Annotated in this window: 50 protein-coding genes (1 of these 50 only partly in view); 26 read left to right on the top strand and 24 right to left on the bottom strand. The window is 70.5% G+C overall.

Annotated features, from left to right (window positions below):
- The 9 genes from Aph01nite_RS11875 to Aph01nite_RS11835 all read left to right on the top strand — a co-directional run.
- Positions 1 to 956, top strand: the 3' portion of a protein-coding gene (locus Aph01nite_RS11875; protein WP_239161605.1) for an FAD-binding oxidoreductase. Its footprint begins 397 nt before the window's first position; 956 of the gene's 1,353 nt are visible here — the last part of the coding sequence; its start codon lies off the left edge, out of view; its stop codon occupies positions 954 to 956.
- 43 nt (positions 957 to 999) lie between these two features.
- Positions 1,000 to 2,487, top strand: coding sequence for a serine/threonine-protein kinase (locus tag Aph01nite_RS11870; RefSeq protein WP_204040870.1), 1,488 nt, complete (start codon positions 1,000 to 1,002; stop codon positions 2,485 to 2,487).
- Positions 2,488 to 2,547: 60 nt separating this feature from the next.
- Complete coding sequence (locus Aph01nite_RS11865; RefSeq protein ID WP_204040869.1) at positions 2,548 to 4,143, top strand: acyl-CoA carboxylase subunit beta; 1,596 nt, start codon at positions 2,548 to 2,550, stop codon at positions 4,141 to 4,143.
- Positions 4,144 to 4,148: 5 nt separating this feature from the next.
- Complete coding sequence (locus Aph01nite_RS11860) at positions 4,149 to 6,065, top strand: ATP-binding protein (protein WP_204040868.1); 1,917 nt, start codon at positions 4,149 to 4,151, stop codon at positions 6,063 to 6,065.
- A gap of 3 nt (positions 6,066 to 6,068) precedes the next feature.
- Positions 6,069 to 6,833 carry an enoyl-CoA hydratase family protein gene (locus Aph01nite_RS11855; protein ID WP_204040867.1) on the top strand — a complete coding sequence of 255 codons (765 nt, stop codon included), beginning with the start codon at positions 6,069 to 6,071 and terminating at the stop codon, positions 6,831 to 6,833.
- Positions 6,830 to 8,530, top strand: coding sequence for an acyclic terpene utilization AtuA family protein (locus Aph01nite_RS11850; RefSeq protein ID WP_204040866.1), 1,701 nt, complete (start codon positions 6,830 to 6,832; stop codon positions 8,528 to 8,530). Before Aph01nite_RS11855 ends, Aph01nite_RS11850 begins: the two co-directional genes overlap by 4 nt.
- Before the next feature lie 90 nt (positions 8,531 to 8,620).
- On the top strand, positions 8,621 to 8,827 hold the full coding sequence (locus Aph01nite_RS11845; protein WP_204040865.1) for a hypothetical protein: 207 nt from the start codon (positions 8,621 to 8,623) through the stop codon (positions 8,825 to 8,827).
- Positions 8,828 to 8,919: 92 nt separating this feature from the next.
- Positions 8,920 to 9,771, top strand: a complete 852-nt coding sequence (locus tag Aph01nite_RS11840; protein WP_204040864.1) for a helix-turn-helix domain-containing protein — start codon at positions 8,920 to 8,922, stop codon at positions 9,769 to 9,771.
- 71 nt (positions 9,772 to 9,842) lie between these two features.
- The gene (locus Aph01nite_RS11835) at positions 9,843 to 10,100 is read left to right on the top strand and encodes a hypothetical protein (RefSeq protein ID WP_204040863.1); all 258 of its coding nucleotides are present in this window, start codon (positions 9,843 to 9,845) and stop codon (positions 10,098 to 10,100) included.
- Here Aph01nite_RS11835 and Aph01nite_RS11830 read toward each other — a convergent pair.
- The 3 genes from Aph01nite_RS11830 to Aph01nite_RS11820 are packed head-to-tail and all read right to left on the bottom strand — an operon-like array spanning position 10,073 to position 14,257.
- The gene (locus tag Aph01nite_RS11830) at positions 10,073 to 11,473 is read right to left on the bottom strand and encodes an aspartate aminotransferase family protein (RefSeq protein ID WP_204040862.1); all 1,401 of its coding nucleotides are present in this window, start codon (positions 11,471 to 11,473) and stop codon (positions 10,073 to 10,075) included. The two genes, Aph01nite_RS11835 and Aph01nite_RS11830, sit on opposite strands and share 28 nt — an antisense overlap.
- 1 nt (position 11,474) lies before the next feature.
- Positions 11,475 to 12,599, bottom strand: coding sequence for an aromatic ring-hydroxylating oxygenase subunit alpha (locus Aph01nite_RS11825; protein WP_204040861.1), 1,125 nt, complete (start codon positions 12,597 to 12,599; stop codon positions 11,475 to 11,477).
- Positions 12,596 to 14,257: a phytoene desaturase family protein gene (locus Aph01nite_RS11820; protein ID WP_204040860.1), complete on the bottom strand. Its 1,662-nt coding sequence runs from the start codon at positions 14,255 to 14,257 to the stop codon at positions 12,596 to 12,598. The genes Aph01nite_RS11825 and Aph01nite_RS11820 overlap by 4 nt, the downstream gene beginning before the upstream one ends.
- A gap of 142 nt (positions 14,258 to 14,399) precedes the next feature.
- Between Aph01nite_RS11820 and Aph01nite_RS11815 the strand changes: the two genes are divergently transcribed.
- The 4 genes from Aph01nite_RS11815 to Aph01nite_RS11800 are packed head-to-tail and all read left to right on the top strand — an operon-like array spanning position 14,400 to position 18,101.
- On the top strand, positions 14,400 to 15,596 hold the full coding sequence (locus Aph01nite_RS11815) for a polyamine ABC transporter substrate-binding protein (protein ID WP_204040859.1): 1,197 nt from the start codon (positions 14,400 to 14,402) through the stop codon (positions 15,594 to 15,596).
- Positions 15,593 to 16,486 (top strand): ABC transporter permease, encoded by an 894-nt coding sequence (locus Aph01nite_RS11810; protein ID WP_204040858.1) that lies wholly within the window; start codon positions 15,593 to 15,595, stop codon positions 16,484 to 16,486. Before Aph01nite_RS11815 ends, Aph01nite_RS11810 begins: the two co-directional genes overlap by 4 nt.
- Positions 16,483 to 17,310 (top strand): ABC transporter permease, encoded by an 828-nt coding sequence (locus tag Aph01nite_RS11805; RefSeq protein WP_204040857.1) that lies wholly within the window; start codon positions 16,483 to 16,485, stop codon positions 17,308 to 17,310. Before Aph01nite_RS11810 ends, Aph01nite_RS11805 begins: the two co-directional genes overlap by 4 nt.
- Positions 17,311 to 17,348: 38 nt before the next feature.
- Positions 17,349 to 18,101, top strand: coding sequence for a hypothetical protein (locus Aph01nite_RS11800; RefSeq protein WP_204040856.1), 753 nt, complete (start codon positions 17,349 to 17,351; stop codon positions 18,099 to 18,101).
- Here Aph01nite_RS11800 and Aph01nite_RS11795 read toward each other — a convergent pair.
- Positions 18,055 to 18,714: a hypothetical protein gene (locus Aph01nite_RS11795; RefSeq protein ID WP_204040855.1), complete on the bottom strand. Its 660-nt coding sequence runs from the start codon at positions 18,712 to 18,714 to the stop codon at positions 18,055 to 18,057. The genes Aph01nite_RS11800 and Aph01nite_RS11795 overlap by 47 nt on opposite strands.
- Here Aph01nite_RS11795 and Aph01nite_RS11790 point away from each other — a divergent pair.
- Positions 18,689 to 19,369, top strand: a complete 681-nt coding sequence (locus Aph01nite_RS11790; protein WP_204040854.1) for a hypothetical protein — start codon at positions 18,689 to 18,691, stop codon at positions 19,367 to 19,369. The two genes, Aph01nite_RS11795 and Aph01nite_RS11790, sit on opposite strands and share 26 nt — an antisense overlap.
- A gap of 8 nt (positions 19,370 to 19,377) precedes the next feature.
- On the opposite strand, the gene Aph01nite_RS11785 is transcribed toward Aph01nite_RS11790, so the two are convergent.
- The 4 genes from Aph01nite_RS11785 to Aph01nite_RS11770 form a co-directional block, all read right to left on the bottom strand.
- Positions 19,378 to 19,830 (bottom strand): RNA polymerase sigma factor, encoded by a 453-nt coding sequence (locus Aph01nite_RS11785; protein ID WP_239161604.1) that lies wholly within the window; start codon positions 19,828 to 19,830, stop codon positions 19,378 to 19,380.
- A 65-nt stretch (positions 19,831 to 19,895) separates the two neighbouring features.
- Positions 19,896 to 21,059 (bottom strand): acyl-CoA dehydrogenase family protein, encoded by a 1,164-nt coding sequence (locus Aph01nite_RS11780; RefSeq protein ID WP_204040852.1) that lies wholly within the window; start codon positions 21,057 to 21,059, stop codon positions 19,896 to 19,898.
- 98 nt (positions 21,060 to 21,157) lie between these two features.
- A complete protein-coding gene (locus Aph01nite_RS11775; RefSeq protein WP_204040851.1) occupies positions 21,158 to 21,895 on the bottom strand; it encodes a DUF427 domain-containing protein in 738 nt (245 codons plus the stop codon).
- 1 nt (position 21,896) lies between these two features.
- Positions 21,897 to 22,106, bottom strand: coding sequence for a hypothetical protein (locus Aph01nite_RS11770; RefSeq protein WP_204040850.1), 210 nt, complete (start codon positions 22,104 to 22,106; stop codon positions 21,897 to 21,899).
- 208 nt (positions 22,107 to 22,314) lie between these two features.
- Here Aph01nite_RS11770 and Aph01nite_RS11765 point away from each other — a divergent pair, with 208 nt between their 5' ends.
- Positions 22,315 to 23,001 carry a GNAT family N-acetyltransferase gene (locus Aph01nite_RS11765; protein ID WP_239161603.1) on the top strand — a complete coding sequence of 229 codons (687 nt, stop codon included), beginning with the start codon at positions 22,315 to 22,317 and terminating at the stop codon, positions 22,999 to 23,001.
- 932 nt (positions 23,002 to 23,933) lie between these two features.
- On the opposite strand, the gene Aph01nite_RS11760 is transcribed toward Aph01nite_RS11765, so the two are convergent.
- The gene (locus Aph01nite_RS11760) at positions 23,934 to 24,569 is read right to left on the bottom strand and encodes a TetR/AcrR family transcriptional regulator (RefSeq protein ID WP_204040848.1); all 636 of its coding nucleotides are present in this window, start codon (positions 24,567 to 24,569) and stop codon (positions 23,934 to 23,936) included.
- 94 nt (positions 24,570 to 24,663) lie between these two features.
- Between Aph01nite_RS11760 and Aph01nite_RS11755 the strand changes: the two genes are divergently transcribed.
- The gene (locus Aph01nite_RS11755) at positions 24,664 to 27,294 is read left to right on the top strand and encodes an acetate--CoA ligase family protein (protein WP_204040847.1); all 2,631 of its coding nucleotides are present in this window, start codon (positions 24,664 to 24,666) and stop codon (positions 27,292 to 27,294) included.
- A 25-nt stretch (positions 27,295 to 27,319) separates the two neighbouring features.
- Positions 27,320 to 28,531, top strand: coding sequence for a hypothetical protein (locus Aph01nite_RS11750; RefSeq protein ID WP_204040846.1), 1,212 nt, complete (start codon positions 27,320 to 27,322; stop codon positions 28,529 to 28,531).
- Here Aph01nite_RS11750 and Aph01nite_RS11745 read toward each other — a convergent pair.
- Genes Aph01nite_RS11745 through Aph01nite_RS11735 form a run of 3 tightly spaced genes read right to left on the bottom strand, consistent with a single transcriptional unit; the run spans position 28,500 to position 32,129 of the window.
- Positions 28,500 to 29,861 (bottom strand): sensor histidine kinase, encoded by a 1,362-nt coding sequence (locus tag Aph01nite_RS11745; protein ID WP_239161602.1) that lies wholly within the window; start codon positions 29,859 to 29,861, stop codon positions 28,500 to 28,502. The genes Aph01nite_RS11750 and Aph01nite_RS11745 overlap by 32 nt on opposite strands.
- Positions 29,858 to 30,574: a response regulator transcription factor gene (locus Aph01nite_RS11740; RefSeq protein ID WP_373872288.1), complete on the bottom strand. Its 717-nt coding sequence runs from the start codon at positions 30,572 to 30,574 to the stop codon at positions 29,858 to 29,860. Before Aph01nite_RS11740 ends, Aph01nite_RS11745 begins: the two co-directional genes overlap by 4 nt.
- 31 nt (positions 30,575 to 30,605) lie before the next feature.
- Positions 30,606 to 32,129 carry a phytoene desaturase family protein gene (locus Aph01nite_RS11735; protein ID WP_204040845.1) on the bottom strand — a complete coding sequence of 508 codons (1,524 nt, stop codon included), beginning with the start codon at positions 32,127 to 32,129 and terminating at the stop codon, positions 30,606 to 30,608.
- Between the two features lie 252 nt (positions 32,130 to 32,381).
- On the opposite strand from Aph01nite_RS11735, the gene Aph01nite_RS11730 reads away from it, so the two are divergent.
- From Aph01nite_RS11730 to Aph01nite_RS11720, 3 genes are all read left to right on the top strand, one after another.
- Positions 32,382 to 33,287 carry a pseudouridine-5'-phosphate glycosidase gene (locus Aph01nite_RS11730; RefSeq protein WP_204040844.1) on the top strand — a complete coding sequence of 302 codons (906 nt, stop codon included), beginning with the start codon at positions 32,382 to 32,384 and terminating at the stop codon, positions 33,285 to 33,287.
- A gap of 2 nt (positions 33,288 to 33,289) precedes the next feature.
- Positions 33,290 to 34,225, top strand: a complete 936-nt coding sequence (locus Aph01nite_RS11725; protein ID WP_239161600.1) for a carbohydrate kinase family protein — start codon at positions 33,290 to 33,292, stop codon at positions 34,223 to 34,225.
- Positions 34,226 to 34,299: 74 nt separating this feature from the next.
- Positions 34,300 to 36,138, top strand: a complete 1,839-nt coding sequence (locus Aph01nite_RS11720) for a hypothetical protein (protein WP_204040843.1) — start codon at positions 34,300 to 34,302, stop codon at positions 36,136 to 36,138.
- A 50-nt stretch (positions 36,139 to 36,188) separates the two neighbouring features.
- On the opposite strand, the gene Aph01nite_RS11715 is transcribed toward Aph01nite_RS11720, so the two are convergent.
- Both Aph01nite_RS11715 and Aph01nite_RS11710 read right to left on the bottom strand, forming a co-directional pair.
- Positions 36,189 to 36,656, bottom strand: a complete 468-nt coding sequence (locus tag Aph01nite_RS11715) for a GNAT family N-acetyltransferase (protein WP_204040842.1) — start codon at positions 36,654 to 36,656, stop codon at positions 36,189 to 36,191.
- A gap of 137 nt (positions 36,657 to 36,793) precedes the next feature.
- A complete protein-coding gene (locus Aph01nite_RS11710) occupies positions 36,794 to 37,222 on the bottom strand; it encodes a Rieske (2Fe-2S) protein (protein WP_239161599.1) in 429 nt (142 codons plus the stop codon).
- A 436-nt stretch (positions 37,223 to 37,658) separates the two neighbouring features.
- Here Aph01nite_RS11710 and Aph01nite_RS11705 point away from each other — a divergent pair, with 436 nt between their 5' ends.
- Positions 37,659 to 38,147: a hypothetical protein gene (locus Aph01nite_RS11705; protein WP_204040841.1), complete on the top strand. Its 489-nt coding sequence runs from the start codon at positions 37,659 to 37,661 to the stop codon at positions 38,145 to 38,147.
- A gap of 80 nt (positions 38,148 to 38,227) precedes the next feature.
- Here Aph01nite_RS11705 and Aph01nite_RS11700 read toward each other — a convergent pair whose 3' ends face one another.
- From Aph01nite_RS11700 to Aph01nite_RS11680, 4 genes are read right to left on the bottom strand one after another with little or no spacing between them, the layout of a single operon-like run.
- Positions 38,228 to 39,379, bottom strand: a complete 1,152-nt coding sequence (locus Aph01nite_RS11700) for an acyl-CoA dehydrogenase family protein (RefSeq protein WP_204040840.1) — start codon at positions 39,377 to 39,379, stop codon at positions 38,228 to 38,230.
- Complete coding sequence (locus Aph01nite_RS11695) at positions 39,379 to 40,287, bottom strand: hydroxymethylglutaryl-CoA lyase (RefSeq protein WP_204040839.1); 909 nt, start codon at positions 40,285 to 40,287, stop codon at positions 39,379 to 39,381. The genes Aph01nite_RS11700 and Aph01nite_RS11695 overlap by 1 nt, the downstream gene beginning before the upstream one ends.
- Positions 40,287 to 42,518, bottom strand: a complete 2,232-nt coding sequence (locus tag Aph01nite_RS11685) for an acetyl/propionyl/methylcrotonyl-CoA carboxylase subunit alpha (protein ID WP_239161598.1) — start codon at positions 42,516 to 42,518, stop codon at positions 40,287 to 40,289. The genes Aph01nite_RS11695 and Aph01nite_RS11685 overlap by 1 nt, the downstream gene beginning before the upstream one ends.
- 4 nt (positions 42,519 to 42,522) lie before the next feature.
- A complete protein-coding gene (locus Aph01nite_RS11680) occupies positions 42,523 to 44,091 on the bottom strand; it encodes a carboxyl transferase domain-containing protein (protein WP_373872287.1) in 1,569 nt (522 codons plus the stop codon).
- A gap of 44 nt (positions 44,092 to 44,135) precedes the next feature.
- Here Aph01nite_RS11680 and Aph01nite_RS11675 point away from each other — a divergent pair, with 44 nt between their 5' ends.
- Positions 44,136 to 44,702, top strand: a complete 567-nt coding sequence (locus Aph01nite_RS11675; protein WP_204040838.1) for a TetR/AcrR family transcriptional regulator — start codon at positions 44,136 to 44,138, stop codon at positions 44,700 to 44,702.
- A 1-nt stretch (position 44,703) separates the two neighbouring features.
- Here Aph01nite_RS11675 and Aph01nite_RS11670 read toward each other — a convergent pair whose 3' ends face one another.
- The gene (locus Aph01nite_RS11670; RefSeq protein WP_204040837.1) at positions 44,704 to 46,911 is read right to left on the bottom strand and encodes a thiamine pyrophosphate-dependent enzyme; all 2,208 of its coding nucleotides are present in this window, start codon (positions 46,909 to 46,911) and stop codon (positions 44,704 to 44,706) included.
- A 214-nt stretch (positions 46,912 to 47,125) separates the two neighbouring features.
- Here Aph01nite_RS11670 and Aph01nite_RS11665 point away from each other — a divergent pair, with 214 nt between their 5' ends.
- Entirely contained in the window at positions 47,126 to 48,184 is a 1,059-nt protein-coding gene (locus Aph01nite_RS11665) for a hypothetical protein (protein ID WP_204040836.1), read from the top strand.
- Between the two features lie 49 nt (positions 48,185 to 48,233).
- On the opposite strand, the gene Aph01nite_RS11660 is transcribed toward Aph01nite_RS11665, so the two are convergent.
- The 4 genes from Aph01nite_RS11660 to Aph01nite_RS11645 form a co-directional block, all read right to left on the bottom strand.
- Entirely contained in the window at positions 48,234 to 49,091 is an 858-nt protein-coding gene (locus Aph01nite_RS11660; RefSeq protein ID WP_204040835.1) for an ABC transporter permease, read from the bottom strand.
- Entirely contained in the window at positions 49,088 to 50,059 is a 972-nt protein-coding gene (locus Aph01nite_RS11655) for an ATP-binding cassette domain-containing protein (protein ID WP_204040834.1), read from the bottom strand. The genes Aph01nite_RS11660 and Aph01nite_RS11655 overlap by 4 nt, the downstream gene beginning before the upstream one ends.
- Positions 50,056 to 50,643 (bottom strand): PadR family transcriptional regulator, encoded by a 588-nt coding sequence (locus tag Aph01nite_RS11650; protein WP_204040833.1) that lies wholly within the window; start codon positions 50,641 to 50,643, stop codon positions 50,056 to 50,058. The genes Aph01nite_RS11655 and Aph01nite_RS11650 overlap by 4 nt, the downstream gene beginning before the upstream one ends.
- Positions 50,644 to 50,748: 105 nt before the next feature.
- Positions 50,749 to 51,834, bottom strand: coding sequence for a magnesium and cobalt transport protein CorA (locus Aph01nite_RS11645; protein WP_204040832.1), 1,086 nt, complete (start codon positions 51,832 to 51,834; stop codon positions 50,749 to 50,751).
- Between the two features lie 126 nt (positions 51,835 to 51,960).
- Here Aph01nite_RS11645 and Aph01nite_RS11640 point away from each other — a divergent pair, with 126 nt between their 5' ends.
- Positions 51,961 to 52,689: a M50 family metallopeptidase gene (locus tag Aph01nite_RS11640; protein ID WP_204040883.1), complete on the top strand. Its 729-nt coding sequence runs from the start codon at positions 51,961 to 51,963 to the stop codon at positions 52,687 to 52,689.
- 403 nt (positions 52,690 to 53,092) lie between these two features.
- Here the strand turns inward: Aph01nite_RS11640 and Aph01nite_RS11635 are convergent, their stop codons facing one another.
- Complete coding sequence (locus Aph01nite_RS11635; protein WP_204040831.1) at positions 53,093 to 54,055, bottom strand: winged helix DNA-binding domain-containing protein; 963 nt, start codon at positions 54,053 to 54,055, stop codon at positions 53,093 to 53,095.
- Positions 54,056 to 54,119: 64 nt separating this feature from the next.
- Here Aph01nite_RS11635 and Aph01nite_RS11630 point away from each other — a divergent pair, with 64 nt between their 5' ends.
- Together Aph01nite_RS11630 and Aph01nite_RS41350 are read left to right on the top strand one after the other, a co-directional pair.
- Positions 54,120 to 55,331 carry a hypothetical protein gene (locus tag Aph01nite_RS11630; RefSeq protein WP_239161597.1) on the top strand — a complete coding sequence of 404 codons (1,212 nt, stop codon included), beginning with the start codon at positions 54,120 to 54,122 and terminating at the stop codon, positions 55,329 to 55,331.
- A gap of 430 nt (positions 55,332 to 55,761) precedes the next feature.
- The gene (locus tag Aph01nite_RS41350; RefSeq protein WP_239161596.1) at positions 55,762 to 56,796 is read left to right on the top strand and encodes a hypothetical protein; all 1,035 of its coding nucleotides are present in this window, start codon (positions 55,762 to 55,764) and stop codon (positions 56,794 to 56,796) included.
- Positions 56,797 to 57,098 lie beyond the last annotated feature (302 nt).

The following is a 57,098-nucleotide window of genomic DNA, read 5'->3' as shown; positions in this document are numbered from 1 at the left end:
CCACCATCGGCGGCAACCTGGCCACCAACGCCGGCGGCCTGCGCTGCGTCAAGTACGGCGTCACCCGCGACTCCGCCCTCGGCCTGGAGGTCGTGCTGGCCGACGGCCGCGTCCTGAACACCGGCCGCCGCACCATGAAGGGCGTCACCGGCTACGACCTGACCGGCCTGTTCGTCGGCTCGGAGGGCACCCTGGGCGTGATCACCGAGGCCACCGTGAAGCTGCGCCGCGCCCCCGCCGAACCGCCCGCCACGATCGCCGCCGAGTTCACCTCGCTGCGGGACGCCGCCGCCGCGGTGGCCGCGATCATCGCCGGCGGCTGCCAGCCGTCCATGCTCGAACTCATCGACCGGGCCACCCTGAAGGCCATCGACGACTGGAAGAACATCGGCCTGGAGGCGGAGACCCAGGCCATGCTGATCGGCCAGTCCGACGCCCCCGACTCGGCGGCCGCGATCGCCCGGATGGGCGAACTGTGCGAGGCGAACGGCGCGACCTTCGCCGCCGTCTCCAGCACCCCGCAGGAGGCCGAGGAGTTGATCGCCGTACGGCGGCTGGCCTACGAGGCGAAGGAACGGCTGGGCGCCTGCCTGGTGGAGGACGTGTGCGTGCCCAGGTCCGCCCTGCCGGAGATGATCTCGGCGGTGGAGGCGGCGGGGGCCCGGCACGACGTGCTGATCTGCACGGTCGCGCACGCGGGGGACGGCAACGTGCACCCAGTCTTCATCTTCGACCGGGGCCTGGCCGAGCCGCCCGAGCAGGTGTGGGCGGCGGCCGACGAGGTGTTCCGAGCGGCGCTGCGGCTGGGCGGCACGCTCACCGGGGAGCACGGCGTGGGCCTGCTGAAACGCCGCTGGCTGGCGCTGGAGGCCGGGCCGGTGGCCGCCGATCTTCAGCACCGGATCAAAGAGGTGTTCGATCCGCTCAACATCCTCAACCCGGGCAAAGCCATCTAAGGTAGCGTTCTGCCACTCTGGTCATGAAATTTCGGGGGTTGTGGTGGAAGGCGATCCGACGCGGCTGGGGCCGTTCGCGATCGTCCGGCGGCTGGGCGAGGGCGGTCAGGGGCTCGTCTTCCTCGGCGAGGGCCCGTCCGGCGAGCAGGTCGCGGTCAAGCTGCTGCACACCCGGCTGACCGCCGACGCCGAGGCCCGCGCCCGGTTCCTGCACGAGGTGGCGCTGGCCCAGCGGGTGGCCCGGTTCTGCACCGCCCCCGTCCTGTACGCCGACCTGGCCGGCAACCAGCCGTACATCGTGAGCGAGTACGTGCCCGGCAAGTCGCTGCGCGAACTCGTGGAGGAGGAGGGCCCGCGCCGGGGCGCGGCGCTGGACCGGCTGGCGATCAGCACGGCCACCGCCCTGGCGGCCATCCACCGGGCGGGCATCACCCACCGGGACTTCAAGCCGGCCAACGTGCTGATGGGCCCCGAGGGGCCCGTCGTGATCGACTTCGGGGTGGCCAAGGCCCTGGACTCCCCGCAGACCACGGGGACCGGGACGACCATGGGCACGCCGTCCTTCCTGGCCCCCGAGCTGATGAGCACGGGGGTGGCCACCGGCGCCTCGGACGTGTTCGCGTGGGGCGTCACGATGGTCTTCGCGGCGACCGGCAGGCCCGCGTTCGGGGCCGACTCGATCCCGCAGGTCATGCACCGCATCCTGACCAGCCCGCCGGACCTGGGCGAGCTGTCCGGGCCGTTACGCGACCTGATCAAGGTCTGCCTGGCCAAGGAGCCGGCGCTGCGGCCCTCGGCCGAGGCGATCGTGGCGCACCTGACCGGCGGGCCCCCCATCGACCTGAGTCCCGTGGAGCCGGAGAAGCCGCGCGCCCGCGGGCGGGTGGTCGCGGCGGCGCTGGCCGTGGCGGCCCTCGCGGTGACCGCGGGGACAGTGGCCGTGATCCGCCCCTTCGACAGGCCCGCGCAAACGCCGGTCGCCGCGCCGCCGGCCGCGCAGCCGCAGGTCTCTCCGCAGCGGCGCCCGTCGGCCACCCGGTCGGCGCGGGTGGAGCCCGCGCCCACGCGCAGCACGGTCGTGCCGGTGAAGCAGCCGATCCCGAGCGAACCGCCGGCGTCCCCGAGCCCCTCTCCCTCGCCCTCCCCCAGTCCTTCGCCCAGCCCGTCGCCGACGCTGAAGCCCGATCCGGTCCCCAACCCCCGCAAACCGCGCGGGCTCTGCGGGGCGGGGTTCACGATCGCCGACACCCATGGCTGGAACGGGAAGGCGACGACGTACCTGATGATCAACGCCTCGAACGGGCGGGCCTGCGTGGTGACCCTGTCCACGTACGTGATGCCGGGCAAGGTCAGGATGGGCGCCATCCTCCAGGTCCAGGGCGGCGCGATCACGCGCGACTGGCGCAGGCACATGACCCACGCGGGGCCGGTCAAGCAGCCCGCGTCCGGCGCCTGCCTGATCTGGGGCGGCGGGTACGGCCAGCAGACCTGGAAGAGCGCCTGGTCCCACTGCGGCGCCGAAGGCTACTGAGCCCCCGGCTGCCGAGACTCTGGGCGCCCGTCACAATGTAGGTCGCGAAAGGGAGGGATCGTGAGCGTGATCACCAGCCGTCTGGACACGTCCGGCGCCGACTACGAGGCTCGCCGGGCGGCCATGCTGGCGAAGCTGGCCGAGCTCACGGCCGAGCAGGACAAGGCGGTCGCGGGCGGCGGCCAGAAGTACGTGGACCGGCACAGGGCCCGCGGCAAACTGCTGGCCAGGGAGCGCGTCGAACTCCTGGTGGACCCCGACTCGCCGTTCCTGGAGCTGTCGCCGCTGGCCGCGTGGGGCAGCGACTTCCCGGTCGGGGCGAGCGTGGTGACCGGCATCGGCGTGATCGAGGGCGTGGAGTGCGTGATCACCGCCAACGATCCGACCGTGCGCGGCGGCGCGTCCAACCCGTGGACGCTGCGCAAGACGCTGCGCGCGGCCGACATCGCCCTGGAGAACCGGCTGCCGCTGGTCAACCTGGTCGAGTCCGGCGGCGCCGACCTGCCGACCCAGAAGGAGATCTTCATCCCGGGCGGGCGGGTGTTCCGGGACCTGACCCGGCTGTCGGCGGCGGGCATCCCCACCATCGCGCTGGTCTTCGGCAACTCCACGGCCGGCGGCGCGTACGTGCCGGGCATGAGCGACCACGTCGTCATGGTGAAGGAACGCGCCAAGGTGTTCCTCGGCGGGCCGCCGCTGGTCAAGATGGCCACCGGCGAGGAGTCCGACGACGAGTCGCTCGGCGGCGCCGAGATGCACGCCCGCGACTCCGGCCTGGCCGACTACCTGGCCGCCGACGAGCACGACGCGCTGCGCATCGGCCGCCAGATCGTGCGCCGCCTGGGCTGGCGCAAGCTGGGCCGCGCCCCGGAGCCGGCCGAGGACCCGCGCTTCGACGAGGACGAGCTGCTCGGCATCGTCCCCGAGGACCTGCGCGTCCCGTTCGACCCGCGCGAGGTGATCGCCCGGATCGTGGACGCCAGCGACTTCGACGAGTTCAAACCCCTGTACGGACCGAGCCTCGTCACCGGCTGGGCCAGACTGCACGGCTACCCGGTCGGCATCCTGGCCAACGCGCAGGGCGTGCTGTTCGGCCCGGAGGCGCAGAAGGCCGCGCAGTTCATCCAGCTGGCCAACCAGTCCCGCACCCCGCTGCTGTTCCTGCAGAACACCACCGGCTACATGGTCGGCAAGGACTACGAGCGTTCCGGGATCATCAAGCACGGCTCGATGATGATCAACGCGGTGGCCAACTCGACGGTCCCGCACATCACGATCGTGCTGGGCGCCTCCTACGGCGCGGGCAACTACGGCATGTGCGGCCGGGCCTACGACCCCCGGTTCCTGTTCGCCTGGCCCAGCGCGAAGTCGGCCGTGATGGGCCCGGCCCAGCTGGCCGGGGTGCTCTCCATCGTGGGCCGGGCGGCGGCCGAGGCGCGCGGCCAGGCGTACGACGAGGAGGCGGACACCGCGATGCGCGCCATGGTGGAGGCCCAGGTCGAGGAGGAGTCGCTGGCGTTCTTCCTGTCCGGCCGCCTCTACGACGACGGGGTGATCGACCCGCGCGACACCCGTACCGTGGTGGGGCTGTGCCTTTCCGCGATCAACAACGCCGCCGAGCCCGCGCCCGCCGGGTTCGGCGTCTTCCGGATGTGAGCCATATGACCGTGCAGAGACTCCTGGTCGCCAATCGGGGCGAGATCGCGCGGCGGGTGTTCCGCACCTGCCGGGACCTGGGCATCGAGACCGTCGCGGTCTTCACCGACGCGGACGCCGCCGCGCCGCACGTGGCCGAGGCCGATCACGCGGTACGGCTCGGCGACGGCGCCCCGATGGCGTACCTGGACATCGGCCTGGTGGTGGAGGCGGCGCGGGTTTCCGGGGCGGACGCCGTACATCCGGGGTACGGGTTCCTGTCGGAGAACGCGGAGTTCGCGCGGGCCGTGCTGGACGCCGGGCTGACCTGGATCGGCCCGCCGCCGGAGGCGATCGCGGCGATGGGCAGCAAAATCGGGGCCAAGGAGCTGATGGCCGAGGCGGGCGTGCCGGTACTGCCCGGGTTCGCCGAGGGCGAGCCGGGGCCCTTCATCGTGAAGGCGTCGGCGGGCGGCGGCGGGCGCGGCATGCGGATCGTGCGCGACCCGGCCGAGCTGCCGGAGGCGCTGGAGTCGGCGCGGCGGGAGGCGGCGGCCGCGTTCGGCGACGGCGAGGTGTTCGTGGAGCGGCTGCTGCCGGACGCGCGCCACATCGAGGTGCAGATCCTGGCCGACGGCCACGGCACGGTCTGGGCGCTGGGCGAGCGGGAGTGCTCGATCCAGCGGCGGCACCAGAAGGTCGTCGAGGAGGCGCCCTCCCCCGCCGTCACCCCGGAGCTGCGCAGGGAGCTGGCCGAGGCGGCGGTCAACGCGGCCAGGGCGATCGGCTACGTGGGCGCGGGCACGGTCGAGTTCCTGCTCGCCGACGGGAGTTTCCACTTCCTGGAGACCAACACCCGCCTCCAGGTGGAGCACCCGGTCACCGAGTCCGTCTACGGCGTGGACCTGGTCCGGCTGCAGATCGAGATCGCCGAGGGCGCGGCCCTGCCGGGGCTGCCGCCGAGCCCGGTCGGCCACGCCATCGAGGTCCGCCTGTACGCGGAGGACCCGGCGCACGACTGGCGGCCGGGCAGCGGCGTGCTGCACCGCTTCGAGATCCCCGGCGTGGACTCGGAGTTCACCGTGAGCGGCCTGCGCCTGGACTCCGGCGTGCGGGACGGCTCGGAGATCGGCACCCACTACGACCCGATGCTGGCCAAGCTGATCAGCTACGCCCCCACCCGCGAGGCCGCCGCCCGCCGGCTGGCCACCGCCCTGGCCAAGGCCCGGATCCACGGCCCGGCCACCAACCGCGACCTGCTGGTCAACGTGCTCCGCCATCCCGAGTTCCGGGCGGGCGCGACCGACACCGGCTTCCTGGAGCGCCACGACGTGACCGGCCCGCTGGGCGGCGACGAGGCCGTGCGGCTGTCCGCGCTGGCCGCCGCGCTGGCCAAGGCCGCCGCCAACCGGGCCGCCGCCAAGGCCCGGGGAGTCCTGGGCGGCCTGCCCAGCGGCTGGCGCAACGTCCCGTCCAAGCCGCAGCGCACCGAGTACGCCGAGCAGACCATCACCTACCGCCTCACCCGGGACGGCCTCCAGTCGCTCCCCGGCGTCGCCCTGGTCAGCGCGGAACCCGGCCATGTCGTGCTGGACGTCTCGGGCGTACGGCACAGCTTCGCGGTGGCCGCCCACCCCGGCGCGACCTACGTCGACTCCGCCCTCGGCCCGGTCCGCCTCACCCCCGTGGACCGGCTGCCGGAACCCGTCGGGAAGGCCGCTCCCGGCTCGCTGCCCGCCCCCATGCCGGGCACGGTGCTGCGGGTGGAGGTGAAGGCCGGCGACCCGGTGAGCCAGGGCCAGCCGGTCGTGGTGCTGGAGGCCATGAAGATGGAACATCGAATCCTCGCGCCCGCGGAGGGCGTCGTGGCGGAGCTGAACGTCGCCCCCGGCGACCACGTCGAGGGCGGGACCGTGCTCGCGGTCATCCAGAAGGGCGAGTAGCGCATGGAAAGTGTGGTTCACCTGGCGGTCGGCCGGGGTGTGGCGACCGTCACGCTCGACTCGCCGCGCAACCGCAACGCCCTGTCCCGGCAGCTGATCGAGGAGCTGTCCGGCCGGCTGGAGGCCGCCACCGCCGACGAGGACGTACGGGCGGTGCTGCTGACCCACACCGGCTCGGTCTTCTGCGCGGGCGCCGACCTGGGCGAGGCCGCCGCCGAGGGCATGGACGCGGGCAGCCGCCGCCTGATCGACCTGCTCACGCTGATCGTGGAGCTGCCCAAACCGGTGGTGGCGAAGGTGACGGGGAAGGCGCGGGCGGGCGGTCTGGGCCTGCTCGGCGCGTGCGACGTCGTGCTCGCCGACGACGGGGGCGACTACGCCTTCACCGAGGCCAGGCTGGGCCTGAGCCCGGCGATGATCTCCCTCACCCTGCTGCCCCGGCTGGACCCGCGGGCCGCCGGGCGCTATTTCGTCACCGGCGAGACGTTCGGCGCGGCGGAGGCGGAGCGCATCGGCCTGCTCACCCGGGCGGTACCGGCCGCGGAGCTGGACGCGGCGGTGGAGACCGTGCTCGCGGGCCTGCGCGCGGGCTCGCCGCAGGGGCTGGCCGAGTCCAAGCGCCTGGTGACCGAGCCGGTCCGGCGCGCCCTGGCCGAGCGCGGCGCGGAGATGGCGGCCCGGTCGGCGCGGCTGTTCTCCTCGCCCGAGGCCCGCGAGGGCATGAGCGCGTTCCTGCAGAAACGACCGCCGTCCTGGGCCGTCCAGTGAGTGCGCCGCTGCGGATCGCCAACTGCTCAGGTTTCTACGGCGACCGGCTCTCGGCGGCGCGGGAGATGGTGGAGGGCGGCCCGATCGACGTCCTCACCGGCGACTGGCTGGCCGAGCTGACCATGCTGATCCTGGCCGGGAACCAGCTGAAGGGCCGTCCCGGCTACGCGCCGACCTTCCTGACGCAGCTGGAGCAGGTGCTGGGGCAGTGCCAGGAGCGCGGCATCAGGATCGTCTCCAACGCGGGCGGGCTGGACCCCGCGGGGTGCGCGCGGGCCGTCGCCGACCTGGCCACCCGGCTGGGCCTGCACGGCCTGCGCATCGCGCACGTGACCGGCGACGACGTACGCGCGCAGGCCGAGCCGGGGACGGTCACGGCCAACGCGTACCTGGGGGGCAGGCCGATCGCGGCGGCGCTGGCGGCCGGAGCGGACGTGGTGGTCACCGGGCGGGTCACCGACGCGGCCCTGGTCACCGGCCCCGGCATGTGGCGGCACGGCTGGGGCTCCGGCGACCTGGACGCGCTGGCCGGTTCGGTGGTCGCCGGGCACGTGATCGAGTGCGGCTGCCAGGCGACCGGCGGCAACTACGCCTTCTTCGAGGAGGTGCCCGACCTGGCCCACTGCGGCTTCCCGATCGCGGAGCTGCACGCCGACGGCTCGGCCGTGATCACCAAGCATCCCGGCACCGGCGGCCTGGTCAGCGTCGGCACGGTCACCGCGCAACTGCTGTACGAGATCTCCTCCCCGCGCTACCCGGGCCCCGACGTGACCGCCCGCTTCGACACCATCCAGCTCACCCAGCAGGCCCCCGACCGGGTCCTGATCTCCGGCGTCACCGGGGAGCCGCCCCCGGAGACGCTCAAGGTCGCGGTCAACCGCCTGGGCGGCTACCGCAACACCATGACGCTCGTGCTCACCGGCCTGGACCTGGCCGAGAAGGCCCGGCTGGCCGAGGAGGCGGTCTGGGCGCGCGTCCCGAAGGAGTCCTTCGAGCGGACCCACGTGGACCTGACCCCGCTGGACGCGGGGACGGCGCTGCTCCGGATCACCGTCATGGACCAGGACAGGAAGCGGGCCGGGCGGGCGTTCTCCTCGGCGGTCGTGGAGACCGGCCTGGCCTCCTACCCGGGCCTGTACGGCCTCACCCCGCCCGGCGACGCCTCCGCGTACGGCGTCTACACGCCGTCGTCGATCTCCCGCGACCAGGTGCGCGTACGGGTGTGCCTGGACGGCCGGGAGATCCCCGTGCCGGACGCCGACCCTCCGCGCCCCCAGCCGGAGCCTCCCCACGTGTCGGACGGGCTGCCGTACGGCACCCACGTGGGGCCCTGGACCTCGGCCGGGCTCCCCCTGCCGGCGGCGGAACTGCCGGAGGAGATCGTCCCGCTGGGCCGGATCGCCGGCGCGCGCTCCGGCGACAAGGGCGGCGACGCCAACCTGGGCGTCTGGGTGCGCACTCCGGAGGAGTACGCCTGGCTGTCGGACTTCCTGACCGTGGAACGGCTGCGCGACCTGCTCCCCGAGGTCCGCGACCTGCCCGTGGAGCGCTTCGTCCTGCCCAACCTGCTGGCCCTCAACTTCGTCGTGTCCGGCCTGCTCGGCCTCGGCGTCGCCGCCAGCCCCCGCCTCGACCCGCAGGCGAAAGCCCTGGGTGAACGCCTTCGCTCCGCAATGGTCCCTTCGCCCGGTTTGTAGCTGGGAGTTCCCTGAAGGACATACCGGGGAAACATGAGCCGCCCTACAATTGCCCGCAATTGCGGCAATTGTTCGGGGAAGGGCGTCGTCATGCGACTCCGATTTCTTGGCTCCACCTCCGAGGCGGGAGCGTGCCCCTCGCTCTACGAGACCGACCGCGGCACCATCGTCGTCCAGGGTCTTGAACTGGTGGACGGCGAGGCGCGGGCCGATCTGCGGCACGTGCTCGACGGCGAGACCGCCGTGGAGGTCCCCAGGGAGCTCTTGGTGGAGATCGCCAGGCGGGTCCTCGGCTGAGCGAGGAGTTGATCGGACCGTTAGGGAGTTCCCTATGGTCTGGGCGACGGTCACCCGTCTACCTTTGAGCGCACTGAGGCCGGAGGTTAGTGGTGAGCGGGTTCCAGCAGGCGCGGATCGATCTCGGCTTGCAGCTTCGGCAATTGCGGGAGACCGCGCACCTGTCGGGCAAGGATCTGGCCGAACGGCTCGGCTGGCAGCCGTCCAAGGTGTCCAGGATCGAGAACGCCCGGCAGACCGCGACCGAGGACGACGTGGTGGTCTGGGCCCAGGCCGTACGGGCGGAACCGGCCGTGGTGGACGGGCTGATCCAGCAGGCGGTCGGGCTGCTGGAGCGGCAGGACTCCTGGCGTGGCCGGCACAAGAGCGGACTCGCCGCCCTCCAGGAGGACATTCGCGACCTTGAGTCACGAACCCGACTGTTCCGGGCGTTCGAGCCGGGGGTCGTCGTCGGCCTGCTCCAGACCGCCGAGTACGCCCGCCACATCTTCGCCAAGGTCCGCCGCCTCTACGACGCCACCGACGACGTGGACGCCGCCATCCGCGTCCGCATGCAGCGCCAGGAGATCCTGTACGACCCCGCGCGCACGTTCCGCTTCATCATCCCCGAGTCGGTGCTCTACTACCGCCTCGCGCCGGTGGACGTGATGCGCGGCCAGATCGACCGGCTGCTGGCCGTCACCACCCTGCCCAACGTCGAGTTCGGCATCGTGCCGTTCACCGCCCCGCTGCCCTCGGCCCTGCTCAACTCCTTCTGGATCTACAACGACGCGCTGGTCGGCGTGCCCACCAGGACCAAGGACATCCTGTTCCGCGACCCCGACGACATCGCCTTCTACGCCCGCGCCTTCGACGAGTTCGTCGAGGTCGCCTCCTTCCGGGAGGAGGCACGGTCGATCCTGGTACGGGCCGCCGACGAGTACGCGAAACAATCGCTGGATTAGCCCACACAATTGCTTGCTCAGTAGAAGTCAGCCGTGCAATCCTTTTCCCTTAACCGGGAGGTGATTGTGCAATGCTGGACACAATGTCCTGCCTTGAGCGGTTCGCTGCCGCGACCAGAGAGCACATCGATCTCTCGGTCCGGGTGATGACCGCGTCCCCGCCCCGGGTGCAGGTCCGCAACAGGTTCAGCGACAACCTGACCGAGACGGTCACCTGCACCGAGCGCGGCGCCTTCATCACCTCCTGGGGCTACCGGCTCGGCACGGTGGACTCGGTCGAGGACGCGGCCGCGCGCCTGGCCTACCTGATGGCCGCGCTGCCCGCGTAGTCGCGGGCCATCCGCTCCAGATTCACCAGGAACCGCCGGACGTCGTCGTCGCCGTGCTGCACCGACACCGTCCACTGCTCGCACTTGCCCCACGGCGGCAGGAACACCCCGCCGTTGTGCTGGTAGAGCCAGTGTGCCTGCCCCCACTGGTCGGGGTAGTCCAGGAAGTCCCGGTAGTCGCGCAGCGGCCGGTCGTGGAAGATGACCGCGCCCTTGGCCCCGAACGACTGCACGTAGCCGGGCAGGCCGTGCGCCCGCAGGATGCCGGTCGCTCCCTCCGACATGACCGCCCGCAGCCGGTCGAAGTGCCGGTAGGCGGCGTCGTCCAGCACGTCCAGCAGCGTGGCCCTGGCCGCCGCCATGGTCAGCGGGTTGCCGTTGAAGGTGCCCACCTGCTCGTACACGCCCTCCGCGATCAGGCCCATCAGCTCGCGGGTGCCGCCGATGGCGCCGCAGGGCAGGCCGCCGCCGAGCGCCTTGGCCAGGCAGATCAGGTCGGGCGTCACGCCGAGCAGTTCGCCGGCCCCGCCGGGGGACACGGCCAGGCCGGTCTTGACCTCGTCGAAGGCCAGGTAGGCGCCGTACCGGTGGAGCAGCGCCTTGAGGGCGCCGAGGTAGCCGTCCGGCGGCGGGATGAGCCCGATGTTCATCATGATCGGCTCGACGATCATGCCGGCGATCTCGCCCGGGTTCTCGATCAGCACCCGCTCGACCGCCTCCAGGTCGCCGAACGGGACCACGACCGTCAGCCGGGCCAGGTCGGACGGCACGGCCATGCCCTGCCGTACCGAGCGCGGCCGGTACGAGGGCCCGGCGTCCTCGGCGGACGGGTAGACCGAGACCTGCACCGAGTCGTGGTGGCCGTGGTAGCTGCCCTCCACCTTGATGATCTTCGTACGGCCGGTGGCCACCCGCATCAGGTGCACCGCGTCCATGGTGGCCTCGGTGCCCGAGTTGCCGAACCGCCACATGGGCAGCCCGAACCGGCGGGCCAGCGCCCGCGCGACCACGACCGCGTCCTCGGTCGGCTGGGCGAAGTGGGTGCCCTTGCGCACCCGGGCGGCGACCGCGTCCACGATGGCCGGGTGGGCGTGCCCGACCAGGCCGACGCCGAAGCCGCCGTGCAGGTCCACGTAGGAGGTGCCGTCCACGTCGACGAGACGGGAGCCGGCGCCGTGCGAGATCCACACCGCGCCGGGCGGGGCGTCCTGCCAGTTGGAGGCGACGCCTCCGGGCAGCACGTCGGCGCAGTCCCTGCGGATGCGCCGGGACTCGCCCGTGCGGGCCAGGAAGACCGCTTCCTGGTCCTCGATCAGACTGTCCAGCCTTGCCAAGCTGTCCGGGCGAACCAGGGGTTCGCTGACGACAGACATTTCAGATCCTCTCGGGAAGGGCCGGGGCTCGGCCCGTGAGATACGCGGTCGCCATGGTGGCGATCCACTGGTAGGTGACGTCCTCGTCCTCGGCGAACGGGCCCGGCCGGTAGCCGCGCGAGCTGACACCGCGCTGCACGCCCTCGCAGGCCGACCAGTCCTGCCGGTTGGTGACGTCCCAGAAGTCCACGGCGTACGCGACGTCCGTGGTCCCCGGCGGGAACAGCCACTGGCAGGTGACCCTGGTACGGCCGGCGCTGACGGGTTCCAGCACGTGCGTCATGACGTAGTCGGGGTGCATGCTGAGCAGCAGGTTGGGGAAGAGCTGCACGTACTCGACGACGCGCAGCCGCTCGCCGGTGATGCCGGGCAGCGGTCCCGCCGCGGAGGAGCCGTCCATGGACATGGTCTGCGCGCCGTCCACCAGGTCCATCCGCCCGCCGGCCCACAGGCCCTCCGGCCGGTAGTTGTCGCCGCTGTCGGGCGGGGAGACCCGGCACAGCTCGGGGTGGATGGCCGGGCAGTGGTAGCACTCGTGGTAGTTCTCCACGGCGAGCTTCCAGTTGGCGTTCAGCTCGTACTCGTGGGAGGCGGCGACCTCCAGGGCGGCCATGCCGTACGGGGCGACGATCTCCTCCAGGCCGGCCAGGTAGTCGCCGATCGGGGGCGCGTCGCCGGAGGCGTTCACGAAGACGAACCCGTGCCACTCGACCACCGGGACCGGCACAAGACCCAGCTTGGGCGGCTCGGCCCGGGGGATCTTGTGCAGGTCGCCGCGCAGGTCGTACACCCAGTTGTGGTACGGGCAGGCGATGAACCGGCCGGTCGCGCTGGAGCCGCACGGCAGCAGCTCGTGGCCGCGGTGGCGGCAGACGTTGTAGAAGCCGCGCAGCGTGCCGTCGCCGTCCCGGACCAGCAGCACCGAGTCGTCGCCGACGGCCACCGCCATCCGGGACCGCGGCGCCAGCGTGGTGGCCCGGCCCGCGCACACCCAGCCGCCGCCGAAGACCACCCGGCGCTCCCAGTCCAGCACCTCGTCGCTGGTGTACGCCTCCCGCGGCAGCATCATGCCCGGCGGCTCCAGGCAGGCCCGGACGGCGTCGAGATCGAGCGGAGCCTGCGTCATCGCCACCACTTCCTGTCCTTGAGAACACGCCTGCCGCACAGATATCCGGCGATCCCGGTCACCCCGCCGCCCCCGTGGGTGGCGGACGAGCACTGGTAGAGGCCCTTCACGGGCGTGGTGTAGTCGGCGAAGCCCGGGGCGGGCCGCAGGTGGAAGAGCTGGTCCGGGGAGAGCTCGCCGTGGAAGATGTTGCCGCCGACCAGGCCGTACTCCTCGGCCATCTGGTGCGGGCCGATCACCTGGCGGTGCAGGACGGAGGCCTTGAAGCCCGGGGCCAGCTGGTCGTAGCCCTCGATCACGCGGTCGGCGTAGGCGTCCAGCTCCTCGGTGTGCGGCTCGTCCGCCCAGGTGTGCGGGACCCACTGGGTGAACATCGACATGATGTGGGTGCCCTCGGGGCAGAGCGTGCGGTCCAGGGTGGAGGGGATCACGCTGTCGGCGAAGGGGGCGGCGGCCGGGCGTCCCGCGCGGGCGTCCTGGAAGGCCCGCTCGACGTACTCGATGGAGTGGCAGAGCTCGACGGAGCCGCTGAGCTGCTCCTCGGTCAGGCCGGGGCTGGCGGTGAAGGTGGGCAGCTCGGAGAGGGCCACGTTGATCTTGACGACGCCGCTGCGGGAGCGCCAGCGCTCGATGTCGGCGACGAAGTCGTCCGGGAGGTCCGCGCGGTCGAGCTGCTCCAGGAAGGTGATCCTCGGGTGGGTGGCGGCGACCACCGTACCGGCCCGGAACTCGCGGCCGTCGCGGAGCGCGACGCCGGTGACCCGGCCGCCCGACACCAGGATGCGCTCGACCGGGGCGTCGGTGAGCACGGTCGCCCCGAACGCCTCCGCCGAGGCGCGGATGGCGGCGCTGACCGCCCCCATGCCGCCGACCGGGTAACCCCAGCTGCCCATCTTGCCGTCGCCGACGTCGCCGATGGTGTGGTGCATCATCACGTACGCGGTGCCGGGCTCGGCCGGACCGGCCCAGGTGCCGATCACCCCGTTGATCGCCATCATGCCCTTCACCTCGGGCGACTCGAACCACTCGTCGAGCAGGTCGGAGACCGACATGGTGAACAGGCGTACGGCGTCGGCGGTGCCCCGGGTGGACAGGCCGCGCATGCCCCAGGCCAGCCGGAGCTGGGCCAGCAGGTCGCCGGGGCGGGTGGAGCCGACGTTGGGCGGGGTCTTCATCAGCAGCGGGGAGAGCACGTCGCCGATGCCACGCAGCCACGCCTCGTACTTCGGCATGTTCTCGGCGTCCTTCTTGCTGAAGGCGGCGAGCTGGGCGTGCTCGTGGGCGGGGTCGCCGGTCTCGGTGAGCAGGGAGCGGCCGTCGGGGAAGGGCACGAAACTGGGGCCCATCGGGATGACCCGGTAGCCGTGCTGGGTCAGGCGGAGGTCGTTGAGGATCGTGGGGGGCATGAGGCTCATCACGTACGAGAGCGCGGTCACCTTGAAGTCGGGACCCCAGGGCGTTTCGGTCGTGGCCGCTCCCCCGGTGACGGAGCGGGCCTCCAGGACGAGCGGCTTGAGGCCCGCCCGCGCGAGGTACGCGGCCGTGACGAGCCCGTTGTGCCCGCCGCCGATGACGATGGCGTCGTAGTTCTGCTTCAGGTCGGACTTCACGTCGGCCTTCAGGTCGGTCTGCTTCAGGTCGGTCTGCTTCAGGTCCACTGCGAGAACCCCTTCTGCGCGGCGTTACGACCCGGAAAACTTGTGTCCGCAAGCCTTGTGGCCTTTGGTCCTCAGCGACAGACTAACTGGGCAACCAGTCAGTCTGGCAAGAGGTGATTTGGGTTCCAGAAGAGAGACCGCCATGCCCCCCTCGATAGATAGACGCAAGTTCCTGCTGGTCAGCGCCCTGGCGAGCGTGTCAGCCGCCTGCGCCTCCGAACGGCCGAGAAGACCCTCCGCCGCCTCCGCGGTTCCGCTCAGCCGTACGGACTCGCCGGCCGCGTTACCCCTCCACGACGACATCCCGATGATCGCCAACGGCCTGTCGCCCGAAAAGGGCGGCACGCTGAAGCTGCTCAACTACGCGGAGTACATCTCCCCCGATGTCGTGAAAAAATTCGGCAAAGAGCACGGGGTCGAGGTGGAGATCACCACCTTCACCACGCAGGAGGAGGCGATCGCCAAACTCCGCACCGCGGGGGCCGCCTTCGACGTGTGGTTCCCCACCCCCGACGTGATCGCCAAGGCGGCGGTGGGCAAGCTGCTCCAGCCGCTCAACAAGACGTACCTCCCCAACCTGGGCAACGCCTGGCCGCAGCTGCAGAACCCGTTCTACGACGAGGGCGCGCGGTACTCCGCGCCGTACAACGCGTACACGACCGGGATCGGCTACCGGGCCGACAAGGTCAAGGACGCCACCGGGTACGACCTGCTGTGGAATCCGGCGTACAAGGGCAAGGCGTACCTGATCGACGACCCGCGTGAGGCGCTGTCGCTGGCGATGCTGAAGAACGGGTCCCTCGAGATCAACACCGAGGACCCGGCCAAGATCGCGCAGGCGGGGGCCTGGCTGACCGAGCTGGTCGGCCTGATGAGCATCAAGCTCGGGATCACCGCGTACCAGTACGTGCCCGAGGGGCAGGCCACCGTGCACCACTGCTGGTCCGGCGACATGATCAACGCGCAGTCGTACCTGCCGAAGGGCGTGGACGCCGACGTGCTCGGCTACTGGTACCCGAGCGACACCACGGGCGTGGTGGGCACCGACTCGGTGGCCGTCCCGCGCACGGCGACCAAGCCCGTGCTGGCGCACATGCTCATCAACCACCTGCTGGACAACGCGGTGGCCCAGGAGAACTTCTCCTACACCGGCTACCAGCCGGCGCTGACCGCGATCACGCCGGAGAAGATGGTCACCGACGAGTTCGTCACCGAGCAGCTCAAGACCGCCATCGTCACCCCGGACGTGTACGCGCGCAGCCAGCAGATCTTCCAGATCAGCCCGGCCGCCGAGGCGCTCTGGAACGACGCGTGGGCCACGTTCAAGGCTGGTCAGTGACGCGTCGGGGCCGCACCGGGCTGTGGGCGGCGCTGGCCGCCCCCGGCACGCTGTGGATCGTGGCGCTGTTCGCGGTGCCGTTCTACGCGGTCGCCGCCGTGGCCTTCGGGTACACCGACCCGGTGTTCAACTCGCCCGTGCCCGAGTGGGACCCGCGCTACTGGGACTTCACCGCGTTCAACGAGATCGTGCGGCGGTCGGTCTCCGGCGACCTGCGGCCGGTGTTCCTGCGCACCCTGCTCTACGTGCTGCTGGCGCTGGCGGTCTGCATGCTGGTGGGCTACCCGGTGGCGTACTACCTGGCCAGGCACGCCGGCAGGCGGCGGGGGCTGCTGCTGGCGCTGATCCTGACGCCGTGGTGGGTCAACTACATCACCCGCATGCTGGCCTGGCTCAACCTGCTGCAGGACGACGGGTACGTCAACGACCTGCTGCTGCTCACCCGCCTGGTGGACGAGCCGGTGCGGTGGCTGTCGGGCAACCCGGTGACGGTGGTGCTGGCCCTCGTCTACGGGTACATCCCGTTCTTCATCGTGCCGTTGTTCTCCTCGCTGGACCGGATCGACGAGCGGCTGCTGGAGGCCGCCCGCGACCTGGGCTGCTCGGGGCGGACGGCCTTCTGGCACGTCACGCTGCCGCTGTCCCGGTCCGGGCTGATGACGGCGGGTGCGGTCACGGCGCTGCCCATGTTCGGGGACTACTACACGAACACGCTGGTGTCGGGCTCCCCCACCACCACGATGGTGGCCAACCAGATCGAGTTCTACCTGCTGGGCGGCAACCGCAAGGAGCTGGGCGCGTCGCTGGTGCTGCTCATGTCGGCGCTGCTGATGGTGCTGATGGCGTACTACCTGGTGGCCTCCCGCCGGGCCGAGGAGGTGGCCGCGTGAGACGGCGTCCGATCTTTCTGGCCACCCTGACCTGGGCGTACGTGATCTGGTCGCTGGTGCCGGTGCTGGTGGCGATCCAGTTCTCCTTCAACGACGGCAAGTCGCGCAGCGCCTGGCAGGGGTTCTCCACGCAGTGGTACTTCGGCGGGTCGGGGTCGGTGGCCGAGGATCCGTCGCTGCGGCTCGCGCTGGTCAACAGCCTCATCCTGGCCGTGCTGACCACGCTGGTCGCGACCCCGCTCGGGGTGGCGATGGCGCTCGGCCTGGCCCGCTGGAAGGGCAGGACCAGCCGGGTCGCCAACGGGCTGATGCTGCTGCCGCTGGCCACGCCCGAGATCGTCATGGGCAGCGCGCTGTACCTGGTGTTCACGAACCTGTACCTGTTCGTGCCGCTGGGGCTGCCGGCGCAGGTGCTCGGGCACGTGACGTTCTCGGTGTCGTACGTGGTGGTGATCGTACGGTCGCGGCTGGCGTCGATCGGGCAGGACTACGAGGACGCCGCGCGCGACCTGGGGTGCAGCAGGCTGCAGGCGCTCCGGCTGATCCTGCTGCCGCTGCTGGCCCCGGCCGTCTTCGCGGGAGCGATGATCGTCTTCGCCTCCTCGATGGACGACTTCGTGATCTCCGCCTTCCTGTCGCCCGACGCGTCCTCGGCCACCGTGCCGATCAAGCTGTACACGGCGGTCAGGAACGCCCCCACCCCCGCGCTCAACGCCCTCGCCACGCTCCTGGTGGCCGGCTCCGCCCTGGCCCTGATCCTGGCCTGGCTGGTGCTGCGCCGCCGTACGGGCACCAAGGCACTGGAGGAGATGGCCTCGTTCTAGAATTCTGAGATCACCCCCCGGACGTATGGGGGTGCCAGGTGAGCTGGTTCACGCGGGAGATCGTCGAGGCGGGCAAGCTCCGGCTGTTCTGCTTCTTCGTGGCGTTCATCCTCGCGTTCCTGTTCATCCGGTTCAGCGTGCGCATGATCAGGGCCCAGGTGTCCTGGTGGCCCGGCAACATCACGCCCGGCGGCACCCACATCCACCACGTCGTCTTCGGCCTGGTCCTGATGTGCCTGGGCGGCATCAGCGGCCTGGCCGTCACCGACAGCCGCTCCTGGACGGCCGCCGCGCTCGCGATGGTCTTCGGCGTGGGCACCGCCCTGGTCCTGGACGAGTTCGCCCTGGTCCTGCGCCTGGAGGACGTCTACTGGGCGGAGGAGGGCCGCCTGTCGGTGGACGCCGTCTTCGTCGCCGCCGCGCTCTGCGGCCTGGCCCTGCTCGGCGTCAGCCCGTTCGAGATCAGCGACGCCTTCACCGAGGAGCAGAACGGCGACCTGCTCTCCCACGGCGAGGTCGTGCTGCTCGTCGCCGTGAACGTGCTGTTCGCCGCGCTCACCCTGCTCAAGGGCAAGGTCTGGACCGGCCTGCTCGGCATCTACCTGACCCCGCTGGCCCTGATCGGCGCGGTCCGCCTGGCCCGCCCCGGCTCCCCGTGGGCGCGCTGGCGCTACCTCCGCAAACCCCGCAAGCTGGCCAGGGCACACCGCCGCGAACGCCACCTCCGCGAACCGGCGGCCCGGCTCATGCGCGCCCTCCAGGACTTCCTGGCCGGGCGTCCCTCGATGTGAACGCCGCCGCGGCGGCCCAGCAGGCCACGGGGATCACCGGCAGCACGTAACGGTGGTCGAAGTCCAGCACCGCGACCGGCGCGACCAGCAGGATCATCGCCGCCGAGAACGGCAGCGCCGCGACCCTCGGCCGCCGCACCGCCGCGTACGCCCCCGCGAGCAGGATCACCGCGATCACCGGGCCGCGCAGGTAGGCGGGGTACTGGTAAGCGACCAGGAACCCGGCGAAGGGCTCCACGCTGCCGATCCCCCGGATGTCGGAGTAGCGCCCGGCGGCTTCGCGGACGAGCGGCTGGTCGGGCAGGGTCCTGACGCCCTGGGCGAACCCGAAGGCGGGGGTGACCCGGGCGGGATGCGGGACGGGCGTCCAGGCGAAGGTGAGCGCGGTGTCCCGGAGCACGTCGCGGAGGTAGTCGAGAGGCTGCGCGGCGATGGCGCGCAGGGCGAAGTCCCGGGCGAGGGCGTTGTGGGCGAAACGCCCGCCGGGGAGGCGGTTGATGGCGGCGTCCGGGTCCCAGACGTACTCGGACGCGGCGTCCTGGACGGCCTCGGTCGGGCAGAGGCGGGCCTGGTCCGGCGGGGGCTGGATGACGCGGCAGTCGGCGAAGGTCATCGTCCTGGCCCAGAGGGCGACCCCGTCGGCGCCGCTCAGGGCGAAACGGCCGTGGTGGGCGTGGTACCAGGTCGCGTACAGGGCGAGGGGGATGGTCGCGGCCAGGGTGAAGGCGAGGCAGGCGCGGGGGGCGGCGGCGTACCAGGAGGAAGAGCAGGACGGGGAGGATGAGCGGGACCGCCACCGTGCGGGTCAGGCAGGCCAGGGCGAGCAACAGCCCGGCCGCGAGGGGGACGCGATCGGCCAGGGCGAGGGCGGCGACGATCAGGAAGATGAACAGGGTGTCGGAGAGCACGGCGTGTTCGAGGCGCAGGAACGACGCGTCGAACAGCACGGGGACGGCCGCCAGGGAAGCGCCCCAGGCGGGCAGCCGGTGTCGGCGCAGGGACAGGTAGACGACCAGGCCGGTGGCCAGGCCGAGCGCGTGCTGGACCGCCGCCACCGCCGTGACGCTGGAGAAGGGCGCGAGCAGGCGGAGGAACAGCGGGTAGCCGACCGGGTGGAAGGTGGCGGACGGGCGCAGGTCGTGGGCGGTGTCCAGGTAGGTGAAGGAGTCGTACCAGTACAGCTGGGCGGGCGGGAAGCCGAGCATGGTGACCACCCGGAGGGCGGCGGCGGCCAGCAGGATCGCAACGAACAGCCGATGATGGGATGACCGGACTTTTATCGGGAGCGTGCGGCGGACCTCGGTGAGCATGGGAGATCAGTCCTTGGCGGCCGGGCACGCGTCGACGGCGTCGGTCTGGGAGGGTCCGACGTAGAACTGGAGCGGACCATGAGTAGGAGCCGGCGCGTCCATCGGCGCCAGGCCGTCCGGAGGGACCGGAGCGCGCCCTCGTCCCAGACCTCCAGCTCCTCGCGGAGCCGTACGGCCAGGGCCGAGCGGCGGGACTCGCCCCGGCGCTGGTTGGCCAGGACGCGGCGGGCGACGCCGTACAGCCAGAGGCGGGCCTGCGGTCCCGGCGGGACCTCGTCGATGCGCCGCCACGCGGTGGTGAAGGTCTCCGCGATCGCATCGGACGCGTCATCCGGCGATTCGGTACGGCGGCGCACGTACGCCAGCAGATCCGGATAGTGCGCGAGGTAGATCTCCTCGAACCGCTGTCTGAGGCCCACATCGCACCCTTCCGGAGGTGACACTTCATTCCTACACATGTCCGGAAAAGTGCGTGTGTTTCAGGTCAGACGATCACCTGGCGGACGCCCCGGCGTTCCAGGGAGCGGCTGATGATGAGGCGCTGGATCTCGCTGGTGCCCTCCCAGATCCGGTCCACCCGCAGTTCCCGCAGGAAGCGTTCGGCCACGTTGGTCCGGATGTATCCCCGGCCGCCGAAGGTCTGCACCGCGCGGTCGGCGCAGCGGTAGGCGGCCTCGCTGGCGAAGAGCTTGGCCAGGGACGCCTTCGCGTGCACGATCTTCCGGTCCGCCCCGGAGTCGGCCAGCGCGGCCACCTCGTACACGAGCAGCCGGGCCGCGGCGGCGTCGGCGGCCGAGTCCGCCAGCGGGAACGCGACTCCCTGGTGCTCGATCAGCCGGGCTCCGCCCTGCTCCCGCCCGCCAGCCCAGGCGACCGCCTCCTCCAAGAGCCGCCCCATGGCCGCGACGCAGTGCACGGCGATGCCCAGGCGCTCCTCTACGAACCAGTTCTGCTGGAGCGCGTCGGCCTGCCCGAGCCCGCCCAGCACCGCGTCCGCCGGCACCCGTACGTCGGTCAGCCGGACGGTCGGGTGCCCGTGCGGGAAGGTGTGCGTGAACAGCGGCTCGTCCACGAACTCCACGCCCTCGGCGTCCGCGTCCACGATGAACAGCGTCGGCCCGTGGCCCTCCACCACCGCCACCACGATGTGGGCCGCCGCCACGTCGCCGCTCGTCACGAACCACTTCTCGCCGTTCAGCACCCACTCGCCGCCGTCCCGGACCGCGGTCGTGGCGATACCGGACGGATCGGAGCCCGCGTGCTCCTCGGTGACCGCGTAGGACAGCCACGCCTCCCCCCGGACGGCCGGGCGCAGATACCGGTCGATCTGCTCGGGCGTCCCCGCCGCCATCACGTTGTACGCGTCCGGGACCCACCACCACAGGCCGTTGGTGTTGCGGCCGAGCTGCTCGTGCACCACCACGTAGTCGACCGAGGACCAGCCCTGGCCGCCGTACTCGCGCGCGTGCCGGCCCCCGTTGAGCCGGGCGGCCACGGCGGCCTTCATGATCTCCTGAATGTCCTGCTGGGGCAGCCGTCCCCCGGCCCGCTCGGCCGCCTCCTCCCGCGGAATCAGCACCTCGTCCACGAACGCCCTGGCCCGCTCCCCCAACTCGACCTGCTCCGCCGTCAGCCGAACCAGCGACATACCGCAACTCCTTAACTGATTGGTCACCCAGTCAAATCGCCAAGGAGTGGGGCTGTCAAGAGGGTGACATGCCTGCCCGTCACCCGCGACGACGCCTCCTATCGCCTGCTGAACACCGTCTCGGGGCGCTCTTCCTTGACCCCGTCCACGATGATGTCGACGAACTCGTTATAGAACGCCACGTAACCCTTGATCGGGGCGGCGGCCGGAATTGGGGCGTGGTACGCCCACGCCACGTCGGCGGGCACGCCCTCGACGGGCTCCCGCAGCGACCAGTACGACGCCTCCCCCTTGTACGGGCACCGCGTACTGCTGTCGGTCGGCTCCAGCAGCGAGAAGTCCACGTCATTGGGCGGCACGTAGTAGCGCGTCGGCAGCCCGGTCTCGTAGAGCAGCACCGGGGCGCGCGTGTCGGCGACCACCCGGCCGCCGATCTCGACCCGTACGTGCCGGGAGCTGGGAATCGGGTCCACCCGCTTGTAGGGGTCGCGAGGATGCACGAAGATCTCCTCCTCTTCCTCGTACCAGTGGTCCAGGACCGGCGTCGCGTGGCGGAACCACGCGATCGTCAGGTGCCCGGGCAGCTCCGGATGCGCGAACGCAGCGTCGGCGATCGTCTCCCCGTCGACGGTCAGGTCGAAGTGGCCGGGCCGGCTTTCGGCGGGTGTGAACAGGTCGGCGCGTACGTCCTCGATCGGGAACGCGTAGTGCGGGACCGGGTGGGTGGGGCCCCACACCAGCAGCGGGGCCTTGCTGTCGACGACCGTGGTGCCGCCCTTGACGCCGCGCACCCAGCGCCGGCTGGGCTCCCAGTTGAACGTTCCGTCGTATGACATCTCAGACCTCCGCGAGTTCCGCCACGTACGTCCGGCCTTCGCGCCGCCACCTGATCGGGCGGCCGAAGACCTGAGGTAGTCCTTGGTTCTTCGCCTTGTCCCACAGTAACGAGGGCTCGTAGCCGGTGCCGTCGTCCATGGTGACCGAGTCGACCTTGGTCGGCGGTGAGGGTGAGTCCGACTTGCGGGCGCGGCCGCGCTTGGCTGTCACCACCGGCTGGGTAGTCTGCGTGCTCTGGGTGGGCTGAGTGGGCGTGCTCTGGGTGATGGTCCCGATGCCGTCGGCGGCGTGCAGGGCTGTCCGAGCCCGTGACGCCCATGAACACGCGTCGGGGCGAACCGAGGAGGCGTTGCGGCATTACCGAGGTTGACATATCTATATTATTTAGGTAGGAATTATGGGTTTGGAAGCGGGACCGATGAGTCATATTTTGGACAACCCGGTGTGGGAGTCGCTCAGCGGCCCGCACGCCTCCTTCGCGGAGCGGCGCGGCGGAGTCGCCCGTTACCCGGTCGACATGTCACCCTTCCTGGCCATGGCCGGCGACCCGACGGCGGACGACTGGGACGCCATCGCCGCCCTGGCAGGGCCCGGCACCATCGTCGCGGCACCGCTCGGACGCTCGCAGCCGCCGCCCGCATGGGAAATCGTGCAGGTTGTCCCCGGCGTACAGCTCTCCGGTGAGGCTGTGTGGGGCGAACCCGACGCGGAAGCCGTACGCCTGACGGCCGCCGACGTCCCCGACATGCTCGACCTCACCGCCCATACCCAGCCAGGACCCTTCCTGCCGCGCACCATCGAAATGGGCGACTACCTCGGCATCCGCCGGAACGGCGCACTTGTCGCGATGGCGGGAGAACGCCTCCACCCACCCGGCTGGACCGAGATCAGCGCCGTCTGCACCGACCCCGCCCACCGCGGCCAAGGCCTCGCCACCCGCCTGATCCTCGCCGTCGCCGCCGGAATCCGCTCCCGCGGCGAAACCCCCTTCCTCCACGCCGCCGCCCACAACCCCGCCATCCCCCTCTACGAATCCCTCGGCTTCACCCTCCGCCGCCACACCACCTTCAACGCCCTCCGCGTCCCCCACCTAACCCAAACCTGACCCACCTCCCAGCCCAGGCCAGCCGACCAGAACCCAGCCACCAGTTCGCGTCCCACGCAGATGTGACTGTGCATTCGTTTCGGGTTCAGGTCGGTTTGCCAGCCTCACCTGCGAGCCGCCCACGCCAGCACAAGTCGGTTCTGTCCCCAAAAATGAGATCGGCTGGTCAGGGCCCAGCTGCGACTCATGCGTCCCATGCAGGCGTGGCGCGGTTCCGTCTCCATGGCCTGAGCCGCACGAAATTCCGTCCCATGCAGGCGCGAGGGGGTCCCGTAGCAAGGCCCGGGTCGGATGACCACACTCCCAAAGGCCGCGCCTCCGAGGCCCTGGATTGCTTACGCCTGGTCCAACTGGTGAGGGTGGGCGGCGTCGGTCGTTTCCGCTGATAGCAGGCGTGGCGTCGTGAAATGAGGACGGCCATCGGAATCCTGGTCTGCGTTCGAGCACGTGGCGACGACGCGGGCCGCTGAGGGTAGCTCAGGCGGGCAAGACAACGCCGATTGCCCAGGGATCAACTCAGGCGGGGAAACGACTCCGGTCGCCCAGATAGCGACTCGGACGGGAAAGCGACATGGGCTATCTGAGGGGGGCTCAAGCGGGAAAGACGACACGGAGGCCCCGAAGAGCGACTCAGGCGCGGAAGAACGACGTGGGTCGTTCGGGGACGGCTCAGGTCGGGAACGACGCTCGCCGTCCGGAGAGCTACTCGGGCGCGGAAGAACGACACACGCCCTCCGGGGGCGGCTCAGGTCGGGAACGACGCCCGCGCCCGAAGAGTTACCCAGGCACGGAAGAACGACGTGGGTCGTTCGGGCGGTTCAGGTCGGGAATGATGCTGCAGCCGAAGGGTTACTCAGGCGCGGATGAACAACACGGGCCGCCCGGAGGGTGGATCAGGTACGGAAGAACGACGTGGGTCGTTCGGGGGTGGGTTAGGCGGGGAAGGCGGAGCGGGGGATGCCTACCTCGTGGGTGGCGGCGATTCGGGCGTGTTCGAGGAGGCGTTTGCGGGACATGGCGCCGGAGTGCAGGGTGTAGCGGACGACGAGGCCGTCGAGCATGCCGTCGAGGCGTTCCGCGGCGCCTACCGGGTCGTCGCAGAAGAACTCGCCCTTGGCTACGCCCTCGGAGATGACCTCGGCGAGGATCTCGATCCAGCCGCCTTCGAGTTCGAGCAGGATCTCGCGGACGTGGGGCTCGCGCACACCGAGCGCCCAGGCGTCCAGCCAGAGGATCCAGCTCTGGTCGGAGCGGGAGCTGGGAATGTAGTAGCGCAGCACCCGGTCGAGGCGCTGGACGGCCGTACCAGGCCCGGCGATGATCTCACGCAGCCGTTTGACCTCGGTTTCCGAGGTGGCGCGGAGCATCGCGGTGATGAGATCGTCCTTGGTGGCGAAATGGTAATGGATCAAGCCACCGCTGACATTGGTGGCCTTCGCGATGTCGGCGACACGGGTGCTCGCCAGCCCTCGCTCCAGCACGACGCGCCGGGCGGCGTCCAGCAGTTCGGCCCGGCGCTGATCAGCCTGATCGGCCCGGCTACTCCGGGCGCCCTCCGCACTGCGCACGCCGCCAAGACTACCGCAGCGATCGCCGCCATAAGGGCTGTGGATACAACCCTACCCTTGACGGTTGACTGGTCAACCAACCAGTCTAGATAGGGTGAAACCCGCACGGCTGCTCGCGCCCAGGTCCGTCGCCGTGGTCGGCGCCTCCACCCGTCCCGGCTCGTACGGCAACCAGGCCGTGGCCAACTTGCTCAGCGCCCGATTCCCCGGCCCCGTCTTCGGCGTCCACCCCACGGCCACCCAGGTCCACGGGGTCCCGTGCGTCCCCCGAATCTCCGACCTTCCCCTCGCCCCCGACGCCCTGGTCATCGCCACCCCGGCCGCCGGCGTACCCGCCCTCGTGGCCGAAGCCGGAGCGTACGGCTGCGGCGGAGCCGTCGTCCTGGCCGCCGGATTCGCCGAGATCGCCGGAGGCCGCGACCTCCAGGACGAACTCACCCGCCAGGCTCACCTCCACGATCTCCCGATCTGCGGCCCGAACGGCAACGGCATCGTCTCCGTGGTCAACCGCGCCCCCCTCTGGGGTGACGCCTACACCGCCCGCCGCCCAGGCCCGGTCGCCCTCATCTCCCAAAGCGGCAACGTCGCCGTCAACGCCCTGCTCAGCACCCGCGCCCTCGGCCTCCACACCGTCATCTCCTGCGGCAACCAGGCCGTCCTCGACGCCTCCGACTACCTCTCCGCCCTGGCCGACCTCGACGGCGTCCGCTCCATCGCCCTCTACCTCGAAGACGAAGGCGACGGCCACCGCCTCGCCACCGCCCTCGCCCACTGCGCCGACCACGGCATCCGCACCGCCGTCCTCAAAGCCGGCACCAGCCCCCTGGGCGCCTCCGCCGCCGCCGCCCACACCGGCTCCATCACCGGCGACTCCCGCCTCCTCCGCGCCCTGATCCAAGAAGCCGGCGGCACCTGGGCCCAAAACCCCCACGAACTCCTAGAACTAGCCAAAACCCTGGCAACCCCCCGCCGCCCCCTCACAACCACAACAACTGACACACGGACTCCCAACGGCCCAATGTCCGTCATGAGAAATGCCGATCCGACAACCGCCGAAGACGGCGGAACACCGATGGAGGGAAGCAGCGGGTCATCGATAGCCAAAAGCGGCGGTACACCGGTAACCGGAGGCAGCCGCACCTCGATCACCAAAGACGACGGAACGCCGATCGCGGAAGAGGGCGGGACATCGATCGCCGGAGGCGAGAGGGCGGGGGTGGCTGCGCGCGAGCGTGGAAAAGGGTGGGTGGGTGGGAGAGGCACTGGGAGTGCTCGCGGGGTGCTTGTGGTGACTTGTTCGGGTGGGGATGCGGCTACGGCGGCGGATGAGGCGGAGCGTTTGGGGGTGTGGTTGCCGGGGTTGGGGGTGGAGACTGTGGAGGCGCTTCGGGGGGTGTTGCCGGCGACGGCTACGGCGGGGAATCCGCTGGATTACACGGCGGTGATCTTCGGGGAGACCGAACGGACGGCCGATCTCATCACGGTCGGCGCACGGGATGATGCCATCGGCCCCGTTCTGGTCTACTACGATCGCCCGGCCCAGATGACTGAGGATGCGGCGGAGAGTTGGGATGGCGCGCTGGATGGTGTGATTCTCGCCGCCTCGCGGCTGACTCAGCCGATCATCGTCGCCTCAACGCTGCCTGAACTGATGCCTGAGGAAACCGCGGAACGTCTGGCAGCCCACGGGATCGTCCCGGTGGCCGGCCTGACTGAGGGCATCCTGTGCGCAGGCGCCTTGACCACCCCACCGCCAGACCCGGCCAGACTCCGAGCCATCGCCGCCGCCACCCGGCCGCAACGCCGGACACCCGACGAACTCCGCATGCAGACGACTCCCGGTCCCAACGCGAAGGAACGTCCTGACACACAGCGGACACGCAGGTCCGGAACGGAACAGATGCAGCAGACGCGTAGATCTGTAACGGAAGAGACACAGCGGACACGCAGGTCCGGAACGGAGCAGATGCAGCGGACGCCGCAGTCCGGAATCCTGGAACAGATGCAGCCGACATGCGGATCCGAAACGAAACAGATGCAGCGGACGCGTGCTTCCGGAACGGAACAGATGCAGCGGATGCGCGGGTCCGGAGCGGAAGTGGTGTCGCCGTCAGGGTGGATGGCCGAGCACGAGGCGAAAGGGCTGCTCAGGGCGTGGGGGTTGCCGGTTCCACGAGGACGGGTGGCAGTCAGCGCGGATGACGCGGTCGGCATCGCCACCGAGTTGAACCGGCCAGTGGCTATGAAAGCCAGTTCACCATTTATCCAACACAAGTCGGATATTTCAGCCCTTGAGCTTGGCGTAACACGCGACAACGTCCGAGACGTTTACAGAAGGCTGACGGAGCTGGGCTCCGTACTGGTCGAGGAGATGGCCGACCCCGGAGTCGAAGTCATGATCGCGGTAAGGCGCGACGGACTCGTGCCCGTCGTGGTCGTCGCCTTGGGCGGCCTCTGGGTGGAAATCTTCGACGACGCCGTCCTGATCCCCCTCCCCGCCGACCCTCAAAGACTCGAACAAGAAATTCACCGCCTCAAAGCAGCCCCCCTGCTCACCGGCACCCGAGGCACACCCCCATCCGACGTCCCCGCCCTAGCCGCCCTAGCCTCCCAACTCGGCACCCTGGCCCTAACAGAGAACCTGGACCTGATCGAGCTGAACCCCGTCTTCGTCCACCCCACCGGGGTCACCATCGCCGACGCCCTCATCCGCCGGAGAACCTAACCACCCCTCCCGGTGTAAGCAGGACATGAGACGACGCGATTTCCTGACGGTCTGCGGCGGAGTCGCCCTGATAGGCGCCTGCGGATCCCCAGCAGCACCCCGCAAACCCACCACCCCCGGCCAACTCCTCTACGCCGACACCAAGACCGGCATATCCGTCATCGACACCGGCACCGGCCGCACACTCACCAACGCCACAATCGCCGGCCCGAAATGGACAAACCTCTACACCCTCGACGGCACCTCCCTCATAACCCTCGACGGCACCACCGGCAAGGAGAAAACCAGAACCCCAACCCCCACCGCCCAAACCGCCCGAACCGTCTCCAACTCCGGCCGCCGCATCCTCCTCGCCGACCCGGCCCCCACCGACCCGTACCACTCCCCCGGCCGTACGGAAACCCGCTTCGTGATCGCCGACCCCACCGGCTCCTCACCCGCGAAGACGTACACGCTGGAAGGAAACTACGAACCGGACGCCTTCTCCCAGGACGACAGCTACCTGTTCGTCGTGGACTACCTCCCGCCCACCAAGCCCGACGGCTACCGCGTCCGCATGCTCAACCTGGCCGACGGCAAGGTCAGCCCCATCCTGACCAGAACCAAGCAGATCGTCCCCGAAGGCGCGGAGGAGGTCATGCGCGGCGACGGCCGCCTGGGCGTCCCGTCCCCGCTCGGCGACCGCCTCTACACGCTGTACACCCACCAGCCCGACCACCTGCACACCCGCGACCTCGTGGCGGGCCGCTCCACGGGCGTGCACGCCTTCGTGCACGTGCTCAGCCTGACCGAGCTCTGGGCCTACTGCCTGGACCTCCCCGAACCGTTCGGCAACGGCCCCGCCGACGCCCACACCCTCGCCGTCACCCCCTCCGCCCTGTACGTCTTCGACACCACCAGCGGCCAGGCCCTCCGCGCCGAAACCCCCGACCTGACCACGATCACCACCCAGTCCATCCCCAAATCCACCGGCCCGGCTTTCGCCACCGCGACTCTCGACACCCTCCACCTGACCTCCGGCGGCAACCTCTACTCCATCGACCCGGACACGCTCAGAGCGACCCGTATCGGCTCGGTCCCGGCCGACGCGCGCGGCCTCACGACGGGCTCACCGGGCACCCTCTGGCTGGGCGTGCCGGAAGGAGCCGTGCACCTCGACGCGAACACCGGCGAGGAACTGGCCCGCGTCGCGGTCCCGGGCCTGGTCAGCCTCCGCCACGCCCAGCCGGCCGTCTAGCCGGCAGCAGAATCGTGGCCAGCGCCCCGCCGCCCGGCGGCGAGCTGAGCGTGACCTCGCCACCCGCGTCCCTGACCGCCTGCGCGACGATGGCCAGCCCGAGCCCGGACCCGGGCAGGCTGCGCGCCGACGGCGAACGCCAGAACCGGTCGAACACGTGCGGCAGCTCGTCGGAGGGGATGCCGGGGCCTTCGTCCAGCACGGTCAGCTCGCCACCGCGCAGCCGTACGGTCACCGTCCCCCCGGCGGGGCTGAACTTCACCGCGTTGTCGAGCACGTTCACCGCCGCCCGCGCGAGCCCCCGCGCGTCCCCGTGCACCCGCCACGGCGACAGGTCCACGTCGAACCGGAGCCCCGGCCCACGCCGTCGGGCCCGCGCCACGGCCGCCGCGACCACCTCGTGGAACTCCACATCGGTGGACAGCTCCCCGGTCTCCGCGTTCCTGGACAGTTCGAGCAGATCGCCGATCAGGCTGGACATCTCCTCGAACTGCTCCTTCACGCTCAGCAGCAACCGCCGTTTGGCCTCGGGATCGAGCGGCCTGCCCGTGTTCTCACTCCGCAGCAGCAGATCGATGTTGGTACGCAAACTGGTCAGCGGAGTCCGCAACTCGTGCCCCGCGTCCGCGATGAGCCGCCGCTGCCGGTCCCGCGAACTGGACAACGCGGTCGTCATCGTGTTGAACGCCGTGCTCAACCGGGCGATCTCGTCGGTCCCCTCGACGGGGATGCGCACCGCCAGGTCGTCCGTACGGGCGATGTGCTCCACCGCACCCGTCAACCGTCCCACGGGACGCAGCGCCGTACGGGCCAGCCAGAGCCCGGCGAGCGCGGCCCCGAGCACCCCGACGGCGGAGACGATGATGAGCACCACGCCCAGCACCCGCAGCCCGGCGTCCATGTCCTCCACCGACCGGAACGTGCTGACGGCGACGCCCGGGTGCGAGCGGCACTGCACGGTGTAGACGAGCACGGGCGTGCCGTCGTCGGTGACGGCGCTCCGGGTGATCGGCGGGCCGCCCCGGGCCAGGGCACGCTCCGCCGGGGTGGGCCTGACCTGCGCGTACCCGCCGGAGCAGACCCGGCCGTCGGCGCGGATGACCTGCCAGCCCCGGCCGGAGGGATCCCATTTCGGCGCGCCGCCGAGGCTGTGCCCGCACGCCTCCAGCGCCCATTCGACCTGGTCGGGCGCGACCGGGCGTTCGATCGACTCGACGATCTGGCGGCGCAGCAGGTCGTGCACGACCAGCCAGCTGGCCCCGGCGCAGACGGCGATGGCCACCGCGACCGCGACCGCGATGAGCAGGGTCAGCCGTCCGCGCAGGCTCACGGGGCGGCCCGCAGCGTGTACCCCACGCCGCGCACGGTGTGGATCAGCCGGGGCCGCTCGCCCGCCTCGGTCTTGCGGCGCAGGTACATCACGTAGACGTCGAGGGAGTTGGAGGACGGCTCGAAGTCGAAGCCCCAGACCTGGCTGAGGATCTGCTCCCGGGTGAGGACCTGGCGCGGGTGGGCCAGGAAGAGTTCGAGCAGCAGGTACTCGGTCCTGGTCAGGTCGAGGCGGCGGCCGTCCCTGGTGACCTCGCGGGTGACGGTGTCCATGCGCAGGCCGTCGTAGGCCAGCACGGAACCGCCCGCGCCGGACGACAGCGCGCTGCGGCGCAGCAGCGCCCGCACCCGGGCGAACAGCTCGTCCAGTTCGAACGGTTTGACCAGGTAGTCGTCGGCGCCCGCGTCCAGGCCGGAGACCCGGTCCCCGACGGCGTCCCTGGCGGTGAGCATGAGCACGGGCACGTGGTTGCCGCTGCTCCGCAGCCGCCGGCAGGCGGTGAGCCCGTCCAGGCGCGGCATCATCACGTCCAGCAGCACCGCGTCGTACGGCTCACGCGCCAGCTCGCCCAGCGCGATCTGCCCGTCGGGCACGGTGACGACCTGGTAGCCCTCGAACTCCAGGCTGCTCCGCAGCGCCTCCCGCAGCGCGGGCTCGTCGTCCACGACCAGCAGCCGCCCCGCGTGCTCGGTGTCCTCACTCACGCGGTCCACGGTAGCGAGCGACGATGAGAGCGGCCTTAACTCAGTGACTAAGAACCGCCATTGCCGCGTTATGTCCGGGAATGCCGGACACGCCGCCGCCACGTCTGGCCCCGGCGCCGCAGAGCAGCAGCCGCTCGTACGCGGTCTCGACCCCCCACCGCCCGTCCTCGGCCGACTCGGCGAACGGCCAGCTCAGGTCGCGGTGGAAGATGTGCCCGCCGGGCAGCCCCGCGTCCCGCTCCAGGTCCAGCGGCGTCTTCGCCTCCAGGCAGAGCTCCCCCGCGGGGGTTCTGAGCAGGCAGGACTCGATCGGCTCCGCCAGCACGCTGTCGATGGAGGCGATGGTGCGGCGCAGCGCCTCCTCCTTCGCGCCGTCCGTGCCGAACAGCCGGGCGGGCATGTGCAGGCCGAACAGCGTCATCGTCTGCGCCCCCGACGCGCGCAGGTCCGCGCCCAGGATGGACGGGTCGGTGAGCGAGTGGCAGTAGACCTCGGCGGGCGGCAGGTCCGGGACCCTGCCGGCGGCGGCCTGCGCGTACGCGGCGGCGAGCTGGTCCCGGCTCTCGTTGATGTGGAAGGTTCCGCTGAAGGCCTCCCGCGGATCCACCGACGTGTCCTTCAGCCGGGGCAGCCGCGACAGCACCATGTTCACCTTCAGCTGCGCGCCCTCCGGGTGCTCCGGCGTCTCCCCGAGCAGTCGCGACAGCACCGCGGGCGGCAGGTTGGCCAGCACGTGCCCGCCGGTCACCGCGTGCTCGCCGGCCGAGTCCCGGAACGTGACCTCGCCCGTGGCGGGGTCGATCGCCACCACCTCGGCGCCGGTGCGGATCTCCGCACCGCTCGCCCGGGCGATCTCCGCCAGGCCGCCGGAGACCGCGCCCATGCCGCCCACGGGCACATTCCAGTCGCCGGTCCCGTCGCCGACCACGTGGTAGAAGAAGCACTTGTTGGCCAGCAGGTCCGCGTCCGGGTCGGCGAAGGTCCCGATCAGCGCGTCCGTCAGCACCACGCCGCGTACGGTGTCGTCCGCGAAACGCTCCCCGACGACCTGCCCGATGGGCCGCTCGAACAGATCGCGCCAGGCCTGCTCGTCGCCCACCGCCGCCCGCATGCCGGCCCGGTCCACCAGCGGCTCCAGCAGCGTCGGCGCGACCCGCGCGGCCACCTCGGCCGTCATCGCGTAGAACCGCCGCCAGGCCGCCAGGTCCTCGGTGCCGCCGGTGACGGCCTCGAACGAGGATTCCGTACGGCCCGCGTCGTCGTTGTCCACCAGCAGCCCGGTCTCCCCCACCGGCGTGTACGACGCGAACCGCCGATGCTTCAGCTCCAGCGCCAGCCCGAGATCCTTGACCACCTTGGCCGGCAGCAGGCTCACCAGGTAGGAGTACCGGGAGACCCGCGCCTCCACGCCGGGGAACGCCTGCGCCGAGACGGCCAGGCCGCCCAGGTGCCCGTACCGTTCCAGGACCAGCACCCGCCGCCCGGCCTTGGCCAGGTAGGCGGCGGCGACCAGGCCGTTGTGCCCGCCGCCGGCGACGACGACGTCATACCGCGAAACGTTCATGTGTTGTGTCCTTGCCTCGTGATCGTCCGGGGGGTCGTGTACGGCCGCGGACGGTCAGAGACCGGTCTGCCAGTGGGGTGCGGGGCGGAGGGCTGGGGACACCATGCCCCGACAGTACCCCGGGCGCTAAGTTGTGGCCATAGGTGGTTTGCGCTGGTCCGGCGGTTGAAACTGACCGGTTACTCAGCGCGTTGGACGGCCGTCCCCCGACTGCCTAGCGTGTGAAGCCGTGAACTACCGGACTGGAGAGACATGATCAAGCGTTCCGACGAGGTGGCGACCGCGCTGGCCGAGGGCAGGCCGGTGGTCGCGCTGGAGTCGACGATCATCTCGCACGGCCTGCCGCGGCCGCGCAACCTGAAGGTCGCGATGGAGCTGGAGGAGGTCGTCCGCGCGGCGGGCGCCGTACCCGCCACCATCGCGGTGCTGGACGGCATCCCGCGGGCCGGTCTGGACAAGGACGAACTGGAACGTGTCGCCTCCGAATCCGGCCTGCGCAAGCTGGGCTTCCGTGACCTGGCCCCGGCGGCGGCCCTGGGCGTGAGCGGCGCGACCACCGTGTCGGCGACCTCGTTCCTGGCCGCGCGGGCCGGCATCCGGGTGTTCGCCACCGGCGGCCTGGGCGGCGTGCACCGCGGCTGGACCAGCGTGCAGGACGAGTCGGCCGACCTGGACACGCTGAGCCGGACCCGGATCACCGTCGTCTGCGCGGGCGTGAAGTCCATCCTGGACGTGCCCGCCACCCTGCAGCGCCTGGAGACCCGCCAGGTCGCGGTGGTCGGCTACCGGACCTCCGAGTTCCCCGGCTTCTACCTGAGCACCTCCGGCGAACCCGTGGACTGGCGGATCGAGTCCGCCGCCGAGGCCGCGGGGATCATGCGCGCCCAGGACCGCCTCGGCGGCCCCGAGACCGCGCTGATCGTGGCCAACCCGGTCCCCACGTCCGAGCAGCTCGACCCGGAGCTGCACGACCGCGTGCTCGCCGAGGCGCTGGCCGCCGCCGACGCCGAGGGCGTCACCGGCCAGGCCATCACCCCGTTCCTGCTCGACTACCTGGTCAGAGGCACCGGCGGCGCGTCCCTGGAGGCCAACCTGGCGGCCGTGCGCGGCAACGTGGCCCTGGCGGCGGAGATCGCGACGGCCTGGACGGACCGCTGACCGTGGGCCTGCTGGTGATCGGCGACGTGGTGACCGACGTCGTCGCCCTGCATCACGCGCCGATGCGCGGCGGCACCGACACCGAGGCCGACATCGTCTTACGGCCAGGCGGCTCGGGCGCCAACACGGCCGCCTGGGCCGCCCACCTCGGCGCGGACGCCCGGCTGCTGGCGCGCGCGGGCTTCGACACGGCCGAGTGGCACCTGGCCGAGCTCGTCCGCGCCGGCGTGCGCCCGCACGTCACCGTGGACCCGGACCATCCCACCGCCGTGGTCATCGCGATGGTGGACGCGTCCGGGGAACGTTCCTTCCTCACCAACCGGGGCGCCAGCCGGCGGCTCGGCCCCGCCGACTGGTCGGACGACCTGCTCGACGGCGTACGGCACCTGCACGTGTCCGCGTACACGATGTTCGCGACACCGGGTCTCGAACTGGTCAGACTCGCGATTCTGGCGGCAACCGGACGAGGGGTGACGATCAGTGTGGATCCCGCTTCAACTGGATTCCTCCGAGATTTCGGTGTCGCCCGATTCCTCCGTGAGACCGCTGAGGCGAGTATCGTCATCCCCAACCGGGACGAGGCTCTCCTGCTGACCGGCGAGACCGAGCCAGCGGCCGCTGCGGCAATCCTCAGCGACCGGTACGGCACGGCCGCCGTCAAGCTGGGATCGTCCGGCGCGATCCTCGCCGAGCATGGCGGGATCGTGTCGCGTGCCACGTCCCGGCGGCTGGGCGCGCCCGGATCGGCCGTTACCCCGACGGTCGACAGCACGGGCGCGGGTGACGCGTTCGCGGCGGGATTCCTCGCCGCCAGACTGGCCGGATTTCCGGCCCCGGAGAGTGTGGAAGCCGGTTGCCGCGCAGGTGCGGAGGCGGTCGGCGCGGTGGGCGGACGGCCACCGGGCCACTCCGCACCGAGGGAAGCTTTACCCTATTGACACCAATTGATAGCTTGCGGCGTAAGCTGCACCATTAGCAACAAGCGTCACTCTCGGGAGGGTGCGGTCATCCGATGGACGCCGAGTCAACGATCTGCCTGAGTGATCTGGTTCCGGCCCTGCGCTGGTCCCGGCCCCAGCAGGTCGCCGAGGTGCTGGGCGATCCCCGGCTGCCCGGCGGCTGGTGGGGTTCGGTGGCGCTGGGCCGCGCCCTGGGGACTACTGGACTCGACTGGCTCTGCGACCGGCTGGCCCGCCTCGCGGTGAGCCGCTGGGACCACGTCGCGCTGACCGACCTGCTGCCGGCCTTGCAGGTGCACTCGGTGGATCCGGCGCTGCCCGGCTGGCCGGAACCGGCGAAATCGGTGATCATCGGGCTGGGCGGCTGGCATCGGCTGCGGCGGCTGACGCCGGGCGACCTGCAGGGTCCCTCGGTCCCGGCCACCCCCGAGGTGGTCCTGACCATCGTGTTCCGCGAGATCTTCAGCCACATCCGGGTCGAGGCGCCGCTGCCCGAGATGCCGTACGAGGCGGCCGCGTCCGCCGCGGCCGTGCCGCAGCCGGCCGTCGCCACGGTGCCGCCGCGGCAGGCGCCGGCCCAGTACCCGACCGGCGAGTTCCCCGCCCAGACTCCCGCCGCACAGGCTCCGGCCGCGTCGGCTCCGGCGCTTCCGCGCCGTCCCGGGGCGCAGTCCCCGGCCGCGCGCAACGGCCGGGCCGAGACCGGCCCCATGGCCGCCACGCCCGCGCCCACGGCGCCCCCGGCCGTGGCCCCCGCGGCGCCCGCCGCGACGCCCGCCCTGCCGCCGGTGCTCCAGCCTGACGCGCCGCTGGCCGCGCCGGTGTCGGCGAGCGAGCACCCGATGGTCGCGCTCGTGGACAGCCTGTTCCGGGAGTGGAACCCGCTGGAGCGCGCGGTGGCCGCGGAGCGGCTGTTCGCCGACGAGCCGGTCAGCCTGCGTACCCTCGCCCACCAGCTGAACGTGGACCGGGACATGCTGTCCCAGGCGCAGCGGGCGGCCGAGGAGCGGGTGCTGATGTGGCTGCGCTCGCCCGACTCGGCCGCGCTGACCGGGCACCTGTTCGGACTCACCGAGTGGCTCGGCACCGCCGCCACCCAGGAGCAGCTGATCGGCGCCGACCCGTCGCACCCGATCGAGGTGCCGTCGCTGCGCACCCAGCTGTGGCGGGTGCTGGTCACCCTCATGCCGGACCGGCGTCTGCAGGACGGCTGGCTGGTCGTGGGCGACCTGGGCGGCCTGCGGGACCGTACGCGGCAGGTGCTCGCGGGCAAGACCGCCGACACGGACGTGATCGAACTGCTCGGCCAGCTCGGTATCCGGGCGCACTCGGCCAAGGCCTGGATGGAGTCCATGCCGCCGGCCCCGCAGCCGCAGCGTCCCGGCTCCGCGCCGCTCCCCCCGCCTCCCGGGGCGCTGGACCCGCAGTCGCCGCTGCCTCGCCGTACGCCGGGGGCCAACGGGCACCAGCAGCGCGGCGGCATGCCCATCCCGTCCATGGCCAACAGCGGTCCGGACCCGGCGACCGCGCTGGCGGCGCTCAACGCGCTGACCGGCCAGACGCCGCGCCCGCACCTGGTGCCCAGCCCGCGGACCACCGCCAGCCCGTCGTCGGACCCGCGCCGCTGGCAGCGCATCGACGTGACCAGCGGCCACCTCAGGGGCGAGCCGGTGGCCGTGCCCGAGGGGTACGCGGCGCAGCTCGGCATGCGTCCCGGCACCCTGCTGTCGGTCACCGGGCCCGGCGACAACGCGGTGGTCCTGGTGTGGCGGGACCGCCAGCCGGTCTTCGACTCGCTCCAGCCGGTCCTGATGCGCCTCAACGCCCGTCCGGGCGACTCGGTGTACGTGACGGTGGACGGGTACCGGCTGGACGCCCAGCTAACGTCCTAGCCCCTTCTGACACGCCCCAGGGTGTTCGCTCAGGCTTCTTGACGTACGCCTCAGGCCCGCTCGCCGTCCGGCGGGCGGGTCAGCATCTTGCGGTAGTACGTGGCGGAGACGTCGTACCCGAGCGCCCGGTAGAACTCGGCGGCGCGCCGGGTGGCGAGGGCGACGTAGCCGGCGTCCCTGGTCCGCGCCCACACCTCGAACTCCTCCAGCAGCAGCCGGCCGAGGCCGTGCCGCCGGAACGCGCTCTCGATCATGGCCTCCTCCACCCAGGCCACCCGCCCGTTGGCGAACAGCGTCAGATGGGTGAACCCCAGCAGGTACCCGCGCACCACCCCGTCGACCGTGGCCACCATCAGGAACGCGTCCTCGTTCGCCATCAACTGGGGGAAGGCCGCGTCGAAGGGGGCGCGCTCCGGCCGGAACGACAACGCGAACTCCCGCGCCAGCGCGAAGATCTGGTCGGCATCGGTCTTCTCGGCCCTGCGCAGCTGGAGATCCTGGAGATCATCGCCCGTCATGAGAGGACTCTAGAATTCGCGCGCCAAATACGTCCATCATCACCATGGCCGTAACAACTGGTTAGGACCGAAATTCAAGACGCCCCCGGTGCCGAGGCGGCTCGGCGTCGGGGGCGTCCGCGCGTGTCAGGCGCGTGTCAGGCCATGGTGATGTTCGTGCCGTCCACCTTGATCGGCACCTCGGGGAGCGGCTTCGTCGCCGGGCCCGAGGAAACTGAACCGTCGGCGATGGAGAAGTGCGAGCCGTGGCAGGGACACACGATCTGGCCGTCGGCCACGCTGGTCACCTTGCAGCCCTGGTGCGTGCAGGTGGGGCTGAAGCCCTTGAAGGTGCCCGCCTCCGGCTGCACCACGACGACTCCGGCCAGCACGACGCCGCCGCCGACCGGAACCTCGGCCGTGGTGGTCAGGGCGCCGCCCGCGGCGGGCGCGGAGGAGCCGCCGCCTTCCGTGGTCTGCGGTGCCGCGGTGCTGTCGCCGCCGCCCGAGCACGCCGCCACGGCGACCCCGGCTCCGGCGAGCGCGGCCACACTGAGCGCATGCCGACGCGTGACGTTCTTATCCACGAATATGCCCTTTCATCCGATTGACTGGCCCCCGGCCAAGCCAACCACCGGGCTGGAGCGGCCTCGCACTCTTGATCACATTTCTCATCGTTTATTAATGCGGCCCCGCCCGCCGGCGCCCCGTGGCCCTCGCCCGGCCTTCTGCCTGCCCGGCCACGAACAGCGAGGTTACCTCGGCCTCCGGGGTCCCCGAGGCCGCCCCCCGCGATGTGACCTGCGTCACCACGCACCCGTTCACCCGAACATGAAACTTTCACCGGCCAAAGCGTATTTTTACGGATTGATTTTCCTTCAATTCCCTGGTCGCCCGAAGAATGGCATGCCAATGATGCGCGAGGTGCTTTTGGGATCGGGCTCGAAATCGCCGTGCTGGACGGCCCAAGATCACTTATATAACCTCCGGGAGTTCCTCACTCCTGAATTAACGAGGTGTGAATTGACCGAGCGCTCGTGGGGACGTCGCCTGACGACGTCGATCGCACTCGCCGTCACGGCCCTGGCCGTCATCGTCCTGCCCGCCACGCCCGCCCACGCCACGTACGGCCCGAACCAGTCGGTCTACGTGCAGGTGACCGCCAACGACGGCACCGGACAGCAGCTGGCCCGCCTGGAAGGGACCGTCGCGTTCGACGACTCCAACACGAAGTACCGCTACGCGCTGACCCTGTGCTGGCAGAACGCGTACCCGATGCCGTCGTTCATCATCGTGCTCAACGGCTCGACCGTGAACTACCCGGTCCTGACCGGCTACTCCTCGGCCACCGGATGCCAGCAGGTGACCGTGTACGACGCCGAGGCCACCCCCGGCATCACCGTCAGCAACCTCCGCTTCGACGTGACCGCCGGCTGGTTCAGCAGCGTCAACGGATGGCAGTACATGACGCGTACCAAGAGCAGCGGCACCTACGACAACCCCTTCAACTGAGCTGTCGGCCGCGATAACGAACCGCCCTGTTCCCCGATCGGGAACAGGGCGGTTTGTTTTGAGAAATCAATCGCGCCAGGTCAGAGAGCGGAAAGGCCGAGTTCCCTGGCGATCAGCATGCGCTGGACCTCGCTGGTGCCTTCGCCGATTTCGAGGATCTTCGCGTCCCGGTAGAAACGGCCCACGGGGAATTCGTTCATGAAGCCGTAGCCGCCGAAGATCTGGGTGGCGTCGCGGGCGTTGTCCATGGCCGCGTTGGAGGAGACCAGCTTGGCGATCGCCGCCTCCTTCTTGAAGGGCAGACCGGCCAGCATGCGCTCGGCCGCGTGGTAGTACGCCAGGCGCGCGGTGTGGGTCCTGGTCTCCATGTCGGCGATCTTGAACTGGAGGGCCTGGTACCCGCCGATGGGACGGCCGAAGGCGTGCCGCTCGCGGGCGTAGCGCAGGGACTCGTCCACGCAGCCCTGGGCGAGGCCGACGGAGAGGGCGGCGATGGCGACTCTGCCCTCGTCCAGGGTCTGGAGGAACTGGGCGTAGCCGCGGCCGAGCTCGCCGATCAGGTTGCCGGACGGGACGCGGCAGTCGGTGAACGCCAGCTCGCGGGTGTCGCTGGCGGACCAGCCGACCTTGGAGTACTTCTTGGACACCGTGAGGCCCGGGGTGCCGGCGGGGACGAGGATGGTCGAGATCTCGGGGCGGCCGTCCGCGCGGCGGCCGGTGATGGCGGCCACCGCGATGAAGGCGGTGATGTCGGTGCCGGAGTTGGTGATGAACGCCTTCGAGCCGTTGATCACCCATTCGTCGCCGTCCAGGGTGGCCGTGGTCCGCATGCCGCCGGGCACGTCGGAGCCGCCGCCGGGCTCGGTGAGGCCGAACGCGCCCAGCCGCTCGCCCGCCGCGAGCGCGGGCAGCCAGCGCGTCCGCTGCTCGTCCGAGCCGAACCGCAGCAGCGGCATCGCGCCCAGGGAGACCCCGGCCTCCAGGGTGATGGCCACCGAGGAGTCGACCCGGGCGAGTTCCTCCAGGGCCAGGCAGAGGGCGAAGTAGTCGCCGCCCATGCCGCCGTACTCCTCCGGGATGGGCAGGCCGAACAGGCCCATCGCGCCCATCTTGCGGACGATCTCGTACGGGAACTCGCCGCGCTCGTAGAAGTCGCCGATCACCGGAGCCACCACCTCACGGGCGAAGGACTCGACGGATTTCCGCAGGTCGTCGTATTCGTCGGTGAGCATCACGGCTCCTTGGAGAGGGCGCGGACAACGGGGGAAGGGCTGGGGCGGCCCAGATGGGCGGCGAGCCAGCTGGAGGTGGCGACCAGGGAGTCGAGGTCCACGCCGGTCTCGATGCCGAGGCCGTGGAGCATCCAGACGAGGTCCTCGGTGGCGAGGTTGCCGGTGGCGCTCGCCGCGTACGGGCAGCCGCCGATGCCGCCCGCGGAGGCGTCCACGACGGTGACGCCGCACCGGAGGGCTTCGAGGGTGTTGGCCAGGGCTTGGCCGTACGTGTCGTGGAAGTGCACGGCCAGTTGGGACGGGCCGCAGGGGAAGGCTTCGATCAGGGCGCGGGCGTGGCCGGGGGTGCCGACGCCGATGGTGTCGCCCAGGGAGAGTTCGTAGCAGCCCAGGTCGAGGAGGCGCATTCCGACGTCGACGACCTGCGGGATGGGGACTTCGCCTTCCCAGGGGTCGCCGAAGCACATCGAGATGTAGGCGCGGACGCGCAGGCCGTGTTCGAGTGCGCGGGATACGACTGGGGCGAACATGTCGAACTGGGAGTCGACGGTGCGGTTGAGATTGCGTTGGGCGAAGGATTCGGTGGCGCTGCCGAAGATGGCGATTTCGGTGACGCCGCTTTCGAGGGCGCGGTCGAGGCCTCGGTCGTTGGGGACCAGGACGGGATAGTGGATCCCGGGGCGGCGTTCGATTCTGGCCAGCAGGTCGGCGGCGTCGGCCAGTTGGGGGACCCAGGAGGGGTGGACGAAACTGGTCGTCTCGATGGTGGTGAGGCCGGCGTCGACCAGGCGTTCCACGAACTCCGCTTTGATCTCCACGGGGACGATCGTGGATTCGTTCTGGAGGCCGTCTCTGGGGCCTACCTCGTAGATGGTGACGTGTGTCGGTAGTCCGTCGATGCGGTGCATTACGGTTCCTCCGGGGTGACGGTGGCCAGGGGGGTGTCCATGGCGACCTGTTGGCCCGCGCGGATGGGGAGGTCGGTGACGATGCCTTCGATGGGGGCCGTGACGACGTGTTCCATCTTCATCGCTTCGACGATCAGGAGCGGCTGGCCGGCATCGACTCTGTCCCCGACGGCGGCCTTCACCATGAGGACTGTCCCCGGCATAGGACTGCGAACTGTTCCGTCGGCTGTACGGCTTGCGCTCGCACGATCACTCGGATCCCCTGGATCGTGAAGCGTCACCGACCAGGTTCCGGTGGCTGAGATCCACAGCGTGTTACCGCTGTTCTCCCACCCACCCACCCTTTGTCCACCCCCGGGGCTCCGCCCCGCCCCCCCACGGCTCCCCACCTCGGGGCTCCGCCCCATTCCCTCACGGCTCGCCACCTCGGGGCTCCGCGTCGCCGAAACAGGACTCGACCCAACGGTCTCAGCGCTTTGCCTCACCGCCTCGGGATTCGTCCCGGTCTCAGGGTTCTGCCCCACCACCGCAGGGTGTCGTCCTGTGCTCTCAAGGCTTTGGCCCGCCCACTCGGGCCTGCGCCCCACACCCTCGAGGGCTAGACCCGGGCGCGCGATGACATAGCGCCTCGTCATCCCGTCGACCGTTGCCGTTCCGGATTGGCCGAGGGCGGCGGACAGGACAGTGTCGCCGATCGCGACCTCGGCGTTGTGGCGGGTGCCGCGGATGCGGACGTCGGTGAGGTCGCCGCCGGATTCGAGGCGGTATGTCGTCCAGGCGCGTTCGCCCAGGCGCCAGCCGTCGGGGACGTCCCAGGGGTCGTCGCTCGTGGATCCGTCGGGGTGGAAGTGCAGTGCGGCCACCGCCAGGACGAATGGTGGAATTTCCGAGATTTCGGGGTTCGTGAGGAGGGTGTCGAGGTGGCGTTCGACCAGGCCGGTGTCCAGGTGGCCTGCGACGACGTCGGGATGGGCGAGCAAGGCCCGGAGGAAGGCGATGTTGGTGGGGACGCCGAGGATGACGGTTTCGGAGAGGGCCTCGCGCAGGGTGCGGAGGGCGGCGGCGCGGGTGGGGGACCAGGTGATGACCTTGGAGAGCATGGGGTCGTAGTCGCTGCCGATGACGAGGCCGGGGGCCAGGCCGGAGTCGACGCGTACGGGGGCGGCGGGTTCGTGGAGGGCGAGGACGGTGCCGCCGGTGGGGAGGAAGCCGCGGCGGGGGTCCTCGGCGTAGACGCGGGCTTCGACGGCGTGGCCGGTGAGGGTGACGTCGTCCTGGTCGAAGCCGAGAGGGTCGCCCGCGGCTACGTGGAGTTGAAGGGCCACCAGGTCGATGGGGGTTCCGCCGACGCGGCAGACGAGTTCGGTGACCGGGTGCTCGACCTGGAGGCGGGTGTTCATCTCCATGAAGAAGAACTCGCCGGGGCCCTCGCCGCCGGGGACGATGAACTCCACGGTTCCGGCGCCGACGTACCCGACGGAGCGGGCGGCCTCGACGGCGGCGGAGCCCATGCGCTCGCGGGTGGCGGCGTCCACGAACGGGGACGGGGCCTCTTCGATGATCTTCTGGTGGCGGCGCTGGAGGCTGCACTCGCGTTCGCCCAGGTGGACCACGTTGCCGAGGGAGTCGGCGAGCACCTGGATCTCGATGTGCCGGGGGTTGGCGACGAAGCGTTCGATGAGCAGGGTGCCGTCGCCGAAGGCGGCCAGGGCCGTGCGCCGGGCCGACTCGATGGCCTCGGGGAGGTCGGCGGCCGAGCGCACGAGGAGCATGCCCTTGCCGCCGCCTCCGGCGGAGGGCTTGATCAGCGCCGGGAACTCGGTCCAGCCGGACAGGTCGCCGGTCGTTCCTGGCACCACGGGCACGCCCGCCTTGGCGACCGTCTCCTTGGCCCGGATCTTGTCGCCCATCGCCTCGATGGCCTCCGGCGGCGGGCCGACGAAGACCAGGCCCGCCTCGGCGCAGGCCCGGGCGAATCCGGCGTTCTCCGCGAGGAAGCCGTAGCCGGGGTGGATGGCCTGGGCCCCCGAGCGGCGGGCGGCGGAGATGATGCCGTCGACGTCGAGGTAGCCGTGCGGGAGCCGTACCGCCGTGTCGGCGGCGAGGACGTGGGGGGCGCCGGAGTCGGCGTCGCTGTGGACGGCGACGGAGCGCACGCCGAGGGCGCGCAGGGTGCGGATCACCCGGACGGCGATCTCGCCCCGGTTCGCGACCAGAACCGCGTCGAACATGGGATCACATCCTGAATACGCCGTAGCCGACGGGTTCGAGGGGCGCGTTCGCGGCGGCGCCCAAGGCCAGGCCGAGCACGGTCCGGGTGTCCACGGGGTCGATGACGCCGTCGTCCCAGAGGCGCGCGGTCGAGTAGTAAGGGCTGCCCTGCGTCTCGTACTGGGCGCGGATCTCGGCGGGGTCGGCGTTGCCGACGCTGGCGAGCACGTTGGCGGCCTGTTCGCCGCCCATGACGGAGATGCGGGCGTTCGGCCACATCCACAGGAACCTGGGCTGGTACGCCCTGCCGGCCATGGCGTAGTTCCCGGCCCCGAACGAACCCCCGATGATCACCGTGAACTTGGGCACCCGGGCGCAGGCGACCGCCGTGACCATCTTCGCGCCGTGTTTGGCGATCCCGCCCGCCTCGTACGCCTTGCCCACCATGAACCCGCTGATGTTCTGCAGGAACAGCAGCGGCGTGGCGCGCCGGTCGCACAGCTCGATGAAGTGCGCGCCCTTCAGCGCCGACTCGGCGAACAGGATGCCGTTGTTGGCGATGATCCCCACCGGGTGGCCGTGGATCCTGGCGAAACCGGTGACGAGGGTGGAACCGTACTCGGCCTTGAACTCCAGAAAGCGGCTGCCGTCGGCGATCCTGCCGATGACCTCGCGCACGTCGTAGGGGGTGCGGGTGTCCTCGGGGACGATGCCGTAGAGGTCGTGCGGCGAGTGCCGGGGGGCTTCGGCCGATTCGACCGTCCACGGGCGTTCGGCCCGGGGGCCGAGGGTGGCGACGATGTCGCGGACGATGCGCAGGGCGTGGGCGTCGTCCTCGGCCAGGTGGTCGGTGACGCCGCTGACCCGGGCGTGCACGTCTCCCCCGCCCAGCTCCTCGGCGGTGACCGTCTCGCCGGTGGCTGCTTTGACCAGCGGCGGCCCGCCGAGGAAGATCGTGCCCTGGTTCCTGACGATCACGGCTTCGTCGCTCATGGCGGGCACGTAGGCGCCGCCCGCCGTGCAGGAGCCGAGCACGGCGGCGATCTGGGGGATGCCGCGGGCGGACATGGTCGCCTGGTTGTAGAAGATCCGCCCGAAGTGCTCCCGGTCGGGGAAGACCTCGTCCTGCCGGGGCAGGAACGCGCCGCCCGAGTCCACCAGGTAGACGCAGGGCAGGTTGTTGTGGAGGGCCACCTCCTGCGCCCGCAGGTGCTTCTTGACGGTGATCGGGTAGTACGTCCCGCCCTTCACCGTGGCGTCGTTGGCGACCACGACGACTTCCCGGCCCGCCACGCGCCCCACGCCGGTGATGATCCCGGCGGCGGGCGCGTCGTCGCCGTACATGCCGGTGGCGGCCAGGGCGGACAGTTCCAGGAAGCGGGACCCGGGGTCGAGCAGGGTGTCGACCCGGTCCCTGGGCAGCAGTTTGCCGCGCCCGACGTGCCGGAGGCGGGCGCGTTCCGGCCCGCCGCGCGCGGCGACGTCCAGCCGCTCCCGCAGGCCGGCGGCCAGCCGCTCATTGGCCTCCGCGTTCCGTTTGTACGCGTCCGAGCCCTGATCACAGGTGCTCGGCAGCACGGGCCACGAGTTCACCTGTCACCTCCCCTCTCCACGTTAACGCAGATTAACATTGCCGCATGGCTACTCCTACCCGCGATCGGCGGGCCGAGATCCTGGACGCGGCGGCGGACCTGTTCGCGGCGCGCGGTTTCCACGGGGTGTCGATCGAGGACATCGGCGCCGCCGTGGGGATCACGGGACCGGCCCTCTACCGCCACTTCCGGGGCAAGGAGGCCCTGCTCAGCGAGATCCTGCTGGACATCAGCGCCCGGCTGCACGGCCAGGGCGCCGCGACCGCCGAACTGCCCCCGCCGGAGGCGCTGACGGCCCTGCTGACCGGCCACATCGCGTTCGCCCTGAGCCATCCGGCGCTGATCCGGGTACACGAACGGGAGCTCCACAACGTGCCGGAGGCCGCGCGCCGCCAGATCCGCCGGCTCCAGCGCCTCTACCTGGAGGAGTGGGTGCACGTGCTCAGCGACCTGCACCCCGCGGTGCCGCAGGCCCGGCTCCGCTCAGCCGTCCACGCCGTGCTCGGCCTGATCAACTCGACCCCGCGCAGCGCCGGCGAGCTCTCCAGGGAGGAGATGGCCGGGCTGCTGCACCGCATGGCCCTGGCCGCCCTCACAGTTAGCGGCGACTAACTCAGGAGAGCATCTTCCTGGCCGCCTGCTCGATCTCGTGCTCGCTCAGCAGCACGTGGTCGGCCGCGGCACCCAGCGGGATGAAGCTGTCCTGGGAGGTCACCCGGCTGATCGGCCCCGAGAAGCCGTTGTCCACCAGCGCCGTGACGATCCCCTCGGAGACCCCGCCGGTCCGCCGCGTCTCGTCCGCGACCAGCACCTTGCCGGTCAGCTCGGCCGCCCTGAGCAGGTCGTCCAGCGGCAGCGGGTTGAGCCAGCGCAGGTCCAGCACCCGGCAGCTCTTGTTGTCCTTGGTCAGCTTGACGGCCGCGCGCAGGCTCATCCGCACGCCGTTGCCGAAGGTGACGATGGTGAGGTCGCGGCCGTCGCCGTACGAGCGGGCCCGGCCGATCGGCACGTGCGTCTCGGCCCAGCGGGACGGCGGCGCGTACTTGGCCAGCCAGCCGTTGTCGCCGTCCTCGAACAGATCCCTCGTGTGGTAGAGCGCGATCGGCTCGATGAAGACGCAGACGCTGCCGTCGGTCCTGGCCGCGGCCAGGCAGGTGCGCAGCATGGCGGCGGCGTCGTCCGGCCGGGCCGGGGAGGCGATCACCAGGCCGGGGATGTCGCGCAGCGCCGCCACCGAGTTGTCGTTGTGGAAGTGCCCGCCGAACCCCTTCTGGTACGCGTATCCGGGCACCCGCACCACCAGCGGATTCCGGTACGCCCCCTGGGAGAAGAACCGCAGCGAGGACGCCTCCCCCCGGAGCTGGTCCAGCGCGTTGTGCAGGTACGCCAGGTACTGGATCTCCGGCACCGGCAGCAGCCCCGACACCCCCGCGCCGAGGGCCAGGCCCAGGATCGCCTGCTCGTCGAGGAGCGTGTCGAAGACCCGGGACATGCCGAACTGGCGGAGCAGGCCGCGGGTCACGCCGTACACGCCGCCCTTGCGGGCCACGTCCTCGCCGAAGACGAGCACGCCGGGGTCCAGCGCCATCGCGTCGGCCAGCGTACGGTTGACGGCCTGCGCGACGGTGAGCCGCTCCTCGTCCTCGGGCAGGACGCGGAACACCTGCTTCCGCGCCGGGGGCACCCGCGCCGAGTCCGCGGCCACGTCGGAAGGGCTGCGCGGCGCGAGCGGCTCCATCACCTCGCGGGCGGACTCCAGCCGGGGGCGCCGGCTGGACTCGGCGGCGAGTTTGAGCACGTGGTCACGCTCGGCCTCGTACCGGGCGAGCAGCGTCTCGGGGGTCTCCAGGCCGGCCTCGACGAGCAGGCGGGCGGTGCCGACCAGCGGGTCCAGCTCCAGGTCGGCGACGATCTCCCGGCGGGTCCGATACGACATCTCCACGTCCGACCCGGCGTGACCCATGAGCCGTACGGTCCTGATCCGCAGGAAGGCGGGTGAACGGCCGGCCCTGACGTGGTCGGCGGCGCGGCGGGCGGTGTCGTACACGTCGGGCAGGTCACAGCCGTCCGCCTCGAAGTACGGCAGCAGCGGGTGATGCCCGGACTCGATCCAGCCGGGCGGGGTGCGCACGCTGATGCCCAGGCCGTTGTCCTCGCAGACGAACAGCAGGGGCAGCTGGAGGCCGCGGTACTCGCCGTACGCGGCGGTGTTGAAGCCGGTGAGGGCGCTGGCGTGGTTGACGCTCGCGTCGCCGAAGCTGCACACCGCGATGGCGTCGGCCGGCCAGCGGCCGGGCACGCCGAGCAGCTTGGCCCGCTCGATGGCGAAGGCGACGCCGACCGCGCGCGGCAGGTGGCTGGCGATCGTGGAGGTCTGCGGGATGACGGCCAGCGCGGGGTGGCCGAACACCTTGTGCCGCCCGCCCGCGATGGGCTCCTCCGTCGCCGCGGCGAGGCCGAGCAGCACGTCCCGCAGCCCTTCCTCGGGGAGCCTGCCGGTCTGCGCGGAACGTGCCAGGTAGAAGGCGCCGGAGCGGTAGTGCAGCAGGGCGGGGTCGGTCGGTTCGAGGGCCGCCGCCACGGCCGCGTTGCCCTCGTGCCCGGACGAGCCGATCGTGTAGTGGCCCTCCCCCTGCGCGCGCAGCTCGCGCGCGGCGATGTCGAGCAGGCGGCTGCCGAGCTGGACCTCGAAGAGTTCCCTGCACTGGGCCCCCGTCAGGGTGGTCCCCGGCCGCACCGGCAGGCTGGGGTCCCTCGGGGTGCCCGGCTGGAGAGCACCGACGGCTTCGGCGAAATGCGTCTCAACAGTGTCCCGCGCCACAAGCCCGATTATGTCGCCACGACGAGGGCTCCGTCACAAGCCTTGCTCGTTCCGTTGATGTCTTGTTGCAGAGCGCTGCCGATTCAACAGGAGTTAATGACAACTTGTCAGGAGTTCCAACCACCCGCCCCTTTGAACCGTCTACTAGTAAGGAAAAAGACGTGGCACCCTCAAACGCCGCGTTCAACAGCAACGGGTAGGAGAAAGGACCCGCATGTTGAGACGCATCAGCGCCGTGCTGATCGCGGCCGCCATGGGTACGGCGACCTTGGTCGTCGCTCCCGCGGCCAACGCCACGCCCGTGGCGAAACCGGTCATCAAGGACATCGCCGTCAACCCGAGCCCGGTGGTGGTCACCAGCAGCACCGCGGTCACCGCGACCTTCAGCTTCGGCACGCAGTTCGCCGACGCCAGCAAGGTCTCGGCCGCGATCCAGGCGCCGGGTGGGAACCCGACGTCGGTCTCGCTGACCTCCTCCGACAACAGCACCAAATGGCGCGGCACGGCGGACTTCACCCGTCAGTCCGCCGAAGGCGACTGGAAGCTCCTGATCACCGCCGCCAGCGGCAACGAGGTGACCAAGGAGACCCGCGAGTTCAAGGTCATCCAGGTCTGGGAGACCGACATCCGCGGCTTCAGCGCCTTCCCCGAGCCGATCGAGGCCGGTCAGTACCTGAACCTGCGGGGCCAGCTGCTGGCGAACAGCCTCGCCGGCTTCAAGGGCCTGGCTGACCAGGGCGTCTGGATCACCTTCAAGGAGCGGGGCAGCTCCACGTACAAGCGCATCGCCTGGGACCGCACCGACCACCGGGGCTTCTTCTCCGAGCGGGTCAAGGTCTTCAAGTCGGGCTGGTGGCGCGCCGAGTACGAAGGCGTCAGCAACAAGTTCCACCCGAGCACGAGTGACAGCGACCAGGTCGACGTCCGGCACAAGCCCCGCCCGCCGGCGCCCAAGCCCGACCTGGACAGCCGCATCATCAAGTTCAACGCCTCCCCCGAGCCGGTCAAGTACGGCAAGTACGTGTACCTGCGCGGCCTTCTCCAGGTGAAGGACGGCTGGAGCTGGGACGGCTACGACGGCAAGGTGACGATCTGGTTCAAGACCAAGTTCGGCTCCTGGAAGTACGTGAAGACCACCTGGGCCAACGGCTCCGGCGCGTTCTACACGAAGACCAAGGCCACCAAGTCCGGCTACTGGAAGGCCGTCTTCTCCGGTGACCGGGACGTGGACCCGTCCTCCAGCGTGCGCGACCACGTGCGCGTGAAGCGGTAAATCTCATTGTTCGACGGACAGCCCGGGGCTCCCAGCCCCGGGCTGTTTCCTATTCGGCCCGCTTGAACTGGGAGATCGCGACACCCAGCAGGATCAGCGCCAGAGCGGTCACGACGCCCAGCTCCAGCCCGATCGGAAGCCGCCACCCGAACCACACGATGCCCGGATTGAGCGCCGCGTCCACCTGCGGCGGCACGTTCAGGTGGGCGAACACGGCGTGCCGCATCGGATCGACCGCGTAGGTCAGCGGGTTCACCGTGGTCAGCACGTGCAGCCAGGACGGCAGGTTGGCCAGCGGGAACATGGCCCCCGACAGGAACACCATCGGCATGATCGCCATCTGCATCACGCCGAAGAACGACTGCATGGACTTCATCCGGGCCGCCAGCAGCGTGCCGAACGCGGTGATCGTGAACGCCGCGAGGAACATCTCGCCGAGCAGGGTGAGCAGCAGCCCAGGCGCGTACGGCACGCCGACCACCCCGGCCAGGGCCAGGATGATCACGCCCTGCGCGGTGGCCACGAACGCGCCGCCCAGGCACTTGCCGAGCACGATCGAGCCCCGGCTGACGGGCGCGACCAGCATCTCGCGGAGGAATCCGAACTCGCGGTCCCACACGATCGAGGCCGCCGAGAACATGCCGGTGGTGATCACGGTCATCGCGATCATGCCGGGGAACATGAACGTGCGGAAGTCGATCCCGGGGATGGAGTCGCGCACCAGCGAGCCGATCCCCGTGCCCAGCACGAACAGCCAGAGCACGGGCTGGACCAGCGAGGACAGCATCCGCGTGCGGTCGTTGACGAACCGGAGCAGCTCCCGGTGGAGCACGATCTTGATCGCCCGCACGTCGTGCGCCGCGCCGCCGCGCGGGAGGGTCACCCGGACCACGTCGGTCATGGTCATCGGCGGGCCATCACTTTCATCCACTGGTTCTTGGAGCCCTCGGACTCGGCGTCCCTGATGGTCGAGCCGGTGTACTCCATGAAGACGTCGTCGAGGGAGGGGCGGGAGACGCTCACCGAGCGGATCGGCAGGCCGAGCTCAGCGAACAGGCGCGGCACGAACTCCTCGCCGCCGGGCACGCCGAAGGTGACCTGGCCCTCCCGGATCTGGGCGTCCAGGCCGAACCGCTCGCGCAGGGCCTTGATGGCGGCCTGGTCGTCGCCCGTCTGGATCTGCACGCGGTCCTTGCCGACGCTGGCCTTGAGTGCCTCGGGGGAGTCGACGACGACGATCTCGCCGTGGTCGATGATCGCGATCCGGTCGCAGTACTCGGCCTCGTCCATGTAGTGCGTCGTCATGAAGATGGTGATGTCCTCGGTCTGCCGCAGCTGGTTGATGTATCCCCAGATGGCGGCCCGGGTCTGGGGGTCCAGGCCGACCGTGGGCTCGTCCAGGAACAGGACGCGCGGGGAGTGCAGCAGCCCCCTGGCGATCTCCAGGCGGCGCTTCATGCCGCCGGAGAAGGTCATCACCTTGCTGTCCTTGCGGTCCCAGAGGGCGACCATCTCCATGACCTGGCGGAGACGGTCGGCGACCAGGTGCTTGGGCACGCCGTACAGTTCGGCGTGGAAGCGCAGGTTCTGCTCGGCGGTCAGGTAGCCGTCCAGGGTCGGGTCCTGGAAGACCAGGCCGATGTTGCGGCGCACCTCGTCGCGCTCGGTGACCACGTCGTGGCCGGCGACCGTGGCGGTGCCGCCGGTCGGGTTGACGAGGGTGCAGAGCATGCTGATCGTGGTCGTCTTGCCCGCGCCGTTGGGGCCGAGGAACCCGAACACCTCCCCGGGAAGGACCTCGAAGCCGACACCTTTCACGGCCTCGACCTTCCCGTACGACTTCCGGAGCCCCCGGACCTCCACGGCCGCGCTCATCGGCCCTCCTCCGCTTCCGTCTCCCCGTCCTCGGCGAGGATCCTGAAGATCTCCCGCCGGGTGTTCTTGAGCAACTTCTTGGTACGCGCCACCTGGTCGTCCGACGCCACCCGGGTCAGGTGCACGAACGCCTCCCCCAGCTGGCCCCAGAGCAGCCGCAGCTCGTGCCGGTCCTCCGGCATGCTCCTGGCGACCTCGTCCCACGGCTCGGCTCCCGGCCGCGCATCGGCGCGCCGCCGCCCCTCCTCGGTCAGCCGATAGGTACGGCTACCGCCGGACTCCTCCCCGCGGACCAGCCCTTCGTCTTCGAGCTGCTGGAGGGCGGGGTAGACGGAACCGGGGCTGGGACGCCAGATCGATCCGCTCCGGCGCGAGATCTCCTCGATCATCTGGTAGCCGTTGCGGGGCTCCTCGTGGAGCAGGCGCAGCAGCGCCTGGCGTACGTCGCCGCGGCGGACGCGCGGGCCCGGGAGCGGGCCGGCGTGCGGCGGGGGCGGCAGGGGGACCTCGAACGGCTCGCCGTCCGGGAAATCGTGGGGCGGGCCGAAGGGGGGTCCGGCGGTCCACATCAGTCTGTCTTCCATGACATCACCTCAACTATCGAGATACGTGAACGATATATCTAGATATTTGGGATGACAACGCCTTTTCGCGGGGTCTTAAGAGACTGGTCTTGGGGTTCTCGGGGGTTACAGCCAGTCGCGGCGTTTGAAGACGACGTAGAGAGTGCTGCAGACCAGGCCCATCAGGACGATGGCCAGGGGGTAGCCGAACGACCAGTGGAGCTCCGGCATGGCGTCGAAGTTCATGCCGTAGATGGTGCCGACCAGCGTGGGCGCGAAGAGGATGGCGGCCCAGGCGGAGATCTTCTTGACCTCGTCGCCCTGCGCGATGCTGGCGGCGGTGAGCTTGGTCATCTCCTCGTTCTGGGCCTGGCTGACCAGGGTCGAGTTGACGATGAGGATGTCCTGGAGCATCTGCCGGAAACCGGCCACCCGTTCCGTCACGATGATGGCGTGGTCGGCGACGTCGCGGAGGTAACGCTGGAGTTCCTCGTCGGCGCCGTACTTGGGGGAGGCGGCGATGAAGCCGTCCAGCATGGCGATGAGCGGGGTGGTGGCGCGCTGGAACTCGATGACCTCGCGGGAGAGCGCGTAGATGCGCCGGGGGGCGGCCGGGTCGCCGCCGAAGACCTGAACCTCGATCTCGTCGATGTCGTTCTGGAGCCCGGCCACGACCGGGGCGTAGCCGTCGACCACGGCGTCCAGGATCGCGTACAGCACGGCCTGGGGGCCCTGGCGGAGGAGCTCCTGGTCGGCCTCCATGCGGCGGCGGACCACGGCCAGGTCGGGCGCCTCGCTGTGCCGTACGGTGATGACGAAGTCGGGGCCGAGGAAGACGTGCAGCTCTCCGAAGGCGACCTTCTCCGGTTGGTCCAGGTATTGGGCGGCTCGAAGCACCACGAAGAGGGTCGTGCCGTACCTGTCGGCCTTGGGGCGCTGGTGGGCGACGATCGCGTCCTCGATGGCGAGGTCGTGCAGGGAGAACTCCTCGGCGACCTTGATGAGCTCGTCGTCCTCCGGGCGGTAGAGGCCGATCCAGGCCATCGATCCGGGGCGGTCGCGCAGGCACTCGATCGCGCCGCCGAGGGACTGGGGCGAGTCGACCCGCCGGCCGTCCAGGTAGATCGCGTTGTCGATCACACTCTGCTTGACCGGTTCCTCGCCCGTGCCCCGGGGGTCCATCGAGTGCTCGGGCGCGAGTTCACGCCTCATCCACGAACGCAAACGAAGTCTGGCCACATGTTGACGTTATCCCCGAAATGGTGACGTATACCGATGGTGTTCGGCATACGGAACAATGATCGCCGATGAAGTTTCGCTTTCCGGGAGGTGGCCACGCTGGAGGCGTTGTGGAACCAGCTGATCTCGACCCAGGCCGCGCCCCCCTTGTGGCTGATCGGGGTGTCCGGGCTGGTCGCGCTGGTCATCGTAGGCTACCGGCCGTCCTGGCATGTCTCGCGCGGGCTGATCACGATCGCCCATGAGGGCGGGCACGCGCTGGCGGCCGTCCTCACCCGCCGCAAGCTCCGCGGCATCCGGCTGCATTCGGACACGTCTGGCGTGACCCTGACAAAGGGCAACCCGACCGGCCCCGGAATGATCATTACCGCGGCGGCGGGGTACGTGGCGCCGTCCCTCGTCGGCGTCGGCGCGGCCTGGCTCACCGCGGCCGGCTACGTGACGTTGCTCCTGTGGGGCGTGCTGGCGTTGCTCGCCTGCATGCTCCTCCTCATCCGCAACGCGTTCGGCGTGGTGTCCCTACTGGCCGTCGGCGGCGCCGTCTTCGCGGTGTCCTGGTTCGCGCCTCCCGACGTCCAGGGAGTCATCGCGTATGGGTCGGCATGGTTTCTCATGCTCGGTGGCGTACGCCCGATCCTGGAACTCCAGGGCAAACGCCGCCGCGGCCGCGCCCCCGACTCGGACGCCGACCAACTAGCCCGCCTGACCCGAATCCCCGGCACCTTCTGGGTCCTCCTGTTCTTCCTGGTATCCGTGGCGGCCCTCGGGTACGGCGGGTACTTACTGGTCCGATCAGAGATCACCTTGCCGGTGGCCTTCCTGGGCTGAGACACATCCGAGGACGGAAAGCATCCAGCAAAAGCGACGGCCGCTGATCGACCTTAGACGCGCGGCGAGGACCGGCCATTAGTCGATCTTGGACGCTCGCACGGCGAGGACCGGCCATTAGTCGATCTCGGAAGCGGGTGCGGCGAGGACCGGCCGTTAGTCAATCTTGGACGCTCGCACAGCGAGGACCAGCCATTAGTCGATCTCGGAAGCGGCTGCGGCGAGGACCGGCCGTTAGTCAATCTTGGACGCTCGCACAGCGAGGACCGGCCATTAGTCAATCTTGGAAGCGGGTGCGGCGAGGACCGGCCGCTCTTGGCGCCGGTGCGGCGAGCAGCATCGCCTGCGTAAACGGCGCCGGATAACGGCGAGGACCCGGTGCCTAGTCCTTCGGATGGCGCTCCTAGGCCAGGAAGGCTTGGATGTCGGAAATTTCGTCGTTTGGTGGGGGGTGGGCGGCGAAGGTGGTGGGAGTGATCTGGTTTTGGCGGATTGTCCAGGTGCCTACTACGCGGGCGTCGGCGATGATCGTTGGCCGGATGATTCCGCCGCCGGGGTGGATCTTTCGGACGTCGGACAGCATTCCCTCGCGGGTATGCCAGCCCAGGAGGTATTCGTCGAAGGCAGGCAGAAGCCGTACCGGATGGGGCGCCGGATCGGGGGGTGGACTGCTGGAATGGCGTGCGAGTTGCCAGGCGCGGCGGGATTCGCCCAGAGAGAGGCCTGACCAGGCGGCGAGGTCGTGTTCCGTGGCGGGAGCGTGGGCGCGGATATAGCGTTTCGCCAGTTCTCGGAGTGCTTTGTCGCGGTCGGGTTCGAAGGTGAGGGGAGCGCCCAGCCAGTCGCCGGTGTGGACATAGGTGGCTTTGCCGTGACGATCGGGGCCGAGCACAAGAAGGCCCCGCTCGGCGGCGAGAGCGGCCAGGTGGATGACGGTCTGGGCATCTGGCGGTACGTCCAGGCGGGCGGCCAGTTCCGCCTTGGTCAGCGGCCCTTGTTCGCGGGTCGCCCGATCCACCCGGCCGGCGAGTTCCTCAGGAGTTCGTCCTTCGACGCCGAGTTGCCGGAGTCTGCGCATCGCGTTCTGGACTCCGGGGCGTACCAGGGAGAGCAGCCAGGGCAGGTCGTCCGCGGCGACCAAGTGCAGGGTTCCGCGCGGGCCCCAGGCACGCACGATCTCGCCCGCGGCGAGGGCCTGATCCACATCCGTTCTGCGGAACCCTGTCCCTCTTGCCCGAAGCGCCAGAGCCGCCGCCCGCGAGTCCTGCGCCTGAACGGCGAGCAGATGCCGTACCACCCCGACTGGAGTTCCAGGTGGCCGGTGCAGCAGCTGCGACGCCGCCCGCGCAGGCCACAGATCGTTCACGGGCACATCCTAGGAAGGTCTGGCGGCACCCGGACTGTCGGAGGCGTGTCCTACGGTAGGGCGCGTGCTTGAGGAGATAGTGCCGGAGACGCTGGACTCCGCGCTGACCGACGAGGCGGTGCTGGTCACCTATCGCAGGATGTTCGCGGCGCTGGCCAAGGACAGCGGCGCCGTCGTCGAGGATCCGGCGCTGGTGGACATCGCCGAGACGCTGTTCGCGGCGTTCGCGGAGGCCGGCGAGGAGTGGCTGACGCACGAGCAGATGCGGCAGGCCTGCCGCGCCTATCCGGCCGACCAGTTCGAGAACCGGCTGCGGGTGCTGCGCGGGCTTGGGGCGGTCCGCGAGGTGTTCCCCAAACCCAACCAGCTGCGGTATCGCGCGTCCTTCACCTCGGTCGTCGGGCTGATGTTCATCAGGCGGATGATGGACGACGGCGGCCAGAGCGAGATGCACCGTTTGCTGGCCCTGGAGGATCTGAACGTCGCGGACCCGCGCACCACGAGAGAACAGGCCCGGCAGTCCGCGGACAACCTCGCCAGAGCGTTCCGGCTGTGGGCACTGGAGCTGATCACCCTCAGCACCGGGACGATCGAGGAGTTGCGGGAGCAGGCGCCCAAACTGTGGGGCACCGAAGAGATCGCCCGGCGGGCCCAGAACCTGCACGGCACGATCCTCGGCCGCTGGCCCGACCTGGACCGGACCTGCACCGACCTGCGTACCGCGATCTACGCGTACAGCGACGCCTCCCGGCGCGCCGCCGGCCGCCTGGCCGACTCCGCCGGAACCACCAGGAACCTCACTCTCCTGCCCGCCGAGACCTGGCGTACCTTCGCCCAGACCGCCACCAGGGAACGCCTCGCCGCCGTCCTGGACGGCTTCGCCTTCGACGCCGCCGCCCCCTGGCACGACCCGGCCGCCATCGCCCAAGCCGTCGACGAAGCACCCCGCCCCACCCCGATCCGTCCCACTCCCCCGCGTTCCTCGCTCCCCGATCCGGGCCCGGAGAACTCGTACGCACCGGTCCTCACCGGACTCGACCGCCTGACCACCGTCGCGGAAGCCGCCCTCGCCGGCCGCTCCGAAGTCCCCCTGTCCGAGATCCTCACGGACCGCTGGCCCGCCATCCGCCGCCTACTGGCCGACCTCACGGCAGCGGACCTGCGCCCTGAACTGCCGTACCGGTTGACGTGGTCCGACACACTGACATCGCATCCGGAGGGGCATCCCAGCTGGCTCTCCCACGGCACCCTGGAAAGGCTGCCCAACGATGCGTGAACCCCGGCCTCGGATGGATTTCCCGGAACTCGACCAGACCGACACCGAAGCAGGCGCACGCGAGGATGAGCAGAGCCATGCCCGCGTGGATGCCCAGGGGTCCGATCTAGCCGAGACCCAAATGCGGCCACGCACGGGCGACGCACAGGCCGACCATAGCCGCGTCCGCGTGGATGCCCAGGAATCCGGTCGCGCAGAAGCGCGGGTGCGGGTGGATGATGTTCCGGTCGATCGGGTTCATGCTCGTGCCCGGATTGACGGTGTTCTTGAGCTGGATTCGGACGAGAGGGTTCCGGCGGGTTTTGTTCGGCTGGCGGGTGGGCGGGGCAGTCTGGGTCTTCCGCAGTGGCCGGATGGGGCTACGCCCTCGGTGCTGGAGGAGTACCAGCTTCCTGCGTTTCCCGTTGAGCGTTCGGGTGAGACGCGTCGCATGCTGGCCGCCTGTTTGCGGGTGTGCTGGACCGATCTGTCCACCGACCCTTGGCCTGGTGTGGCCGTCCCGGCGGCGGCCGTTCTCGCCTGTTATCGGACGCTGACCGGGCGTCCGGACGACGCCACGCGCAGTTGGGCGGTCGGTGCGTTGCGCCGTCTCAACGACACCGCTTGGATCACCATCACGTCGGGGCCGGATGTCGCCGCGCGTGGTGGGCGTGCTCGGCTCGGGGATCTGTCCAAGGCGTACGTGCAGCTCGGGCCGCGCTGTGCGGCCTGGCCTGCGGACTCGCATGCCCAACTTCGCGAGCTGATGCGGAGAATGCCCGCTCCCCCGCCGGCCGAAGGTTCTGAGCTTGAGCAGGTGCCGATGCCGGTACCGGTGAGCGGTTACCGGCAGGACGGCCCTCCGGATCTCGACGATCTGCTGTCGCCGTTTGACGAACGGCGGCGGGCGGAGCTGGTCGCGGCGTTCATGGTGGTCGAGCACGTCGCGGAACCCGTACATGAGGCGAGGTTCGCCGCCCTGCGCGACCCGGCGCTACGCCGGACGCTCGCCGACATGCTGGCCCGCCGTGGCCGTACCTTGATCCAGCGCCGGGACACCTGGATCTCCGGTTACCGGGACGGGGTCCCCTCAGACGACAGTCGGCTGTCCGAGGGCGAGCGCGCGGTCCTGACCCTGGTGCTCATCCATTCCGTGGCCATCCCGCGCTCCGAAGGTTTGCTGTCCGAGGACACCTGGCTCTCGCCGTACCCGGTACCGGTGGAGGAACTGCGTAAACGCACCCTTCTTCCCATCGGTGAACTGGACACCGCCCTCAGGACCCTCCGCCACGCCGGCCTCCTCACCCAGATCAAGGGCGCCGACGAGGTCTCCGGCGGCTACGTTCCCGGCCCGCAGTTCCACCGCCTCACCCAGGCCGCCCGCGCCCGCCTCCAGGAGGAACTCATCCTCGCCGCAGGCCCGCAAACCCCCCTGGCCATCGCCATCCGCTCCCGCCGTACCGCCACCACAAGGGGCTCAGAGTGACGGAACCCACCCCGCCAACCACCAACCAGACCCCCACGGAAGGCACCCCCACCCCGTCCTCTTCAGCCCCCGTACGCCCCCCGGCGACCAGTCCTTCGACCGCCTCGTCGGTTAGGAGCACCGTCAGGGGCGTACCGACCTTGCCGCAACCAACCCGCGAAACCGCAACCCGCCGAACCAAGACCAACCGTTCCGCAACGACCAAACCGACTCCCTCGGCGACCGCCAGCTCCGACCTTGGATCCCCATTCGCGGGACAGGACGAAACCCCGCAATCAGCCGACTCGGATAAAGCGAACGCC

This window comes from Acrocarpospora phusangensis (assembly GCF_016862995.1).
In the GTDB taxonomy this organism is placed as follows: Bacteria; Actinomycetota; Actinomycetes; order Streptosporangiales; family Streptosporangiaceae; genus Acrocarpospora; species Acrocarpospora phusangensis.
This window is presented reverse-complemented; position numbering and strand designations above follow the sequence as displayed.

Coding starts and splice junctions, on each gene's coding strand:
- Aph01nite_RS11665 (WP_204040836.1), top strand. CDS start 47,126: ATGTTGAGACGCATCAGCGCCGTGCTGATCGCGGCCGCCATGGGTACG.
- Aph01nite_RS11735 (WP_204040845.1), bottom strand. CDS start 32,129: ATGAACGTTTCGCGGTATGACGTCGTCGTCGCCGGCGGCGGGCACAAC.
- Aph01nite_RS11715 (WP_204040842.1), bottom strand. CDS start 36,656: ATGACGGGCGATGATCTCCAGGATCTCCAGCTGCGCAGGGCCGAGAAG.
- Aph01nite_RS11750 (WP_204040846.1), top strand. CDS start 27,320: ATGAGACGACGCGATTTCCTGACGGTCTGCGGCGGAGTCGCCCTGATA.
- Aph01nite_RS11855 (WP_204040867.1), top strand. CDS start 6,069: ATGGAAAGTGTGGTTCACCTGGCGGTCGGCCGGGGTGTGGCGACCGTC.
- Aph01nite_RS11720 (WP_204040843.1), top strand. CDS start 34,300: ATGGACGCCGAGTCAACGATCTGCCTGAGTGATCTGGTTCCGGCCCTG.
- Aph01nite_RS11775 (WP_204040851.1), bottom strand. CDS start 21,895: ATGTCATACGACGGAACGTTCAACTGGGAGCCCAGCCGGCGCTGGGTG.
- Aph01nite_RS11650 (WP_204040833.1), bottom strand. CDS start 50,643: ATGGAAGACAGACTGATGTGGACCGCCGGACCCCCCTTCGGCCCGCCC.
- Aph01nite_RS41350 (WP_239161596.1), top strand. CDS start 55,762: ATGCTGGCCGCCTGTTTGCGGGTGTGCTGGACCGATCTGTCCACCGAC.
- Aph01nite_RS11830 (WP_204040862.1), bottom strand. CDS start 11,473: ATGTCTGTCGTCAGCGAACCCCTGGTTCGCCCGGACAGCTTGGCAAGG.
- Aph01nite_RS11815 (WP_204040859.1), top strand. CDS start 14,400: ATGCCCCCCTCGATAGATAGACGCAAGTTCCTGCTGGTCAGCGCCCTG.
- Aph01nite_RS11655 (WP_204040834.1), bottom strand. CDS start 50,059: ATGAGCGCGGCCGTGGAGGTCCGGGGGCTCCGGAAGTCGTACGGGAAG.
- Aph01nite_RS11825 (WP_204040861.1), bottom strand. CDS start 12,599: ATGACGCAGGCTCCGCTCGATCTCGACGCCGTCCGGGCCTGCCTGGAG.
- Aph01nite_RS11685 (WP_239161598.1), bottom strand. CDS start 42,518: ATGTTCGACGCGGTTCTGGTCGCGAACCGGGGCGAGATCGCCGTCCGG.
- Aph01nite_RS11860 (WP_204040868.1), top strand. CDS start 4,149: ATGACCGTGCAGAGACTCCTGGTCGCCAATCGGGGCGAGATCGCGCGG.
- Aph01nite_RS11660 (WP_204040835.1), bottom strand. CDS start 49,091: ATGACCATGACCGACGTGGTCCGGGTGACCCTCCCGCGCGGCGGCGCG.
- Aph01nite_RS11730 (WP_204040844.1), top strand. CDS start 32,382: ATGATCAAGCGTTCCGACGAGGTGGCGACCGCGCTGGCCGAGGGCAGG.
- Aph01nite_RS11835 (WP_204040863.1), top strand. CDS start 9,843: ATGCTGGACACAATGTCCTGCCTTGAGCGGTTCGCTGCCGCGACCAGA.
- Aph01nite_RS11790 (WP_204040854.1), top strand. CDS start 18,689: ATGACGCGGCAGTCGGCGAAGGTCATCGTCCTGGCCCAGAGGGCGACC.
- Aph01nite_RS11780 (WP_204040852.1), bottom strand. CDS start 21,059: ATGTCGCTGGTTCGGCTGACGGCGGAGCAGGTCGAGTTGGGGGAGCGG.
- Aph01nite_RS11700 (WP_204040840.1), bottom strand. CDS start 39,379: ATGCTCACCGACGAATACGACGACCTGCGGAAATCCGTCGAGTCCTTC.
- Aph01nite_RS11645 (WP_204040832.1), bottom strand. CDS start 51,834: ATGAGGCGTGAACTCGCGCCCGAGCACTCGATGGACCCCCGGGGCACG.
- Aph01nite_RS11695 (WP_204040839.1), bottom strand. CDS start 40,287: ATGCACCGCATCGACGGACTACCGACACACGTCACCATCTACGAGGTA.
- Aph01nite_RS11675 (WP_204040838.1), top strand. CDS start 44,136: ATGGCTACTCCTACCCGCGATCGGCGGGCCGAGATCCTGGACGCGGCG.
- Aph01nite_RS11845 (WP_204040865.1), top strand. CDS start 8,621: ATGCGACTCCGATTTCTTGGCTCCACCTCCGAGGCGGGAGCGTGCCCC.
- Aph01nite_RS11795 (WP_204040855.1), bottom strand. CDS start 18,714: ATGACCTTCGCCGACTGCCGCGTCATCCAGCCCCCGCCGGACCAGGCC.
- Aph01nite_RS11765 (WP_239161603.1), top strand. CDS start 22,315: ATGAGTCATATTTTGGACAACCCGGTGTGGGAGTCGCTCAGCGGCCCG.